This window comes from Spirosoma gilvum (assembly GCF_054776815.1).
Genome location: NZ_BAAHBH010000013.1, coordinates 169,908 through 227,578, shown reverse-complemented (window position 1 = coordinate 227,578; position 57,671 = coordinate 169,908). Strand labels below are relative to the sequence as shown.

The window sequence follows — 57,671 nt, the reverse complement described above, 5'->3', positions numbered from 1 at the left end:
GGCCCTGAATCGTATCATCTGCCGTGGGGAAGGGAGTGTATCCAAGATAATTCCCCGTTAAGGTGGTAACCCAAATATTTAAATAGCGGTCGCTAGGCCAGTGACTAATCTGCGATAGGGTCAAGGCATCGGTTAGATCAAAGGGTAGAAAACTAGTCTGATTTGGATAATAATGTCGTGTAATACCTGTTGTGGGTTGGCCTTGGGGGTCTGTCTGAGCGAGAAAAAACTCAATGCCACTATCACTGCCTGCCGGATTGGTAGCTCCATTAGTGCCAACCTGATACCGGTAATCTTCGTTAAGCACTTGAATCTGGGAGACTATTTGCTGATCAGAAATATTAGAATTGTTGACCCCTCCAACTTGACCACTTGCATTGGCGTGGATCACATGAACCACTACTGGAATGCGAAAAAGGGAAGCTATAGCCCGTGTCCGTTTGGCCTGGGTAGTAAGTTGAGCTATTCGTTGATTTAACGTCTCTAGTTGAACTCGTCGCAATGGGAAGTGTTGCTGGAGCATTCGTTCATATTCATCGCTTCCACAGCGGTTCAATAGCGAATCAGCCTTGGAGGATTGCGCCCAACTAGTAGTCTTTAAGTTTAGTAGTAAACCCATGGATAGCATAAAAATATATCCAGTTGACCAACGCTTATTGGGCCAATAGTCGGCTAATTCTAAACTTATAGAATGGATAACCATAGCAACGAAAAGTATAATTACCAAAATGTTTAGAAGCCAAAAAGTGGCGAGATATAACGACTATGTGGGTTGTAATATCGCTATTATCCCTTTTCGTACTTTTCTTCTTAAATTGCAAAAAGGGGTACGCTTTTAGGCTTCCGCCCCCCCTTGAAACTTACTACTTGGGTGTTTCGCAATAGATTTTATTTTCGTGTTTCCTATATTAGTACGAAAGGTAGGCTGTGTCGCATTAAACGCCCCATTTTTGACGCAGATAGATGAATGGTAGATGGCCTTATGCTGAAACGTTTATAAACAGAAGTGGTCTGCCAGCAATTCACTAAAAAAGTAATGTCAGTCCCCCCTTCTTAGGGACTTGTGGCTTGCTTAAGCGGGCAATCTCTTGAGTAAGAAACTGGGTGAGCTGACCGTACATAAAATCCGTAATCGGTTTGATCGCTTCTTGCCGACGCGACTCTTCTAGGGCAGCAATATAAGCCGTTCGATCCTGGGCATACACTAAACTTAAGGGCAAGCCATGATATTGCTGAACATAATTCATCAGCAGCCGAGAAGTGCGCCCGTTGCCATCACCAAAGGGATGAATACTGACCAATTGAAAATGTACCTGAAAGGAAAGGTCATAGACCTGCCGGACTGTTTTAGCTGCGGGTAACAGCGTGTTCATCTCTTTAAGCAAAGTGTCCACGGCCGCTGGCACCTTCTTGGCATCTAAAAACATGCGGCTACCGGCCATGGCGCTAACCGTGCGGAATTGACCCAAGCTCGAATCGAAGGTACCCAATAGGGTGTTTGTTGGACCACCCGTTTGACGCATGACCGCTGCGGCAATGGCCTGTAGCCGGTCCCGGTTCAAGGGCTCGTGTTGAGTAGCCCAGTCGAGGACCAGTTGTTGAGCGGCCTGGTGGTCAACGACCATCAAGTGGTGTTCTAACGGCTTGCCCCCCGCCGTAAGCCCTTTTTCTAACAAGGTCTGGGTCTCCAGCAGGGTCAGGGTAGAGCCTTCGATAGCGGTCGAATGATGGGTGTGCACCATTTGGTTATACAGCTCGAAGTTAATCACGCCAGTGGTGAGCGCCTGGTATTGCTTGATCAATTCAGGCAATGTAGGAGCGGTAGGGGATGTGGTTTGAGCCATGGTGAGCGGTCAGGCGATTGAGCACGAAGAGTTACTCAAAGATACGAAAGATGCTGGCTCGGAGTCGAACAGCCTTTAAAACTAGCTTTGGTTGACGTTCCAACCTCGGCTAGCCCTCTGCTGAGGCCACCCTGAATAAGTGTGACGGGTTAGCTGTGGCTCCAGAGCTTTTCTAACAGAGTAAGCTACTCTAGTAAATGCTGATTTGTCTCAGTTCGAGGAGCGTTTTCGTGAGATTAAGGCACCAGTCGATACTATTTTCGTACTTTACGTCCCAAACTACGAAAGGATCTCCTGCTCAAAGGCAATAAAGTTGACGACCTGTTGCTGCCGATTGACAAGGGGACGAATGATGATCTGACACCAATAAGGGGTTTGGTCTTTTCGGTAATTCATTAACTGACCACGTACGGTCTTCTGCCGATCAATACCCTGTTTGATGTGCTGGCGAATTGTTGGCAACGTCCCTTCTCCCTGTAAAAAACTAGGTCGGCGTCCCAAAGCTTCCTGGCTGGAGTAACCCGTCATGGTTTCAAACGGAATGTTCACATATTGTATAATCTGGTCCGTATCCGTGACCACAATAGCCCATTTGTCAGTCAATAACTCGTGGCGGATGGATGCTGGCAACTTCCAACCCTGGGTTTTGGCTAACGACACCCAACCAGGCATGCTGCTTGTGGAGAACATGTTTTTTCTAAACTCCCAGCCCGCTAGTAAGGGAGCTTGCAGAAAGGTCCGATGATGGTCAGCCAGGTATTTGTCGTAAGGTCCGCAGAAATCCATAAGTGCGAATATTGGAAATCTTATAATAACACGAGTTGGTACAAAGCTGTTTTACTATTTTAACTAAATGGTAGTCAAACGATTAAAAGATGGCAGTGATCGATGAGAAAAACAAATCAATCTAGTTTCACATCTATAACTACGATTACTCTACATACGGTATTGCAAAACCTATTGCCACCAAGAAGTTGATACCGTTTGCAGGTTTTAGTTCGAACCCATCCAACAATACTCGACATGAAGAGTTACCATTTTTCGAAATCGGAACGTTACCAACACTTACTCGAATGATTGATGGAGGACATGTACGATAAATTGAAGACGGTAATTAGGTTGCAACTACCAAAGCGGGCCAGATTTCAAATAGCCCGCTTTGGTAGTTGCAACCATAGGAGGGATTTTTTCGTTTTTTTAGAAACAATTAGTAGACTGTCGTAAGCTCCTCTAATCTTTTTTATTCAAGTTCTGACTTTATACTCATGTAGGCGTATAATATTGGACTTCTTCCAACGGGGATTCACAGTATTATTTTTATCGTAGGTAATGTTGTGAACACCCCGATGGGAAACTGAAATCACTTCCTCACCTTATACCGTTGTAAGTGACTTTAAAAAACTAATACTTGGCGTAAAAAAATATTCGCCTCCCTTGTTTTCAACAAAGTCTTTAAAGTCTTTTACGCTCTCAAGCCCGTTGGTGGTGCCCCACTGGCTTGGTAATGTGCGGTCGGTAGTGTTGGCACCCTGGCCAATAATCGGATCTTGTCCTACCAGGTGGCCGCCAATATTGCCCTGGTTGGCCCAGCTGCTTTGTAAAAATTCAAACTGCTCTTCCAGGCGGCTGTTGTAGCACATAAACAGCAAACCCACACCGCCATTGGGCTGGTCTTTTTCAAGGTCAAATTCATCCCGGCCAATATCGTTGAAGGGAATGCCCCGGCGGGTAATGCGAACTTTTTTGGCAAAAACCTGGTCTGCACCCACATCTGCCCTGGGATTGGTAATGCGTATATGGGCATGAAAGGGGCATTTAGAAGCAGCCGTATCATTCCGGTAGTCAAAGTCGTTGTTTAATTTTACGGTAGTATTGTTAATGCCTTTTTCCGTGCTCTGGTTTACGGTTTCAGTACCATCTTCAAACCGGCCCACCATCATGGCGCCGGCCAGTTCATCGTTAGGGTTGCCATTATTATCTTTTATACCGGCACCGCCGTTAAACCTTGCACTTATCTCTTGTTCTTTCATTTTGAATGCGGCCACATTCTGCTCCAGTTTTCTAAAAACAAAATAGCTTCCATAGCTGTCGGCAGTTTTGCCCCCCTTGTCTTTCACCAGCACGTTTTTGAGTGGTGCCTGATTATCGTTCCACTGGGTGGGAGGCACGGGCGCAGGAGCACCCGGCTGTGTAGGCCTTGCGGCTAAATAGTTAGGCTGACTTACACCATCAGCATAGCCAAAATGCTCAATGCCGGTGCCATGTTCATTTCGGAGTATCTTACCTTTTTGCGATACTACTATAGTAGCAAACGTGTTTATTTCGGCAGCCACCGCATTTTTTTCAGCAGTAAGGCGGCTTACCTGGTCGTCAGCCAATATTACCAGACCATCAATATTTTTTTTAAATCCAGTTTCCCAGTTAGCAGGTGAGTCTGCCAAAACAGTTTTTTGGCTACGCATGCCTTTGCGATAAGAAGGACTGTCAGGTATAGTCGTATTATCAAAACCCAGTTTGCTATACCCCGCTTTTGATAGTGAGGCAGTATAGACAATGCCGCCATCAAACGCTCCATTTTGGTGGTGTTTATCAGTGTCTTCCAATTGTTTAAAAGCACTGGTAATTTTTGTGCTGGCAAATTTTTTAAGCCATGTTTTGGCAGCCTCCACTTTGCCAGGTTTTATTAAAAAAAATAAATGAAAAGCATGTGTGCGGCCATGGTGTTTTAAAATGTTGCCCTGTAGATCTTTTAACATGGGGGTAAAAGTGGCATCAATTTTTACGTCGGTTTCATTTAGTGTAAGTGCCATAATGTGTGTTTATTTTGCCTACTCTATATACCCTTTTTCGGCATGCTGGGAGTGTTGACTTAAGGTAAAAACTAAGGATACAGTTATAATAGCTTTATGTCAACTATTTTAACTAAACTTGTAGTAATCCCCAATTATATCGTTCGTTAGATACTTCAGCTAATTCACAAAAATCTATTTTCAACTTTTCGTTAAATCAATGACAACGGTAACTACTATGAAAAAGCATAACTACGTTTCATTACGTACTATATTACTCTACTTAACAATTCACTGGCCTAGCCGTACAGGCGAAGTAGGCTTTTCAAAGTTACAGCCATAAAAATGAGCTAAGCAAGGGGGAAAATCCCGTATTTGTTAATTCATATGCTACTAACTAGAGTTAACAGATATTAAAAAAAGCCGTCTCTTGAAATGCCCGAATTATACATACGCAAATCAATCTTCGTCTCACTTTGTGGAGGATTTTGTGAGATGAACCATTTACAATGGAATTAAACCGTTCACGTATATTGCATAACAAGGTACAAGGCAATACACCTTATTGCGGTGCTGGATCTTCCAACGAGCTAGTGAGGGATTAAATAAACAACAAACAAATCAATCGATCGACGAAAAGCTGATGAGCCCACTTCGTAACTTATATACCCTGATCCTTTTTGTCTATTCACTGAATGCATTCGGCCAAACGAAGGCTCACAAGCTCGATGAATTAATGCAGGCTTATCTCAACGTCAATGAATTTAACGGATCTGTGCTGGTGAGTCGTCAGGGGAAGATCTTACTCAAAAAAGGCTATGGCTTTAGAGACCGTAAATTGAACGCAACTAACGAGCCCCAAACCATCTTCCAAATTGCTTCAATCACCAAAACATTGACCGCAACACTGGTTTTAAAATTGGTCGAACTCAAAAAATTAACCCTACAGGATAAGCTTAGTCAATTTTATCCCCATTATCCGCATGGGGACAGTATCTCCGTCCAGGACCTGTTGGCTCATACCGCTGGGATCTATAATTATACTCAGGATCGGGAATTTATGCTCCAGCAAGCCAGCAAGCCTGCCACCGAAGCTAAAATGCTGGCCCTGTTCCAGAATAAGCCCTTGGACTTTTCGCCTGGAACGGATTGGAATTACAGTAATTCTGGCTATTCGCTGCTGGGCTATATTATCCAGAAGGTCACCCAGATGAGCTATCAACAAGCGCTCAGTCAGTATGTATTGAAACCCTTAGAAATGACACAGAGTGGTTTTGATTTTAGCCAGGTAAACCCCCACAAGCGGGCCACCGGTTATTACGCCCAAACGGGTAAAGAGTACACTCAGCAAGCCCCGATTGTCGATTCATCCGTCTCTTTTTCGGCCGGTTCGCTCTATTCCACGGTTGAGGATCTCTACCGATTTCATCAAGGCTTACAGCGTCATCAGATCATCGGTGCTAACTTACAAGAGGAAGCCTATCGGCCTATTCGCCATCAATACGGCTTGGGCTGGATGATCGATACGGTGTATGGGCAGCGGGTTGTTAGTCACAGCGGAGGTATTTTCGGTTTCCGCAGTAACTTCGCTCGCCTGCCAGCCGATGATGTGTGTATCATTTTGCTGGCCAATATTGAGACGCCCGCGCTGGCTGAATTGACCAAGGGCTTGCTGGCCGTCCTCTATGAGCAGCCCTATGAGCTACCTGTTCAGAAACGATCGATTACCCTGCCGGAATCGATCTTGATGTCTTATATAGGAACCTACGAACTAAGTGAACCACATCTGGTAATCCAGGTGAACGTGGAAGATGGTCAATTAATAGCCTACCCTGCTAACGGGCCTCGATCGGTGCTGGTGGCGGAAGATGAGAATCATTTTTTTGATCAGTTGCAGGAAAGCATCCGTATCTGGTTTGAAAAGGATTCATCTGGACGTGTGGATCGGATGCTGATTAAAATGAATGGCAATACGCGTATAGGGAAGCGAAAAAGTGATTAAAATTTAAAACGATATCTCATGAAATGCCCAAATTTCAGATACTCAAATCTCGTATCGTCTCAGGCAGGAGCCTTTTACGAGATTAGGCTGATTACCTTTCAAGACCGATGTTACTTCAATTTCTGTCCCGGGGACCGCGTCCAGTTAAAGCTAGCAAGTCCAGTTGGAATGTCCGCTCTCCTTCGGGACATGCTACCTGTCGCCGGGCAAGCCGCCCAGGCGAAGCGAAGAGTTAAACGATCTGACCGAACGTGAGCAAATTTTTATCGGGATCAAGCAATGAAAATTCCTTAACACCCCATAGTTTTGTTTGTAAAGAACCGGCTGGGTGAATGATTTCTGGCTTGTCCGTTAAAGAATGGTACAACTTATCAATATCATCAGTCCTAATGTAAACTTGTCCATAGTTATCTTCAGGAACAAGATCTTCAAATAGGAAGAAGTGAATTTCAAGGCCGTCCTTTTGAATCATCAAATAATCAGGGTAGCTACTACTTCCCAACTCCTGAAAGCCCAATTGATGTAGATAGAAATCTTTTGTTGCTGCCTTACTACGCATCGGCAACTTGGGGCAAATGGCTGTGATCATTACATTTTTATTATTTAAGGCAACCTAAGGGGCATTCAAATTGTCGCCTGCGACCCGCCAAACGAACCAAAAATGTTGCCTAACCGGGGCGTTTTTGACAATTCAAAAAATCACTTTATCACTTCACTTATCAGTATAGTAGGACTGATGTTGGTGTACTTTGGAAAATCAGCGCGTATAGCCTCTATATTTGGAGCAATAGCCGCCTGATAATCACTGAGATTTTTTACATAAAAACTGCCAATCGCCATAAAGGGTAACGGAGAGTTGGGTGTTCCATTTGAAATCCCTTTTTCTATGGTATAACGTATTAGATTGGACCCTAATAAACCTGCCACAAATGGCATATGACTTTTTTCGTAATACTCCATATTAAAGGTTTTGCCTTCTGAGTATGGGTACAAAATGGACACCTTGGTTAAGCCTTTCTCGACAATATCCGCTTTGTTTTCGGATTTAGAAGCGGGTCTTTGTTGAGCAAATGTTGAAAAGTAGATGCCAAACGTTAAGACAACTAATACGAGTTTGTTCTTCATGATGGTATTTTTTGATTGTCCAGCCAAAAACTAATAAAATGTAACGATAATCTGCTTCTTTAGAGTGCAAACACCAGCGCGTTTGCGCTGTCGGCCGAAACCCGCCTAACGAGCCAAAAGCCTGACCGCTGGCGCGTTTGCCCCGTCAACCGAAACGCCGAAATGGGATTCTCAAACCTGCCCAAGCCGGGTGATTAAAAATTAAACCCAAAATGAAATCCCGGTTCTCCGAAAATGAATGTAGACCACTTATCATCCAACTGTTTAAATACATCAGGCATTTTAGTGTGATAAGCACGGTGGGTAATGGCAATTGATGGTTGAATGAAAAATCTGTCCTTAAACAGTTTGATGTGATAACCTATACGGTACGTATTGAAAATCTGAAATCCATTGTCAATTTTTTTGCCGCCATCATTCACAAAATCTTGCCAAGTAGGCATTACATTAAGTTCGGCATATAGCCCTTTACACAAAAACCGTTGGTAAGCCACAGATAAGCCATACTCACGAATGTATCCCGGAAATTTTTCTTCCGGCTTTCCGTAGGATTTATTAAAAATTGGGTGAATACCATTCGGCCAAGCATATTTCCACGTTTTTGGTTCTACTGTAATTACATCTTTACCTGTAATACGATAGCCAAAATTGAGTTGAGCGAAATTGGGAGGATTTGTAGTAGCCAAATTGCCCAATAAAAATAAAGTGCTGCCAACAAACCACCGTTTGTACGTACTGGCTTGTTTTTCATATTGTGCCTTCACCTGTAAACTACTTGCCAACACGAGGGCCAGTCCAATCCATACAATATTCTTTTGCATATCTGTTTTAATTGGTATTAAACGATCATGCAAAAGTGGATGGAGACATTCCCCAATCTCGTTCACTTAAGTTAAGAAATACGGTTTAGCTCTTTTTTTCAAGAATTCTTGCTCGTAACCTGCTTAATGATTGGGGTCTGATACCTAGATAGCTCGCTAACTGGTGTTGGGGCACACGCTGAAGAAGGTCGGGTCTTTTTTGTAGTAAGTTGAGGTATCGTTGTTCGGGGGAAGACGTCTTAAACTCATCAAAGTCCATCCGTTGTTTAGCTAACAATTCTTCCGAAAAGACTCTACACATTATATCAAACTTTGGAAATTTACTGTTTATTTCTACTTCCATATCCGAATTTGACACTAACAGAATACTGTCTTCTAGGCAACTCACATAGTATTCGGACGGCGTTTTACTTATAACACAGGGAGGTGTCAAGGCTTCCATTTCGGTGTAGAAAGCAGTCGTTTTTTCATCACCATTTAACACATAATAGGTCCGAATACAGCCTTTTAGAACAAAGTAGCTTTCTTTCGATTTTTGTCCTGCTTTGAGTAAAATCGTCCCTTTCTTTAGCGAGAAGAATATGTCCAACGAAACGATTGCGTTCTTCTCCTCTTCTGACAGAGAAATGTATTTTGCTATAAAGTCAAATAGTGTATCCTTCATTGATTTGTTGTTATAATTGTCGTCCATTACGCTTGCCACTCACAAGCACGATCCGATTTTACGCCAAAGTGCGAACGGGGGCGCCCATGCGGCTGAAAACGCAACCTAATCTGCCTTTATCAAGCTGTCGAAGAGGGGCGTTTGACTTGTCGGCAATAACCTGCCCCACCTGTCGAGCCGAACTAACTGCCGGGCTGCCGTTGCGCAACAGTTCTCGTGTCGGCTGAAGCCCGGAAATGCAAACCAAGCTTTCCCAACTTAGGCGTTTGGCTTATCAGCCGAAACGCTGGTAAAAAAGTACTTGTTGAACATCCCTCCAACAAAATATTGCTCGCGATTTTGCGGAATTATTGTCGGCTAAATGATTGACAGTAAGCTACTACTAATTTCGTTATTTTCGTCTCATTAGGTAAATATGACTCCTAAAAGCAAAGAAATCTGTTTTGCCATAAAATGACAAGCCTCATGCTATTACTGCCTTCAGATCACCTTTCTATAAGCCCCTTTGAAACGCCCGAATTATCGATACGCAAATCTCCCCTCGTCTCAGATGGGAGCATTATTTGAGAAACTTGAGGTAAACTCAATAAATATTAGTTTCTAGCACGTCGCTTGATTTTGCTCACTCGGTGGCCAATTCCAACCAAGTAGGCTAACCAGCCTACTAAAACAACGCCCATCACGGCTATGACTACCCATAGCTTTCCATCTTGGCGTAAGAACTCAGTTAACTGATCCATATAAAACGAAGTAAAAGTCTGCTGTATGTTAGTCTAGGGTGTTTTGTAAGTCAGATGTATGGGTAGTCGATGACTTTTTTAGTTCGTCCTGCTCGTCAAGCAGCGTCTCTAACCGGCGCATTCGAACCCGAAGCTGAGTCATCCAAAAACCCAGTAAGGTGAAGCCTACAAAAGCAGGTCGGATGATGCGCTTGATGGAATTATCGGCATCGTATTGATTAAACCCTGGATTGCCCCCGTTACCCGGATGTAACGAATCGGTCAATCGGGGCAGGATCAAAATGAGTGGAATGAACACCGCAAAGGCAAAGATGTTATACACCGAGGATAGTCTGGCCCGACGAGTCTCATCATCGACTGACCCCCGTAAGACAAAATAGGCCAGATACAACAGCATGCCAACGGCGACTCCATTGGTTTTTGGATCGTTGGGCCACAAATCCCCCCAGGCGAAATACGCCCAAACCGATCCGGTAATACAGCCTAACACGCCGAACAAAAGTGCGGTGTTGGCCAGCTCCACCGAAATTAGATCATCATCTAATTTTCCCTTTCTTAAATAGCGGATGGAGAAAATGGCCGATGCTAGAAGCAAGGCCATCATGGCGATCCAAAGAGGTGGATGAAAGAATGTATTGCGGATGGCTTCGTGTAAAATAGGTAATTTGGGAACGGGGCTCATCAAACCCGCAATGAAGACGTAGGCTAGAATCAGGACCGTTAGGGCTTTCCACCAATGTTTACGCATATGCTAGGAACAGTTTTAAAAGAGAGTTCTCAGCACGTGTTTCCTACTGCTAGACGTGAATTTATATCGCATTTCACTAGCTCTTTCGCCCGTATTATAAATACGCAAATCTCTCCTCGTCGAATTTGGGATGCCTGTTAAAAGATGGCTAAAATAATGGGAATTTGTTACACATGACTTCTTCGACCTAGCAGTAAAAGACTGATCATGGCTCCCAGAACATAGACACTAACACTCCACCCTAAAATCGTGTAGTTCCAGTGGTTCACCTGTAGCGTGTTGGCCAGAAAAGCAAACGGCCAGAGATAGGGGGAAAAATGACTTACCGGAAGGGTGCGGGCAATAGCGCTTGCCAGGGTGGCGAAAAGCCCCACCCCGGCAGGAATGATAAAGCCCGGATACCACAAACTAATCAGTAGTTGAATGACGATCACGCCCAAGCCGCCCACAAATAGATTCATACAAGCCAGGGGCATAAAGGCAGGTATGGTAAAATCCTGGAACCCATAGGCTGGCTTTAGCTGACCCAGTAACCAGCCGGCGCCTAGCCCAAAAAAGACTAACAAGACGTGACTTAGCGCGATCAAGGCACTCAACACGAACAGTTTACTCAGATAAATACTGCTTTTCGGCACTGGTAAGCTATACACGTAGCCCCAGGCTCGGTTTTGATGCTCAAGGGCCGCGTAGAGGGCGGATAGCAAGGAAACATAGAGTGGAAAAATAAACAGCGACCAGCCCGCCAACAGGTGCTCACAGAAATTGATCCAGGGATTAACCTCAGGTTGATAGAATTTCTCGCCGTTGGTATACCCCGCCATAAAGGTCACGACAACCACAAAAGCGGGGGCAAATAGGGATAGCCATACGATTAGCGTTCGGTTAATCTTCAGCCGCTCCATCTCTACGCTGGTGATCAAATACGTTAGTGCATTCATTGGTTTGACTTGGTCAGGATTAAAAAAATGTCTTCTAGCGTTTGTGCTGAGTTTTCGGCGGAAAAGTCACGATGAAGCTGGGTAACGGATCCTTGAAAAAGCAGCTGTCCATGATGGAGGATGCCCACATGCGTCACCAACTTTTCCATTTCGCTTAGTAAATGACTGGAAACAAATACCGTTTTGCCATAGAGTTGACTCAAGTCAATCAGCAAACGACGGATGTCCCGAATCCCGGACGGATCGAGTCCATTGGTGGGTTCATCCAGCATCAGCAACTCCGGGTTTCCCAGCAGCGCCAAGGCGATGCCTAGCCGCTGACGCATGCCCAGCGAATAGCGATCGACCCGCTTGTTAGCCTCCTGGGTAAGACCTACCATCTCTAGTACGCTGTCGATCTGGTTTCGCTCGACTCGGCGAGCCAGTCGGCCGATCTGGAGGTTTTCATAGCCGCTTAAATGAGGGTAGAGCACCGGAGCTTCAATCAAAGCGCCGATCTTAGAGAGGATCTCTAATCGGGCCTTCCGAATGTCTTGACCAAATAGGTAAATGTTTGGCTTTGCCGTTTGAATCAGTCCCAGTAGTAGTCGTATCGTAGTGGTTTTGCCTGAACCGTTGGGGCCTAGGAAACCAAAAATACTCCCCGTAGGCACTTGTAGATTGAGCTTATCAACGATGGTTTGCTGACCATGACAGTAGCTGAGTTGATGGGTTTGGATGGCGTAGGTCATTTGATTAGATTTTTGTCCAAAACAAATGAGGTTAATCCGCTAGAAAAAAGAGAGACCTTAGAAACCGCCCATTATCCAACCAACCCGTGAAATTGGCCTGCTAACCGGTTTGACGGTCCAAAAAAAGGCGTCTGACCCGACAGAAAGCCCGTTGAGGGCAGTAATAGCCATCTGATCGCTTCCTTTCAGTAACTTTATCCTCTTATGCATGACCGATTCCAGCGACTGTTCACCAAACCCATACCTGATTACGTACCGACTCTTTTTCATAGTCTGGTCTGGTTGGCCTATATCGTATCGGTTATCTATATCAATAATTCCCAAGGGGTTAATTTTATCATTGGCCATCCTAGCATCCATATCCTCGCCCAGATGATCGTCTTTTATACCAACTATCATTACTTCATTCCCACCTTACTGGCTCGCCTGAAGGTGGCTCGTTTTATGGCTGTTAATGGGCTGCTCATTCTGGGTTTGGTGAGCCTGGGCATTTCAGCTTATCACGGACTAAGAAACTGGTACCTGGGTGTTGAGGCTGGTCATTTCCCCTTGTCCTATCGGGAACAATTTATTCTACGATCTCTTGAATTATTGCTGTTTGTTGCACTCGCCTGTATCGTGCGGTTTGCTGTTGATTGGTTTACGTTTCAGCAGAAGAGAAGGGAACTCGAGAATACCCAACTCAGAACCGAGCTCTCCTTTTTACGGTCCCAACTGAACCCCCATTTTTTATTCAACACCTTGAACGCGTTGTATGGACTGGCCATCAAACAATCGGCAGACACGTCGGCGGGAATCATGCAGCTTTCTCAACTGATGCGATATGTGCTGTATGAAACGGATGAAGAGCAGGTTCCATTGGAAAAAGAAGTGGCCATGATCGAGCATTTTCTAGCCTTGCAGCGACTACGGTTACCCCTGGACTTTCCGCTTCATTTTGTCGTTCAGGGAGAAGTAGAAACCGTACGACTCGAACCGTTGCTGCTGATGCCGATTGTTGAAAATGTCTTCAAGCATGGGGCGGAGTTTGCCTCCATTTCGCTTGTATTGGATGAGACCACCTTAACCCTGCACACCAGGAATGGAATCCGAACCAAGAGCATCCAGCCGGTGGGTGGCATTGGGCTGACCAACTTAAAACGCAGGCTAACCCACTTGTATGAAAACCGCCATCAATTGCAGCTCAGTCAGACGGGTGAGCACTTTCAAACTACGCTTTTACTGACATTCCAGCGACTATGATAAAAACTCGATGCCTTGTCGTAGATGATGAACGGTTAGCCCTGGAGGTGATGGAAGCCTATATCGAGCGAGTGCCTTTCCTGCACTTGGCCAAGTTGTGCTCAACCCCGCTGCAAGCGCTTGAATTCTTAGCCCAAAACCCCATTGATGTACTTTTTCTGGATATCGACATGCCCGGTTTAAGTGGCTTGCAGTTGCTACAAACGTTGAAGAGCCCCCCACTGGTGATTCTGACTACGGCCTACTCCCAATTTGGAGTCGAAGCCTTTGCGTTGAATGTAACGGATTATCTGCTCAAACCGATTCCGTTTAACCGGTTTCTGGCCGCGGTCCAGAAAGTACAAACCCAACTCGGTACCCATCGCTTGCCTACGACTGCATCCGCGCCTGAACCCAGACCATTGACGGGTCACCTGTTCGTCAAATCCGGCGTAAAGACGATGCGTGTCGATTTAGACGATATACTATTCATTGAAGGCAAAAAAGACTACGTGTTGGTGCATACCCGCCAGCATAAGATTAGTACCCAGTTTTCGCTAACTGGCTTTATAGAGAAACTACCACCCGCCCACTTTGCCCGAATCCACCGTTCGTTTATTGTTGCCTTGACAAAAATTGACAGTATTGAGCGTAACCGCATTGTGATTGCCACCACTGAAGTCCCGATCGGAGAACTCTACCGGGAAGAATTTTTTAACCGGATTGGCTAACTTTTGTGCAGACATGCTATGTATCCGAGGAAAGCGTACCATCTTAATAAACACCCATTTTTCCAAAACATGGTAACGGCTTTACCAGTGATCCTACCTCTCTTCATTCATTAGTCTCAAATTGCCGTCTCTTGAATCAAAGTATCTTTTATTAAGAACCCCATGAGTTCGTGAGAATTTTTTCTAAACGATTTGTTGCTGTTCGGTTAATTAGGTTAGGAGAAAAATTGATAAATAAGATCTCTCCTGTTGCAGGCTACACAATAAAACGCTTCAACCGCCGTTTTATATCTGTTATGCTACTTCAGCCCCATCGATAAACCCGGTGGGGCTTTTTCATTGGCCTAAGCTTACCTTTGTGGATATGGAACCCATATCTGATCAACCTCCCTCCCAACCTGATCCAGTAGTGATCCAGAAACAACGCGTGGAACACGCTACGGATTTCTTGAGCCTCTGCGACTGGTACGCCAGCCCGGCGCTTGTCGACTGGCTATGACAGCGGCTACTATTGGGAGGATGTGCAACGAGCTCTGCGGATTGCTGCCGGCTTAGAGAAGTGGCCGGAATAATTCTCCCAACATGTACTTCCAGTTGTTTAGGCTGATAAGTAACCGATATTGAATTAATACTTAACTTACTTGTTTTGTAACATTTTCACAACGTGCCTCCGAAAATGCTACAACTATAGTTTTAGCCAATTTTACATTTTCTAAACGGACGTTTGGAAAATGTAAAATATCCCTTACCTTGCTCGAAAATTCATCCGTTGTGCCGTGGAACATCAGTTTGGACACAAACAGTACGTCGCTTATTTTCGCGTATCAACCCAACGACAGGGATCCAGTGGTCTAGGGCTTTCGGCTCAGCGTACATCTGTCAGTTCCTATATATATAGTAGAGGAGAAATTATTGCCGAGTTTACCGATATTGAGTCAGGGAAGAAAAATAATCGACCCGAGCTGCTTAAAGCAATTGACTTTTGCAAAGAGAAGAGAGGAGTGCTTCTGATTGCTAAACTCGACCGGTTAACTCGCAATGTTGCTTTTATTTTTACACTAAGGGATTCGGGTGTTGAGTTTGTCTGTGCCGATATGCCGGAAGCCAATACGCTCACCATTGGGGTGATGGCGACCATGGCTCAGCATGAACGGGAAGTTATTGGGGAGCGGACCCGCAAAGCATTAGCCGAAAAAAAACGAGCGGGGTATCAATTGGGTAAGCCGGAGAATCTCACGGCAAAGGCCACTCAAAAAGGTCTGGCCATCCGCCAGCAAAATGCCCGGGACCATGAGAACAATCGCCGAGCCGCTGCGTTTGCCAGGTCGCTACGCGGGGCAGGAGAAACCTGGAGTGGGATCGCAGAAACATTAAATGAGCATGGGTTTCGTACCCGTAGAGGAAAACAATTTCAAGCCGTGCAGGTGCAACGAATTATTGCACTTTTCAAATAATCTGAAATATTTACAAGTAATTTATACCGAAAACTATTAACTAATTACTTGTAATGCAGATAATGAATTAATCAATTTTAGATTTGGTTTCATTATTGAAAATGTAAATCTCATTTCAAAAAATAGTCAAAAATTTGGTTTATATTTTCACTTTCCCAAATGTCTCCAATTCAATAAATTTCGAATTAAATATATTTGGTGGCATTTTCTTTTTTAATAATTTATGAAAATTCTCGTCGTGTGTTGAAAGTATGATCTGTTTATTTAAATTCAAACTTATACTCCTTAATACATCAATAGTCGAAAGTATATTTATACTATCCATCGACTGAATAGGATCATCAATAAAAATACAATCTATTGGTTGCCCATCATCATCCTTAGCATTTATAGCTTTAGCTAAAAAAATACTCAAGCTTAATATATTCATCTGAGCACTACTGAAATATAAGTTTGGTATTAGATGCTCCTTATCACTTCCATTAACAAATACATTTAATTTAGGAGTATCACCAGAGAAGTCACATTTAAATACTATATTTTTATACTCAGGATGAGGGTCTATTTTTTTATATAATTTATTGATTAAATCTTCATAAAAGAATGACTCAACTTGTTGATTAATATATGAAGAAAGATTATCCTTTTCTAATAATAACATTTCTCCTATTCTGTTCTGAGTAGAAATTTTATCCTCTAAGTCTTCAATAGTCAATTGTATTGACCTATACTTTAAAAACGGAAGTACATTTTCTTTATATTCTTCGATTTTTTGATAATCAGTTAACAGCCCGTTTAATTTTGAAGCTAAAAACGTATTACCAGTAATTAGTTCATTAAAATATAATTCCAATTGCTCAAAGGTATACGTTGAAGCGTTATCGCCAAATCTACTTTCTAAAAATAGAGTAAAAGGCGATAAGTTTGTTTTTACATTTTTAATAAGGTCAGAAACTAATCGAATTTCTGAATCAATAATACTTTCATTGAATTTAGAAACAATTGAGCTATTCTTTTCTTGAGATTCTTTTAAATTTGCAATAATTTTCAGATCGCTCTCTATTTCTAATTTCTTTTCAGAAATTAAATGGCTTATTGATTCTTCATCTATCATATTAATAGATGGGTTTTTAAGTGAAAATCTACTTACTTTCACATAATCTTTTGATGTTTCTAAAGCAGTGATCTCAGCTTCAATAATTGAAATTGTTTTTCTAATTATGTTAATTTCATTCGATAATGAACGCTCTTTCTCTTGCTTAGATAATAATAGTATTGAATTTCCTTCAGTATCGATAAGCAATTTTTTTAGTTCATTTTTAATTTTCTCTTGATATTGACTAACAGTTAGAGCACCTAATTTTATTTGTTGCTCTTTTTTTATAATTTCAAAATAAGATAGCCTCTTTTTATTTAAATTCACTAAATCAGCTTTTTCAGCTTTCAATTGCTGCTTTGCGAGAATCTCATCGCGATATTCTTTATATTGATTTTCTTTTAACGAGATAATAGTTTGTTTGTGCAGTTTTAAATTAATTTCAATTTCATCAATACCTAATTGAATCGTTTTTTTATCAGCGCTTAAAACTATATACTCCTCATCTAATATTGAATTGCTTTGTATTTTATTTATAAGTTCTAGTTGTGATTCATAATTCCTTCCACAGGTAGGGCAAACTGAAGATGTATTTTTCTCAATAATGTTAAGTGCAAGTAACGCTAGCTGTTTAACATCATTTGTTAATAATGTATATTTATTTATTTTTTTATCTAACTCACTTAAATTAGCTTTAGAGTTAAAAAGTTTCTTTTGGTTTTCTTCAATTTTTGTTATTTCGCTAATAAACCTGATATCACCTTTAATAGAATTTGGAATTTCATTGTTCTTAATTTGTGTTATTTCAAATTCAATCGATCTATTTTTTAAAGTTAGTTCGGAAATAGACTTATCTAATTCAGCTATATCTTTTGAAATACTATTTAAATCTTCTGTTAGAAGATTTATCTCATTTTGATTTTCTAGTATAAATAATTCTAGTCCTATGGAATCTTGAATATTATTTTCTTTTTCAAAAATTAGATTTTGAAAGTTGTCAACTTTTGAATTTAGATCAACTACTTCTAGCTGGACTTCTTTAAGTTGATTTAATACATTAGTTAGTAAATTATTATTATTATCTAATTTTATTCTTTCACTCTTTATAGTATCATTTGTTTTATAATATACAGATAAGCTACTCTTAATTTCTTCAATTGAGAGTAAAATATTAATTTTTTCGTCTGTAATTTTTGTTTTACTATTAATTTCGTTTGAAAGTTTAGCAATTTCTAGGAATGTATTTTTTATTGTTTGGAGATTTTGTACACTTTCTTCATGTTGCCTTATAGATTCCTTCGAAATAAAATAAGTTTCTAACTCAGATTTTTTTAATAATATTTCTCTTAAATTTTCCTGAGTATAATTAATTTGATTTGTAATATTTATCTTATTTTCTGTTATTTGATTGGAGAAATCAACAAAATCTAGTTCGGTGAAATTTGGCTCGATAATAGATAATTTTTCACCTATCGATATTAAGTCGTTAATTTTTGAATTTACATTATTTAAGATTTCATTATCATTAATTGTTGGTAGTTCTTTTTGAAAGTGCAAAACCTGTTTATAGAAATAGTTTATTTTGTTATCATTTGCTTTGATTAAATGTAGTATGTTATTGTAACACACATCAAGCTCTTTGTCACCAAAAAAATCTACAAACTTTTGATATCTTACTTCTGGTTTATCTTCTTTTAAGAATGAATCTATACTATCTTGAGAAAGTATTACCTTTCTAAAATAAATATTTTCAGACTTTTTATCTTCAAAATCGTAGTCCCTACTATCAATGCGTGCTGCTAGTGGCACTGGGCGGCTCTTTTCCTCATCAGGATTTGATAGAAATACTTTTACAAAACCTGGTAGATCTTCAGAACTATGCTTATGTCTAAGTATATACTGTGGGCTTTTACCTCCCTCAATTTCATATTTCAGGTTTTTCTCATCTTGAGCGTACTCTTTGTTAATTGTGTGTCTTATGAATCTATAAATATTATTCGTAATCGCCCATTCGACAGCATCATAAAAAGATGTTTTACCAAAACCATTAGGTGCATAAATAGAAACAAAATCAGCATACCTCCCTTCCTCAGTTTGGAAGTCGAACGTACAGTCTTTTACTTTATCGTATGCTCGGAAAGCTTGAATTTCAACCTTTTTAATCTTCATATTTCAACTTAGTTTCTATTTCCTCGAGGACAGCCTCTACTTCTTTAGTACTATTTCTACTTAACTTTATTCTTCCTTTACTAACATATTCCCAAATTTCCGAGTTTGATTGGTAGTCTTTGAATGTTTTATTGTTTTTTATTATGCTTAATTCTAGATCTTTGTTAGTTATATAATTTGCAATTAATATATTATTGAGTAATTCATTTTTCTCTTCCTTTTGTACAACATGCACAATCTTCCTACTAGAAAATTTATCATTTTCTATTTTATACATTAGACTTATAGTAACTTTTTCATAACATTTATATATAATATATATATTCCATTTTTCAAAATCACTTTTTAAGTGAGCTTGATAATAAGATGCTATTGTACTCGATATTTCGCGCCACACTTTTTCTAATTTTTCGACATTTGGAACGCTTACAATGAACACACTAACTATTCCTCCATAATTAACTTTTTCTAAGATAATTTCATTATCAGGAAAAAGACGTTTAAAAATTTCTTGAGTTTCCATATTAGACTACGTTTTATCTCCAACTTCAAGCGAATAGCTGTTTATATTCTTCTTTCAGTTTGGCTTTCAGTTGGTTTTCATCAAGCGTGCTATAATCTTTATATTCTATTGACTTAGCAATAATGCATTCTCGCTGAAATGCAGTTAAATGAATTAATTTATGCCCCACGAGCGGGTAGTCTGAAGCTTCATCTATCATTAGCTCATCTCTTGGAATGCTCTGCTCACGAATTATATCGGTAACATAATCTGCAGGGATTACTGAGATAACGGGCGGATTAATTGTGCTTATTATAATTTTACCATCATTATGTAAACCTTTAAAATCAGATTTTATTATATTTTCTAACTCAGTACTCCAGTCTTCTTCAGTATTTGAGAAAATCAATCTATGGCTATTAAATAAATCTTCGATCGTACTATCATCTATTTGAGTTGTTTGATATATATTCATAATTATTAAAAACTCTAACCAGGCTAGCCATAATTTTTTATGATTTAATGAATTTTTGCTTTGATTATGTATTAGTAAACGCTCTTCAAAAAAATCTTTTATATATATTGGAGTTAGTTTGTTAGATACAATTTTATCTGTTATACTTCTGAGGAAATTTCTTGTAAATTTGACATGATTTTCAACCAAAGCGCCAGTTAAAGGCATGACTTGGTTTTTTAAACTTGAAAAGCATTCAAGAAATGACAATGTAATTTTCTCTAAATCCTGATGATATTGTTCTATTATCTCATCATAAAATGTTATTGGCATAAAATCTATGCGGCTTAACATTTCTATTTCGTCATCAACAGACATTCGTCTTTGTATACCAACTAAGAATGTTTTGTTTAATGTTTGTCTTATTACTCCTCCACCAGATTGACCTAGTATTTCACCATAAGTACACGCTTTATTTATTTCAGCTTCTACATATCCAAATTCCTTAATATTTTTTACTTTTAAGGTATTTGACCTAAATGAAAATTTTTGATCTTTTCTAGTATCTGGGTGGCCAATTAATTCGTATGAGTCTAAACGGTTATATTCTTCTCTGTATAAAGCTTCCAAGTTTTCTAAATTTTCAATTTTTATAATAGCAGCATCTTTATCTTTGTTGGAATGTAAAAAAGGAACACCAATAATTTTTAGCTCTTGAGGAATAATATTCCCAAATTCATCTATATACTGCCTTATAACCTTTAAATCTTCTTTGCCTTCTACATTGTGTTTTGCTGTTAAGACATAATCATATTCTTGGCTGTTCGTTTTATACAAACAGCCACTACCTTCACCAACAATAACAGTTAAATTAGCTATTTCATTCATAACAAAATATCACTATTTATCTCTATTGCATTGAACCTATAACTATTAAATTCATCATCTGTAAAAATTTCACGAATTTTCTCTGGATAATTAAAAGCTAGGTTTGAATTCTCTTTATTATTTATTATCCTTGCCAAGCACTGCTTATCTGGTAAGTTATGTATTTTACCATTTGAGGATATTATAAATAAATTTGCTTCTATACAATCCAGCAATTCTTGATTTGTATTTTTTTTACTTCCATGATGCGAAAGTTTTACGAGACCTGCTTTTATTTTATTGTTTTTATCGTACCCAAAGCATTTTAAACCTTTTATTATGTCTGTTGGATGAGCATCTGCTAAAAATAATAAATTTTTACAATCTTTCTTTAATATAAAGGCGATTGAACTCCCATTGTGTATACTTTTATCTTCGCTAAATTTATCTTTTTCGATTAATTCCTTCAACGTTTTCTCATAATCATTTTTTTTAGATGTCAGTAGGTGGGGTATTTCCTTTTCCCATTTACCTAAAAGACTTTTGAGTTTGACTTGACTAGGTGTGAGAATTTGAAATTTTAAATCATAAAAATTGAATTCTTTTCCTTGAGAGATTAGCTCTTCTTGCCAAGTATTTTTTGTTTTGATGTATTCTTCGAAAGTTTGCCCTTCTTCTATGCTTGTATTTGTATTAGTCTTAATGTTTAATTTTATATCATTTTCAATTATTGGTTTTTCTTTGAATTTTTCATTTATTAGTCTACCGCTATTAAACCAAATTTTCTTTACTAATTTATCAAAATTATTTTTAGATTCTACCCATTTTATTATTCCACCGATATGGTCACTATCCACATGCGTAAGTATCAATAAATCAATAAATTGATTCTTGGATTCGATTATATTTAATTCTTTTTTTAACTCACCATCAATAATCTTGCCCTTTTTCCCTTTATATTGATAGGTATTTGGAGTTCCTCCATCAATTAAAATATTTCTTTGTGAATTTTCTGAATCAAAGAAACTTATTAGTAAACAGTCTCCATTTTCAGCTTTTACTATTTTTACTTGCATGATTTCTGTGGATATTTTGGTTTTATTTCTCACTCTTATAATTATCAGATTTCGCTGGTATATACTAAGCCTAATTTTTTTCTCATAGGTCCTGTTATCCGATTAAAACTATATTTTACTACTTATAGAATTTGTCAATAGTTGAACAAATCTATATGATCTTGGTGAAAATTCATGATTGCAGTTCTCCCAACCCTAAATCTGTAGACCTATAGTTTGTTATTAGCTGAGATTTGACAAATCTAGATACCAGACTCATATTGGTAGAGGTCGCCTTTTTCAATCACAGTATAGATAGAGTCACTCATCACAGGTATTGGTGCATAAATGTTAACAAATATGGATAATCTAACTGACAGTATGTTAACATACAGATTTTATCTCGAAAATTCATTCGATGATATTTTCAGTTACTCAAATTAGCCTACTAGCCAGCTTTATAACCTTGGCTTTCTCGCTCGATTAAAGACTTTAGCTCTTCTTTATCAGGCAATTCAGCTAGGTATTGAGAGACAAACACTTCATTTGCCATACCATTGGTGGCATACTCGACTAGAGAATTATCCTTACTGGCACATAAAATGATACCTACAGGCGGATTATCCCCCGTACTCATTTCGTTGGCTTTATAGTAGTTTAAGTATACCGTCATCTGGCCAGCATCCGCGTGGTCGAATTCCCCAATTTTGAGATCGATTAGTACATGGCATTTTAGAATTCGGTGATAAAAAACCAGGTCGATCCTATAGTGACGATTACCGAAACTGATGCGCTTCTGACGAGCCTCAAAGCAGAACCCTCGTCCCAATTCTAATAAGAAATCCTGTAAATTATCGATGATGGCTTTTTTAAGTCGTTTTCGGTGTATTCCGGTTTTTCTTGTAAGCCCAGAAACTCCAGCAGATATGGATTCCGAATCAGGTCTTCTAGGCCAGCCGGCTGATTCTCCTGAATTCGGGCAATCACGGCGGCTTTATCGGTTGACAGGCTGGTGCGTTCGGCCAGAAGCGTTGTAATAGCCCGGTTCAGCTCATGAACCTTCCAATTATTTTTGAGTGCTTCAACCTCATAAAAACGACGAAGTAATGGATTATCGACCTTCAGTAGTTCGACAAAATGAGAGTACGTCAGTCTATCCAGTAATAGTGATGGATTGAGTGCCGGTAAGTCCTGATCAGTACTGGCAGTACTGGTTACGTCTACTTGGCGAATGAGTTCAAAATCAGGTAGTTTGAATTTGGCAGACAGCGTCTGCCAAATTTGAGGATAGGTTAGATAGAACTGGCGATACTGCCGAAGCGAGCGGTCAGATACGCCCTTGATGGAGTACTTTTGTAGTTCAATAGATAAGCGTTTATGTAGTTGTTGGCCGTAAGCTGCGCGGTCTATGCCATGCTGCTCGAACTCAACAATATAAAATCCAAACAGATAGTTACGAAGGGTCAATAATTGATCGGCCTGACGAGCCGCCTGCTGACTAAGCTGCCGATGAAGCCCGTCTAACGTACTAATTAACTCCGTGAATTGCATGAAAGGGTGAGTAAAACGTATTCAATATAGTTAGGAATCAACAAAGGACATCGCAAAAACTGCACACAGTTTTCATATAGTGCGTTTAAGTGGTTCGTTCATTGAATGATCACGCTAAAAGTCGACTATAGTAGCTCAAAGCTGTCAATTATCTACTGGGGCGGCCCTTATAGGTATACTCACAGCTATAACTAAAGTTTGAGCAAACGTAAAATGTAAAAGAATGCTCCTAATCTTAATATAGGTTGTCAAGTTCGGTTTGAAAGCGACAACCTATATTGGGACCGAGACGCTATATTTACCAATTCACTTGTATAACAAAGCCAGGTCTTAAGATTTATTTCATGTCCACCCAACTCTTTACAAACCGGGATGGTAATACGCTGATCAAGAAGTTTGAGGGCGTCTTTACGTATATGCCCGGCATTGCCTGTTTCGATGTACTGGTTGGCTACTTTCGGGCATCGGGCTATTTTCGGGTACGTCCACTTTTAGACCGGATTTCTAAAGTGCGTATTCTAGTGGGCATCGACGTTGATCGACTGACCAAAGATTTTCACGATCGAGGACAAACGTTTCTCAAGGATGGAAACCTAACCCGCGCAGAATTTCTCGCTCAGATTGCTCAGAATATTCATGATGCCGACTATGACAAGCAGACCGAGAACGGTATTATTCAGTTTATTGATGATCTGATTGATCAGAAAATCCAATTGCGGGCACACCCGGAAAAAACGATTCACGCCAAGGTATACATTTTCAAGGGCGACCCGTTCAACGAACACACACCATGTGAGTTTATTACGGGTTCCTCAAACCTGACAGCGGCCGGGTTAGGCATTAACGACAAATCGAACTACGAGTTTAATATCAGTGTCAGAGATTATCCGTTAGTGAAAGCAGCTGCTGACGAGTTTGAACTACTCTGGAATGAGTCGGTGCCTATTCTGAAAGCAGAAGCCGAAAAACTGCGGCAGCGGACGTATCTGCGGGATAATTTTACGCCGTTTGAGCTCTATATCAAAATGCTAATCGAGTACTTCGGGAAGCGGGTCGATTATGATCCATACAATATCGAAATGCTGTTGCCGCTGACCTATTATAAGCTCAAATACCAGACCGATGCGGCAAATCAAGGCTATGCCATTATGATGAAGCACAATGGGTTTATTCTAGCTGATGTAGTTGGACTAGGCAAAACCATTGTGGCCTGTATGGTCATCAAAAAATTCATCTATGAGAACGGAACGCACACCAAATTGTTGGTGGTGTGCCCGCCCCCGCTAATTAATAACTGGAAACGGACAGCCCGCGATTTTCAAGTTGAAAACCATTTGCAGTTCATTACCATGGGCAGCTTGGCTAAAGTACTCGACGAGGAGAACTTCGATTACCACAATGCCGATCAGTATGACCTGATTGTAGTCGATGAGTCGCACAAGTTTAGGAACGATTACACGGGTATGTACCTGCAATTGCAGGAGATTTGTAAGCGTCCACGGGTGCGACGGGCTGAGAATGGCGATGACCGCAAAAAGGTAATGCTCATCTCCGCTACGCCCCTCAATAACAGTCCAGCTGATATTGAGAACCAGCTTTACTTGTTTCAGGATCGACGTAACTCGACACTGGAACGGGTGAGAAATCTTCAGGATTACTTCAAGCCCGTTAAAGACAAATACAAGAAGCTGGCCAGTGAGCCTAAACTCAATATTCAAAAGCTGAAAACCCTGTTTGCCCAACTTCGGAACGATATTGTTGAGCCGCTGGTCATTCGGCGGACACGGCGGGATATCGAAAGCAACACCGATTATCTAGCCGATCTAAAAGGGCAGAACATCAAGTTCCCTAAAGTCAGCGACCCCATAGAGCTCTACTACCGGCTTGATGACGACCTGGCCGACCTATTTTTCGATACCGTTGAGTTAATAACGGGACTCGATGCCGACGGGCAAACCGTCGACGGATTGAAGTATTACAGGTATCGGGCTATTGAGCACCTGACCCGCGACGAAGACCGGAAACAGTACGGCAACGTAGAAAGTATTTCCGAACGTCTAGCTGGCATTATGCGGATTCTGCTGGTCAAGCGGCTCGAAAGTTCGTTCCACGCTTTTCGCGGTTCGCTCACCCGGCTCAACAAAGCCATTGACAACATGCTGACTATGTTTGTCAATGACCGGGTGTTTGTGGCTCCCGACCTCGATGTAAACAAGCTCTTGGAAGATGGTTATAGCTACGACGAAATTGAAGAACGAATCACGCTAAGTAATCTAAACCCGTCGAAAGGGAGCAACAATCGCGAATTTAAAGCTGCTGATTTCGACGCAGCCTTTCTTGATTTACTGAAAACCGAGAAAGAAAAGGTTGCTAACTTATTGAATCGGTGGAAACAGGTTCACCAAGATCCCAAACTGGAAGAGTTTATCGACCAACTGAAGAACAACTTTCTCAGTAAGAAAACGAACCCCAGTGGCCAACTAGTCATTTTTACCGAATCGACAGAAACGGCGGCCGATGTACAGCGATGTATGGAGGAAAAAGGGTATGGCAAAATCCTGAGTGTGAGTTCAGCCAATCGGAAAGAATCGGAGATGGCTATTCGGATGAATTTTGATGCCAACGTACCTGAGGAGAAATGGCAGCACGATTACGATATCGTGATTACAACAGAAGTACTGGCCGAAGGTGTTAACCTACACCGTGCCAATGTAATTATCAATTACGATGTACCCTGGAACTCGACCCGGCTCATGCAGCGTATTGGCCGGGTAAACCGGATTGGCACCCGCGCTGACGCAGTGTATGTTTATAACTTTTATCCGTCGGCGCATGGCGACGATGAAATTAAGCTGGTAGACACGGCCCTGCGGAAACTCCAGGCATTTCATACAGCCTTTGGTGAAGATAATAAGGTGTTCTCTCGACTTGAAGAGGTAGGCGAAGGCGCGCTGTACGGTGTTAAGATCCAGCAGGAAGAAAGCGAAACGGAGAAGTACCTCACCTTTCTGCGTCAGTACCGGCAGAAACACCCGAAGCGGTTTAGAGACATTGCCCAGATTCCAAATAAGGCGCGTTGCGGCCGTAACGAAGCTAATGTACCTGCGTCAAACCGCCCCGCTTTCGATGAAGACGCGCTAAACCCGGGGAGCCGGGCCACGTACCCGATGGCGCAAACCTCGCTAACGTACCTGAAAAGCGACAATCATCCCGGTACGTTTTGCCTTGTCCCCCTTCAAGGGCAGCCCATTGAACTGTCTTTTTTACAGGCCGCTAAACTCTTTGAAGCTTCGGACATTGAAAAAGCCATAGCCCTCCACAAAGAACATCATCAGCAAACGTTGGCTGGCTTGGAGTACTTTAAAACTGACAAAGTTCAACAGGACATTCAGAGCCAGATCGTTAACCGGCAACAACTAAGCCCAGTTGAAAACAAGGCCATTACCAACCTGATTTTCATGGCCAAACATGCACCAACCGAACAGAAGCGCAACGCGCTGAACCGGTTTGTGAAGTCGATTAAGGATGGCAAATTTGCCTCGAAAGGAATGCCCAAAGAAGTGGTTGATTTCTACGAGGCTAACAAGAAGATGGCCGCCAATCCGCCCGTCTATCTCGACGCGCTATTTGCTCAGGTACTTGACCGCTATGCTATTTCGGCCGATGAGCAACCCGACGAGGGCGGAATTGTGCGACATCAACGGGCAATTATCAATCCTAAAATTGTGCTGACTGTCAGCTTTACGTAATTCCTATCCCTACATACTCGCTCATTCCAGTATAAACGGATGAGCACTTAACCGTCACACCATGCCTGGAAAACTACACCTTCAATCTGTACTGAATCAACCTTACGACCGCGTTACATTTGTACGCGAAATACTGAGTTCTATTTTCGGCGGGCGACTCACGGCCTACTCGCCCGCCATGGCCCAAACCAACTTCACCGTCACCGAACAAAAATTAATACAGTCGGTAGACCATTATGCTGACCTGACGCTCGACGACGGTTCCAACCTGCGGTGCTTTGAGATTCGGCTTCAGCCGCAGATACGTATCGAGCAGAGCAGAGTGGGTATACAGCAATATGTACGTAAGTTGCTAACAGCCGGGCAGGCAGTGCTAGTGAATTTTATAGCAACGCTGGCCAACGGACAACCCGACCCGGCGCAGCCTTGGCGTCTAACGCTTGTAGCCAAAGACACGGCGCTCATCGAAGGCGAAATTAAAGACCGCCCCACCCATGCCAAACGGTATACATACCTGCTGGGGCCGGGCCAGGCCTGCCGTACAGCCGCCGAACGGCTGGTGAAGCTCTACGAACAAACCAGGCTTGATTTTGCATCCCTGGTGCAGACATTCGAGGTAGAGGCTTTGAGCAAGACGTTTTTTAAAGAATATAAACGCCACTACGAAGCCGTAAACACGTACCTAAATGGTTCGGCATTTCGAGCTTCGATATTTAATAACGACGAAAAAGCCATTCGCGACTGGTCGAAAAAACTGCTGGGGCGGGTAGTATTTCTATATTTCGTGCAGAAAAAAGGGTGGCTTGGGGCCAGTAGCACCACCTATCAGGATGGTAACACGCGCTATACTGTGAATTTCCTGACCGATATGTTTCACCAGGCAGGCGCCAACGATGCCTTTTACCCGACCTGGCTCAGCACACTCTTTTTTGAGACCTTGAACTGCCCCCGACCTAATGACGACTTTACGATGCCCGACGGCAGTCACGTGAAGGTACCGTTTTTGAACGGGGGGCTGTTTGACCGCGACGTGCCCGACCATAATGACCCGATTCCGCTACCCGCGCGCCTGTTTCATAACGAACAAAACCCAGACGACCCGGCTCTGCGTGGCTTTCTTGACTTCCTGAACAGCTATAACTTCACGGTACACGAAGACAGTCCCGACGACCATTACGTGGCCGTTGATCCCGAAATGCTAGGCAACATCTTTGAAAACCTACTCGAAGACAACAAAGACAAGGGTGCGTTCTATACGCCCAAGGCCATTGTACATTACATGTGTCAGGAGAGCCTGATCGAATATCTGCACGCAGCTCTTAAAGTACCAAAGCACCGCGCTGACCTCGCTGATTTTGTGAATACCAAACTGGCCAACGCCTTTGTACTGGCCAATGCCACTGCTATCAACAGCCTACTCGACTCGGTGAAAATCTGTGACCCGGCCATTGGCTCGGGGGCATTTCCAATGGGACTGCTCCAGGAGATTTACCAATGCAAACTGGCCCTGCCCGGCAACACTAACCACGCCGAAATTAAGCTCAACATCATTCAGAATTCAATATACGGTGTTGATATTGAGCGCGGTGCAGTAGATATTGCCCGGCTGCGGTTCTGGCTCTCGCTGGTCGTAGACGAAGAACGCCCCCGCTCGCTTCCCAACCTCGACTATAAGATTGTGGTAGGTAACTCGCTGGTAAGCAAGCTCGACAACGAGATTCTGACCCTTGACTGGACATTGCGTGGCAACATTGGAGCCGAGCAGGAGATTGTGAATCTCACCAAACAGCTGGGCCAGAAGCAACGCGCTTTCTTCACAGCCTCGGACGACAAAGCCACGGCCCAACGCGATATTCGCGACCTGAAAATTGACCTATTACTAGCACAAATTAACCTCGACCGCGCCAAGCTGTTGGCTAAAATGCCGGCCACAAGTCTGTTTGGCGTATCGGCCAAAGACCAGAAGCTACACATGACGTTACAGCAACAGTTACAAGGCGTTGACGACACTATTCGCAAGCTAAAAACCCTGCGGCAGGACCCCACCAAATCCTTGCCATACTTTGACTGGCGGCTCGACTTCCCCGAAGTGCTCAACCCGCACGTCACCGAGAATATAGGCTTTGATATTGTAGTTGGCAACCCGCCGTATGTACAGATTCAGAAGTTAGATGAGCCTACTAAAGCCGCTCTTGAAAACCAGAAGTATGAGACATACACCCGGATGGGCGATCTGTACCAATTATTCTACGAGTTAGGACTAAACGTCTTAGTGCCAGGAGGCCATTTGTGTTTCATCACTAGCAACAAGTGGATGAAAGCTGGTTATGGGCAAACGCTACGAAAATATCTGGCCGATAAGCACAATCCACTTCAATTACTCGACTTTGGTGGCGTTCAGGTGTTCGATGCCACTGTAGATACAAATATTCTGTTAGTCGAAAAAGCTCCATACAGTGGCAAGACCCAAAGTGTAGTGTTTTCAAGGGAGTTGAAACAGATGGGGAATATCAGCGATTTTGTCAAGCAGTATAGCCAGTCGGTTCCCTTGAGTAACCCCGACGCAGGCTGGGCAATTCTCTCATCTGCTGAGACGCGTATCCGCCGAAAAATCGAGGAAATGGGCAAGCCGCTTAAAGAATGGGATATTCAAATCAACTACGGGATTAAAACTGGATTTAATGATGCCTTTATCGTCGATGGGGCAACTAAAGATGAGTTAATCCGACTTGATCCGAAATCAGCCGAAATTATACGTCCAATTCTCAAAGGCCGAGATATTAAACCCTTTTATGCTGAGTTCAGCGACCGATGGGTAATTTTCACAAGAAGGGGAATAGATATAACCACTTATCCAGCAATACACGAGTATCTGTTTGCTTTTAAAAAAAGGTTAGAACCTAAACCTGATGAATTTTTAGGTTCATGGACTGGCCGTAAAGGTGGTAAGTACAAATGGTATGAGATTCAAGATAGTGTGGATTATTGGAGATCTTTTGACCAAGAAAAGATTGTTTGGTTAGAAATATCTGACGTACCAAAGTTTTGTTTTGACGACAAAAAATTCTTCATCGAAGCCACTGCATTCTTTCTTGTTGGGCATCATCTTCACTATCTGCTTTGCATTCTTAACTCAAAGCTTTCCCAATGGTATCTAGACAAAATCACTGCTAGTACAGGAGCGGGAACTAATCGGTGGAAGAAAGTTTATTTAGAAAAGATTCCTGTCCCAGAAATATCTTATTCGGAAAATTTACAATTCAAGGAACTGGCACAACAGATAATCGCGACCTCTAGCAGGGGATGTTCTATTACACATCTTGAGGCAGAAGTGAACTATCTGATCTTCAAGAAGTATGGCCTAACTGATGAAGAGCAGTTTTACCTACTCAAATGAATCCTGATGATTTAATAAACACAATCTCCGATTCAGATAGATTATACATATTATAAATTTGAGAGTCCAGTTCACTTTCTAATGTTATTGTGTTAAGACATTTCTGTTTTTTCACTAAAATTTCATCAACTAGAGAAGAGATTTCTTGCTCAGTATTTACTGTTGGTTTCTGTATATTAATTTGTTCAAAAAATATCTTTCGTAGCTCACGTCTATCCTCTCCAAGATCAGGAAAATACCCTTTAAAAATTGCTTTAAATAAGCTAGAATTTAAAAAGGCTACAAGGTATTTTAAACGTTCACCAACGATGAAGAATGTTTTATTATTGAGGTAGTACTTAGATTCATCATATACGAAAGGTAGGAACTTGGTAATCTCAGGATAAATGATCTTAGGTTTATCCAAATCTTCAAAGTATGCAATATTGTCCTGTATCTCGAACCATTTATATGCTCCTGGTTTCCTACCGGTAATTGCTCCATTCTGCTTTGGCAATAATTCCTTGTAAAATTGTTGTAGATGAAACCTAATAGCAGGGTATTGATCAATATCGATTCCTCTACGCGTGAAAATCAACCACTTATCAGAAAATTCAGCTTGGTATGCTTTAATGTCTCTCCCTCTAAGAATTGGACGTATAATTTCAGCTGATTTCGGATCAAGTCGGATTAACTCATCTTTAGTTGCCCCATCGACGATAAAGGCATCATTAAATCCAGTTTTAATCCCGTAGTTGATTTGAATATCCCATTCTTTAAGCGGCTTGCCCATTTCCTCGATTTTTCGGCGGATACGCGTCTCAGCAGATGAGAGAATTGCCCAGCCTGCGTCGGGGTTACTCAAGGGAACCGACTGGCTATACTGCTTGACAAAATCGCTAACCCTATAAATTAGTCCAATAATTGTCGAAATAAGGGAATACCCCTTTATTATAGACATATATTGCTAAACTTAAATCAGTTAGCAATAAACCTATGATTTTTGCATACATCAGGGTTAGTACAGAGAAGCAGAATACCGAAAATCAACGTTTTGAGCTTCAGCGGCTTGCTGATGAACGACAATGGAGCATTGATCAATGGACTGAGGAAACGATTAGTTCAATGGAAAAATTGGAAAGTAGAAAACTGTTTCCTTTGCTTAATTACCTGCGAGCTGGTGATATGCTAATTGTTACGGAGCTATCTCGATTGGGCCGTAACCTAATGCAGATCATGCAGATACTTCATTTTTGTATGGAACGCGATGTGATGATATATACCGCTAAAGAGCGGTATGAGTTGGGAAATAATATAAACTCCAAGGTACTGGCTTTTGCGTTTGGCTTGTCAGCAGAGATTGAGCGGAATCTAATCTCTCAACGAACTAAAGAAGCCTTGGCGCGTCGTCGGGCTGAGGGTAAAATTCTGGGCCGTCCTAAGGGTCGTAAGTCAAAGTATCTGAAACTTCACGGTAAAGAAGATGAAATTCGCAGCTTGCTTGACAAACGAATTTCGGTTTGTGGCATCAGCCGTATATTGGGTGTTCATCGAATGACTCTAAGTAGTTATATTAAGCATAAAAATTTGATGAGTTAACATAAGGCAACTTAATCTTTTATGCTCTCTCTAGTAGGACCAATCGCCAATATTCGACCAAAAAAAGCCTATGACATGTTAAAATCGTGAACTATTAAATTGAACGGTTTTATTGAACGCAAAAAGGGCCGTTTCTAGCCACTTCCCTCCTACCCGGTCACCGTTCAGAAAAAGGTCCGATTCCAATCAGGACAAGATACCAAAAAACAGGCAAAATTTATTGATAGCGTTTAATCAATATAGCAACCCTAAACCGCTTTTGTGCTACTATGTGCCATCTATTTGCCCTTGGAATATTTTAAATTCCATTGTATTTAGCATTGTCAAATATAAGATGATGTTTATTGGCTCAAGTTATCAATTTTCGCATGGATTCGGTACTGAATGCTACGCCCAGCCCCTTTACTTTTTAAAACAATCCCTTCCTCAGCTAACTGGTTTAAGGCCGCGTAAATCGTACCAAGCCCAATTCGAATCTGTTGATTGCGGAGTTGTAAGTAAACTGATTCAGGATGGATTGAAGCGGGATACTTCATAATCAATTGCCTGATTAAGTCCCGACGGGAAGCAAGTCGAGTTTTATTTTTGCGGTTCCAATTCATTAGACGACGTGTTTCATGTTTACACATTGATAAAAATGAACCTTACGTTTGGCTTTCTATTTACGGAAAGGCGCTCTTAGCAAGCGGTAACGGAGCAGTTTGTTGAGCAGCCACTTTCCACTGGGCACCCTCTAAGAGGAGCACTTGGGTAAACTGGAATCTAGTGGTGTCTGGTTTAGGGTGTGAGGCTTGGCCCTGAGCTATAATCACATTATCGGCTAGAACTTTAGTAGTGTCAAATTGGATCGTTTGGGCATCTGTCTGTGCGTACTGGACTAACATCTGCCGGGTGATTGAATCAATTTGGGGTTGGGTCAGGGCTTCTTTGGCTGGTTTCTTGGGGCGGAATGCATTTTTCCCCGCGTTAGCCAGATCTTTAAAGACAGGCCAGTCGGCGGCAATACCGACGACAAAGACCAAAACGATCAGAGTAGGCAACACTAATTCAAGTTGAATTCGGCTTGTTTTTCGACTCCAGGAATATCCCTTTAAAGATGCCCAGTTATTGGCAATGTGAAAAACAGCCACCCCGAAGAATAATATCCCGAACCAGGCATGCGTGTGATCAATGATGTGATTACCCTGCCCGAGATAGATCAGCAGGCCTGTTACGGAAAGAACGATAAATACGGCCGCAACGGATAGGCTAACGAGATTTTTTGATTTCATAAGTCATTAAAAATGAATCCACTCAAAGGGTACATCAGAGTTTTACCTGTAGCGTAACGTATAGGCTTCGTCCATCGGATGGCAGAATTCCGGGCCCGGGATAACCGGTTGCCCGGCGGGTGAAATAAGCGCGATTAGTGAGGTTGTTCAAACTACCCTCTAGCCGAAATCGTCGAAACTGATACGATACGCTGGCATCCATAATCGCATACGCCGGAATCAGACCGATGACCGCCGAAACACCCCCATCCGTAGCATTGGTGGCGTCCGAAAATTGATCTGATAGATAGGTGTATTGGAAGGAAGCTTTCAGATTTTTGTATCCCAGACGCAAGCCGCTTTTCAGGTTTAGGTTGGGCACAAACTCCACCTGTTTTCCGGCTACCCCCGCAATCTCGCTGGCTTTGTATTCAGAATGAATCAAGGCCACATTAGCGAATAATACGCCACTAAGTTGCTGTTCCGTCGGATTGGCGATTCGGTAAAAATCCGCTTCAGCATACGATTCCAGACCGACAATTACCGCTTGGCCAATATTACCCCGGCGACGTAGAACACGGTCGTTCTGGTCAGCGAACTGCACTTCGCCGATGCGGTTATTATAGTTAAGATAAAATGCGCTGATGTCAAAATTATACAGCGTGGTTTGGGTACTCCGAATGCCTACATCCAAAGAGTAACCCTTTTCATCCTGAAGATTGGGATCAATCACGGACGAAGGATTCGCAATCCGCATATCGCTAAAGGTAATGGAGCGATAGTTCTGCGATAGATTGCCATAGATATCCAGTAATGGTGACGGCTTATAACTTATGCCAAGTCCACCCAATAAAAACTGCCGGCCATTCTGACGAGCTTCAGCCGTACGGACTGCATTAATAATATTGCCGGCCAGATCGCGGGTGACCGTTCCATAGAAGCCGTTGGCCGTCGTCTGAATGTATTCGAACCGAACACCGGGCGTAATGGACAATTTATCGCTTAGATAAAGAATATGTTCGGCAAACAGGGATACGTTTCGATTCGGGAATTGGTAATCGGAAGCAATGGCTTGCTCAGTATCCACATAAGAAAAATTGGCGTCTCGTCCGGTGCTGCCGAGTCCCTGAATACTGTGGTTGTATCCGTGATAATACCGACTCCCCACTAGTAAAACGGCCTGCTTTTTAGCCAGGTAGTATCGCTTTAAATACCGAGCTTCAGCTCCATAATTCTGAAAGTCGCCCTTAATTAAATCACGCTCACTATTGTCATCAATACTAGCCACGCGATTGGGTCGAAATCCTAACGAATACCGGTAAGCATATAATCCAAATACTCGCAGATTGAACTCAGTAGTCGTATTGAATTTGTGATCGAAATGCAGGGCAGGCATAGTCCAATTTACCTTGAACCAGTTACGCTCTCGATTGCTCTGCCGGGAATTCTCCCGAAACATATCATCCGTCAACCCACCAGGCTGCTGGGCCAGATAACTCATCTGGGTAATTTCGACTCCCAGCGTTGTATGTTCGGAGAAACGGTAATCCAGATCGGCAAATGCGGTATAATTGGTAAAATTGGAATTGGGTCGCCAGCCTCCCCCTGTTTTATACTGAAAAAACGTATAATAACTTAGCTTCCCCACCGTCCCACTAGCACTAGTGAAAGCATTATAAAAGCCAAATGATCCAATCGTTTGCCGAAGTGTCAGCTCCAGTTTTCGGTCGGTTATGGGCTTTTTCATTACGAAATTGATGAGGCCGCCAAACTGCGTTCCGTACTGAAGCGAGGCCGCTCCCCGCACGATCTGAATCCGTCCAACGGCCTCGATGGGTGGTGTGTAGTAACTCTCTGGATAGCCCAACGCATCGGCACTAATATCATAGCCGTTCTGGCGCACGTTAAAGTTGGCGCTTCGGTTGGGATCGAGGCCACGTCCGCCGATGCTGAGCTGGAGACCTGCCCCTTCATTTTCCCAGATATTGAGTCCAGCGACCCGGGCATAAATCTGTCGTGCGTTATTAGTCGACAGGTTCGCTACCAATTGCTCCGGAATAATTACCTCCGATTTCTTTCCCTCATAAATCCCCATACTTTCCACGCCCCGCATTCGAGTAAACCCAAAATCAGATTGCTTATCGGTGACGGTTACTTCGTCTAACGTTTCAAGCCGACTGACTACTCGGATGATTACTTGCTGATCGTGTCCCTCAATTCGTGTTGAATAGCTCGTCGCTTTAAAATCAGGGGCACTGGTCTGGATTATGTACTGCCCATTGGGTAAATTGGTAAACACAAACCTGCCTAAACTATCAGTGGTGGCGGTTCGTTTACCACCATTCAAATAAAGGATGCATCCTTTTACGGCGGTACTATCGTAACGGGCTTGCAAGAGCCCCGTCAATTGATGCTGCGCCAAAACAGCCGTTGAAAAAAGGCAAAAAAAGGCCAGCCTAAAACCCGTAAATTTTGTCATCGAATGAGGTGATCCATGATTTAGGTGCGAACGAATCGGTTTCGCTGGCCAAATCCGTTAGTGGAGAGATAAGCGGTTTACCCAGCCGGCCGTTCAAGGCGACGTAGGAATCAACGTACACATGCGGCTTCTCAAAACCGCGTTGAGCATAATAGTCCCGGAGTAAATGGGCATATTGCAACAGCATATCGGGCTGCGTGGCCATCATTTTTTCCTGCAATGGGGTCAGGAATTGGGTATTGTTTACCATAATTTGGTGTCCAACATCGTCCTTGACCGTAAACTGCGCATACCCTGCTTTTTCCATCAACATCACTCGCCACGAAAATCGGTAACCTTCTTCGCTCCAGAACAACTCGCCCGGATAGAGCAGATACCGAAATGGAAACAGGATTTGCCAGACGAAGAAAAGGGCCAACCCAGCTTGGAGGGCCTTTGCTGAAAACGGACTATAGGTATAGGTTCCATACGACAAAAGAAAAGTCTTTGGAATGAAAAGTAGCCGACTGATTCCCTTAAGGATTGTCTGGTGAGAATCAGCAGAGAAGAAAATCAATGCTGTTACAATCATGATGTAGGGAAACATACCGATGGGAAACAACAGAGCAGTTAAACCATGAAAGACAAGTACGGCGGCATAGGCCCAGCCGAGCGTTCGTGAATGCCAGAGTAAAAAAGGTATACTCAGATCGTAGATACAACCAAACCAGCTGAACGCCTTAGGTACCCAAGGATAATTAAATAGGAACCCTAACAAAGGCAGGTCGTTATGGGCCGGTAACCAGATGCGAAGGGGCAATGCATGAAGCAACCAGTCACTATTCATTTTGGCTAGACCCGCAAAAAAATACAGGAGTGCAACCAATAGCTTCAAACAGTCGATGCACCAGGCCGGAATTTGATCGGCTTGCAGTCTACGATTCCGGAAAACATCCACTGAAAAATAAACGTGAGCGGGTAGGACGATCAGCAATAAACAGACCAAACTCGTGAAATAGTAATGGTTCAGGTAGGTGCTCTTGTCGATCAGTTCGATGTAGGTAAAACTCAAAAACAAGCTTACGCTGGCAACTCGGTAAAATAAACCCACCGCCACCAGCAATGCCGACAGACCACAAACCCCAAAAAGAACGTAACTATACTCCCCTAGCGGCTTAATTCCTTCAAAGCCATAGAACGGGAAGAAAAAACGAGGCTGGATGTACAACTCCCGAATCCAGTCGTTACTCCAGAAACGGATAATGCTCACTACTAGCATTATCCCGAAAGCCAATCTAAATACTGCCAGTGGCGCGGCTGATGTGGTTTTCTGAAAATACTCCCGCATTCGTTTATCCAGTATAGACTTTGGTTAATCTCCGTCGTTATCCGTATAGGTGATGGTAATGCTCATGGCCGAGGTCATATCGACTTTTAGCATCCGAACTACTTTTTGCATTTCGGTGTAGACCGCAACCACAGCGGCATTATTGGTCTTGACTTCGTCGGCTATACTGGGCTTAAGTGCGCTCAATTTCTGATTGATCACATCGAACTGAGCATTCACAATCTCGACCAGCGATTTCCCTGTTTGGGTGTCCTTGGCACCGATACCGTTTAAGTAGGTCTTTAGGCTTGGCCCTTCCACACCCGTTTTCACCCCTTTCCCATTAAATAAGTCGACAGTAGCTTGCTGGGCTGTCTTGGCTAGAATCAGGGATAAATCCTTTTTGTAATAGGCTTCCACTTTCTCAGGAGCTATCTGCCCCAATGTATTTGCCGTGGCACCGGACGGAAAGCCAATTTTTCCTGAACGGATGTAGCGTTCGTAATTAAGCACGTACCCATTAATCAGTTTTCCCGTTGAGCAACCCGCATTTAGAGCCGTGCAATTTACAAACGTATCGCGATAGCCGCCCGTCGTCCAACCTGTGTACACGGTGGTGAACATAGCATTCATTTGGGTTGTAAGCCGTTTTAGATAGGCTATTCGCTTAGCTGCATCAGCAGCTGTTGTAAAGCGAGCAACAATAGCTTCATCGGTTGTTTCCAAGCCATTAATAAGGTAATCGATGGCCGGAAACCCCTGTTTAGGATACGAAGCTGGAACGTCAAACGTACCTGAGCCTGCTGCAATGTAGGCTTCGACGCCAGCCACATCGGTCGGGTAAATATTAAAGAAGTTACGCAGGGTATATTGTTCAGCTGGCCCAACATCAAACAGTTCCACTTTTTGCCATTCGGTATAGGCGTCCACCCAGGCCTGCCGAAAATCAGCTAAGGTCGTTTTGTTTGGGGTACTGGCAAACACATCCGATTTGGCAACCATAGCCTCGAATTTCGTCTTGAAATTCGCGTAGCTGGGCAGGATGATATTATCAGCAATATTGGTCAGCATGGCCTTTCGGTCGCTACTCGCCTGATCTGTTGTTCCCGTACCGGGCGTCGGCGTGTCTGAATTACCACCTCCACAGGCCCATAGTAAACCGATCATTCCAACCACAAAACCAACCCATTTCCACGATAAATATTTCATAAATAAATAGGGAACTGACGAGTGATATACAGCTATCCTCGACAGTTCCCGATTGATGGTTCGTGTTTATAAATTGAATTTCGTTTTGATGGCAGCCGAAGCGGCATCAATCTTGGCATTGGTCAGCCCCCAGAAACCGTTTGGCGTGGTGTAGACTAAATTCGCAAGGACACCATCCGAAAAGGTGGCATCTCCCCCGCTCAATTTGGCATACCGAAGGCTATAAATAAACCCGATTCCTTCACCTATTGCATGAGCGGCAGCAGAGGTATTTGTCCCAGCCGTTTTCCATTTTGCCAAATAACCTAAAGCCGAGTTGGCGACTGCTTTTTCAAAAGCCGACCGAAGGAATGCAACCTGGGTTTTCAGCGTCGCTGCGTCATTGTTGACAATGGCAGCCCGTCCTTTTAGCAAGGCTGGGTAGACTTTTGGGAAATCGGTGTTATTGTATTCCCAGATATAGGATCCGATGAAACTTTCGCCCGATGAGGTCGTTGTCGCTTTGGTGCCATAAATGGGATTGGCGGTTAGGATCCCATAAATCTCGTCCCAGTTTTGTTCCAGCGCGGTGTAATTCTTACCCGTCACCAGCGTCGTATTATCCAGCGAAAGATTCTTATCGCTCAATAGTACATTGCTTATATAATCAAGCTGAAAACCACCAATTAAGCCTTTTTGGATCACCTGATTCAACTCAATTCCTTTCTCATCGACCAGGTACGTTCCTAATTTACCCGCTTTCCCTTCCGCAGCGGTAGCGGACACGGATTTGCTGGCAGCCGCCAGCTCAGTAAAACTACTAGCAATGGTTGCGCGCTCTTTTTCAGCCTCGGCAGTCGCCAGCGACGAAGCGGTTACGTTTCGCAACTGAAGACCCGTTGTATTTAAAGCCGCATCCGTACCCGAATAGGGGCTGCTGGCATTAGCAAACATATTGTTAAGCACTGCAGCATCAACCGAACCATTGGCCGTAATCGTACTGCTGCTATAGGTATTCATGGCCCGGAACATCTTTAACCGGTTAGCACCTGTAGTTAGGTCAACGGTTTTAGCCCCAGAGTTATCGACAAAAAAGTTTGCGTATGTCGTCGTATCGGTCAGTTTAGTATAATCAATGGACTTCCGGAGTTGGGGAGTGACTGTCGTTGGATTATCATTCTTGGAGCAGGCAGAGAAAAGGAAAGCCAAGAGAAAAGCGAAAAGAATTTGAGTTGTGTGTAAGTGATACTTCATGGTAATTGAGGTTGTGTTTCATTAGACTGATTCTAAAGAATGACACAAAACAGCAACTGAATTCTGAAGCAATTCTGAAGTTGCCTCCAAAATTGACCGCAATCAGCCACAAGTAAACGTACGGAATTACACAACGAAACTGGGAGTTCTGTTTTCATTTCCAAATCGACATTACAAAATTCTACTAGTTGTAATCCATAATTCTAATGATTGTCAGCCACTCAATTAAGGCGATTCAACGCTGGATGGATAAATGGAGCGGCTGAGTCGATTGCAATGAAGTAGACCCGTTAAAATGAGCAACTAACGGTCCACATTTTAGGATAGAATCCTGATCAGCTTGGTAAACTATAACCTATTTTCTAGCCTAGTTTCGGTTTTCCTTCTGAGTTTATGGACTCGGTGACCAGTCCGTACCAAATAATACAACCAGCCTAGTAAGACAATGAAGATGACAGTGATGACTACCCATAGCTTTCCATCGCTACGCAGTGTTTCGGTAAGGTTAAGCATTGATAAGAAAGCTAATTAGTCTGCTGAATATCCATTGATTTTGTCTCTTCCTGAGACTCGTCTAGTAGTAGTTCCAGTCGTCGGAGACGGACCCGTAACTGAGTCATCCAAAGACCCAGCAGCGTAAAACCAATAAATGCTGGTCGTATAATGGCCTTGATCGATGCATCTGAGTCATATTGGTTAAAACCAGGGTTGCCTCCATTACCTGGATGCAATGAGTCCGTTAACCGAGGTAGGATCAGAATCAAGGGAATGAATACGGCAAAGGCGAAGATGTTATACACCGCCGAAATGCGGGCCCGTCTTTGTTCATCATCAAATGAACCTCGCAGGACAAAATACGCCAGATAAAGCAGCATGCCTACGGCTACACCGTTGGTTTTGGGATCGTTTGGCCACAAATCTCCCCAGGCAAAATAGGCCCAAACCGAACCGGTAATACAACCCAGAATACCAAATAAAATGGCGGTATTCGCAAATTCATGCGCAACGATATCATCGTCCGTTTTTCCTTTTCGTAGGTAGCGTATAGAGTAGATCGTAGATAGCAGTAACATAGCCATCATCGCAATCCAGCAGGGCGGATGGAAAAAAGCATTTCGGATTGCTTCGTGCAAAATGGGCAGCCGGGGAACAGGCCGAATGAGTCCCGCGATGAAGACATAGGCAAGTATGAGAACCGTTAAGGCTTTCCACCAATGTTTTAGCATAGCTATAGACTAAACAATAAACGCAATTTTAATTGGCAAAGTAGCAAGGTAAGATAGGAAGCTCAAATTGCTACTGTCAAACTCGCCTGAATAATGATTAACTGCATAAAAATAAACAGCGTAAAAAAAATCGACCATAAACTTGACATTATAAAATTAATGCCCAAATATTGTAGTGTACTATTGCACTAGTGCACTATATGAAACAAGCACAATGATCAAACTTACAAACCTGACGTTTGGCTATACGCCGAAGAAACGAATTTTTCGGCAGCTCAATTTAACCTTACACCCCGGGACTTTATACGGTTTATTAGGTAAAAACGGGGCAGGTAAATCAAGTCTTCTACGATTAATGGGTGGTATGCTTTATCCGGAAGCCGGAAATGTTCTGGTTGCTGGCTTTGAACCAGCCAAACGTCAGGCCGCCTTTTTACAGGAGATTTATTTCATCCCCGAAGAAATTTATCTGCCCTCCGTAAGTCTCCAGCGCTACATTGATCGAATGGGGCCTTTTTATCCAAACTTTAGTGAGGCACAGTTTCGTCGTTACCTCACAGAGTTTGATGTGCCACAGGATCATAAACTTACCGCCATGTCGTATGGGCAGAAGAAAAAGGTCATCATCAGCTTCGCATTGGCCACTAATACCCGTGTTTTGATCATGGATGAACCGACCAATGGACTGGATATTCCATCGAAAAGCCAGTTCCGTAAGATTGTAGCCTCCGCCCTCGCACCCGATCGGTTGATGCTGATCTCAACGCACCAGGTTCGGGACCTGGACAACCTGATCGACGCGGTCATTGTTGTGGATGACAGTGAAATTCTACTCAATCACTCCTTAACTCAGATAGCCGATCGCTTACTGTTCCATACCGTATCATCGCTTGACCAATCCGAGCGAGTGCTGTATGCTGAACCATCGCTACGCGGGCAAGCGGTAGTTCTGGAAAACCTAACGCAGGAAAACAGTAAAGTGGACCTGGAACGCTTGTTCAATACCGTACTTTCCAATCGCGAACGCATCAAAACCCTTTTCCACGAATCACTATGACGATGTACTCAATAACGTTGTTGTTGGCCGCACTGGCAGGTACGGTAATCCATTATTGTTTTCACTGGATCTTCTTTCGATAAGCTAAACTCATGAATCAAACCTTGAATCTCCGCCGTTTTGGCCTGGTTTTACAATTGCATCTGTCCGAACATATTCGATCATACCTATTGAGAGTCGGCGTCTTAGTTGGCGTCTGGATTATTACGCTAGCGCCAAGCACGGCCCGAACGACCCATTTTAGCGAAAATTTGTACCGATTCCACGGCATTTTATTCAGTTTTCTGTTTGGTGGGTCTGGGGCCTGGTTTGCCAGTGAAATCTTTCGAGCCGTGAGTTCACCGATCCGGGGCATCCCACAACTGATGCTACCAGCCTCGCAATTGGAAAAGTATCTGGTCGGCTTAGTGATGCTCTTTTTGTTCGTACTGGTTTTTATTGGCGTTTTTTACACCGTAGAAGGAATCTGTTTCTCGATTATCAATGCCCAGGTACCTACAGTCGAGCCTCGTTATACATTGCTTAATCTACTGGGACCTCATATTCCTTTCGACCTTCGGTATCTATCCTGGCTCACCCCTACTTTTTTCCTGCTAGGGTCCATTTATTTTGCCAAAGGTGCGTTTATCAAAACAAGTGCGATTGGCTTCCTGCTTTATTTCGCTATCATTTTCCTGAACGAGTTGCTGGTCCTCCAGTTTTTCCCCGAACGCGAACATTACGGTACTACGCCATTTTCGGAGGTATTTTTTCTAGAAAATGGCCGTCGCTATGACATCGAACTCATGGGATTACCTAAACTCATTATTACGACAATCTTGCTACTACTTCCGCCAAGTTTGTGGGGTATTGCGTATGTTCGATTTAAAGAGAAACAGTTGTAACTATGGATTTTCGCGATACACAAGTTATCTATTTGCAAATCGCTGATTATGTCTGCGAGAAGATTCTACTTGGGCAATGGCCACCCGGTGAACGCATTCCATCGGTACGAGATTTGGGAGTCGAACTGGAAGTAAACCCAAATACAGTTATCCGGACCTACGATTTTTTACAGCAGAAGGCCATCATTTTCAATAAGCGAGGGATCGGTTATTTTGCGGCTGAGGATGCCGTAACTCAGATTAAAGCCTACCGTCGCGACCAATTTTTCGAAAATGAACTGCCCGTTTTTTTTCGCACCTTGTACCTGCTCAATATTGATATGACCGAGATTGAACAGCGGTACGAGGCCTTTGTTAAAGCTGAGTTTAACTGAACAACATTCATTTCTACGCTTTAGGCAAGAATCATCTTGACATCAGTCACTAGAGCCAACATTATTTGACAATGAAAACAAGTGATAAATTATTAATAGCTAGCGCATTAATCAGTTTGGTGGCACTGGTTGGTTCAACTGTTGCCCTTCGAAGAGAACACGATAAAATTGATTTTAACGATCCATTTTATGGGTATGAAGCAGTACCTATTAAACCGTTTAAGGTGCTTAGGGTAGAAGGAAGTCTAAGCGGTATCAAGCCTCATAAAAACGCACCTGGTTTAGACGGCAGCACTGAAAATCCAACTTATAGCAGTACGAATCTAGGCGTTCAGGCGGGAAAAGCATTTGAAATTCGCACGCAAAAAAACAATAAAATTCGATTTACCTACCGCTCCGTAGGCGATACGTTGTTCATTCAATATGAACCCGAATTTTCTCCATGGCGTATTTCAGCTGAGAAAACTTTTGCCGCGTCGTCTTTTGCTTATGTGATTGTACCATCACTAGTGGGCTTAATTGCTACTAGCTCGACCTGTAGACTAACGGGAATAACCACAGAAAACGTATCGATTCAGGCCACAAATGCGCACGTGTTGCTTGCCAACAGTACGATCAACCAATTAACCTCAAATGGGCAACAGGGCAGCCTCGTCCAGACGACCGCTACCAATCATATTCATTCCGCCTTGATTACGTCTCGGGACAGTACTAGTTTTATCGCTGAGCGGAATGTTTTTGATTCAATTACTATGCAAAACGACAGTATGGCAATTCTTAAAATTCCAGCATCCTTGTTGAAAAAACTTTAGTACCTAAGCCAAGTCCCCAATCCACAGATGGCAAGACGCTTAAGGATGCTTATCACGATTAACATGGTATTGACTTGGGGATGGACCATTTTCATGGGAATTTTTGCTACGCAGGCAAACGGCCGACTAGCGGGTTGGCTAATTGGCTTCAGCCTTAATATAGGGCTAGGAGTGTACTATAGCTACGTAGAGAAACGGCCAAAATCTGTGAAGGAATGGCTAAAAATGTAAACCTAGTTTTGGTACTATCAACTACAGTCAGAGCGGATCAATTAGTTCTAATGAACTACTGACGTTTTAAACAGAACAATCCGTCCACCCACAATTCGGTAGGTTAGTGCTTGCGGTTTTAGAAGGTCATTCAGCGCTTCGTTCAACGGCTTAGCTTTTGAAAAGATGGTAACCCGTTGATTAACATTGACGAATTTTGAACTGTAGACAAATCGAGCCGATGTCTGCTGGTTAATCTGACTTAGAACCACCCGGAGAGGCTGCCCATCAACGTTAAGCGTAACGGGGCGATTTAGTAACGGCTGAGCGTTACTTTTAAACGCTGCCGAAAAGCTAATACTGATAAGTAGCAGGAACAAGTGGGCAGGAGACAAGTTCATGCGTTCCAAAAATAAGTTAGCAGAAGGGGGGACGATGAGTTACGCTGTGCCTAGCCTAATGCGTTAAAGGCCATTCTCGAATTGCATTTTTTCGTCCGATCCTTTTTTGATCAGCCTTCCGAACCGGTAGCTAATACCGAGGTAAATGATTCGGGGATCACGTTGCCCGAGAGCCAGTTGTTTCAGGGTGGGTGTATCCAGTTCGGTCTTTTGTTTGAGGGTATTCAGCAGATTCGATGCGGTGAAGGTAATGGAGGCTTTCTTTTTGAATATATCTTGCCGAATGCCGGTATTGAACAAAAAACTGCCATAATTTTTACCTTGTGCCGTCAAACGGGCGGATCGATAATTGGCACTGATCTGGATGGAGGTAGTAGGTGTCAGGGTAAAGGTGCTGATGAAATTGGTATTCATGGAAAAAATGGAGCGGTTACCCACAAAACCCAGATTGGCGGCATTGATCTGATTATAAAAGAAATTAGTACTCAGATTGGCCGAGAAAAAACGGCCTGTATTCGCCGAAACAATTAGCTCCAATCCCGCCGATTTATCGTTCGATAAATTTTGGCTGGTTGTCAGTAAAACACTGTCACTCAGCGCTACCGTAACGGGTGTAAAACCATTCTGCTTATAGCGATAATATAAACTGGGCACAAACGAGAATACTTTATTTTGCCACTTATATCCCATTTCTACTGAGTGAATGATCTCGGGTAATAGCTTAGGATTGCCCGCCCGGATATTATAAGGGTCCTGGTACTCTGGAAACGGATTCAATTCGTCGCCATCCGGGCGGTGCACCCGGCGACTATAGTTGAGCTGCACTTCGCCCGTTTTTAGTTTATAGGCAAAATGTAAGGTCGGGTAGATTTTGAAATAATCATTTCGAACCGAAGAGTCCTGGTTTACCAACACCCCCGTAAACAGAGTTTGTTCGGCCCTTAAACCAAGCGTGTAGCTAAAAGCTCTATAGCTTTTCTGATACGTACCATAGAAAGCATGAATCGATTGGTTAGGCAGAAATCGGTTGGTTTTTATCGCATCCTTGACGAAGACATTTCGTTCGGGCACAAATGTTTCGCCATAAAAATCAAGGTCCTGCTGCCGAAACGTACCAGCATAACCTGCCTCCAGTTTTGAGCTTTCCGACAAGGGGTTTACATAATCAATTGTCACTTGCTGTTGCTTTTCCCCCTGACGAATCAAGGTGTTATCAAAGGTGGAAGCAGGGGCGGGGAAGGTGTACACATTATTAAAATGATTGTCTTCCTGCTCCTGTTGCTTGGAGATATTTATTTCCATCCGCAAGCTGTGATCCTCCTTTTTAAACCCGTGCTCCCAGAACACAGTACCATCAAATTCCCGCTGCCATTCCGGCCCCTGGCGTAGGCGGTCGTACTGGCTGGTTAGCTGATACGTCGCATCATAAAAATGCTTATTGATCTGATCACTTCGAGTGATCGCTCGGCTGGTAAAGTTGCCTGAAATACCAAATACGTTATGCTGATTGGGTGTATACTCTGCCCCTGCAGTGATCAAATGCGAAAGTGAAGGCGAGGCAGATTGCGTATGTTCAGTATAATAACTAGTTGTTGATAAGGTCCCTGCACCCAGGTACTGCCGGTCGATATCGTTATACCGAAGGCGCGTATCTTTCCGGATGCTGTAATTGGTAAATATATTTAGCTTTCCTGGTTTATAGTTTAGGCTAATACCCGCATTTCGCCGGTCGCGATTTCCGACATTGGCTAGTATGGTGCCATTCCGCCCTCCTTTCACATTTTTCTTCATTACGATATTGATCATGCCCGAGGTGCCATCCGGTCGATAGCGAGCCGATGGGTTGGTGATCACTTCGATTCGTTCGATGGCATTGGCAGGCAATTGTTGAAGTACTTCGGCCCTAGATTTGCCCATCAGGGGCGATGGACGGCCATTGATCAAAATCATTACATCCGATGAGCCCCGCAAACTTACCTGGCCGTCCATGTCAACCTCTACAGAGGGTACATTCTTTAAAATATCGCTGGCCGTTCCACTTTGGGACAGCAAATCCTGAGAAACATCGTATACTTTGCGATCAATAGCTGCCAGTACAAGTTCTTTTTTAGCCGTCACCACCACTTCCTGCATGGTGATCGCCAGAGGTTTAATCTCAATTCGGCCAGTAGTTACTTTTCGCTGATCAGCACTAACCGAAAGGGATGTATACACTTTTTCGTAACCAAGAAATGTGCTACGCAATAGGTATGTACCCGGTAAGATTCCATTCAGCAAAAATTCACCTTTCAGATTGGTAACCTGTCCATTAATCTGTGTACTATCACTCCGATTCAATAGTTCTACCGTTGCAAATTCAACAGGTGCTTTGGTGGATTTATCAACTATGATTCCGGTAATTGTTGTACCCACTTTTTGGGCGAAAGTGGTAGTGGAAACCAGGCAAAATAGTGTAAAGAGTAGTCTCATGCGTCAGGTTGGATCGATGTTAAGCCAAACCTACCGCATGAATCTAAAGGAAAACTAAAGCTATCTACCGTGTTTTAAGCGAAGCGAATAGGCTATTACTACTTTTCCAATTAGTTGGAAAACTTTAGTATTTCTTTAGAATCTCCCCGTTGATTTGATCAAAAAAACAACAATATGCAAAAGATCATGTTAGTCGGCGTGGCTATTCTCCTGTCCGGAGTATCGCATGCTCAGACCCTAAAGGAATCGGCAGTTCCCGCTGCTGTGAAGAGTTCGTTCACAAAGATGTTTCCCAATGCGAAGTCCGTCAAGTGGTCGAAAGAAAGCAAGACTGAATTTGAGGCTGAATTCAAAAACGGTACTTTGACCCAAGCTGCCAATTTCGATGCGTCGGGAAGCTGGGTCGTTACGGAAACGGAAATCAAAAAGGCGGAGTTGCCTGCTCCCGTAGCAAAAGCAATCGCCAAGGATTTCGCGGGCTATAAGACGGGAGAGTGTGAAAAGGTTGAAAAGCCGAATAAACCCATGTATTTTGAGCTGAAAGTTGAAAAGGGGGAAACGGGCTATGTGTTGGAGATTTCTCCCGACGGGAAAATCCTAAAGAAGGAAAAAGATGTAGAAGAGAAAGACGAGAAGGGAGAAAAGAACGATTAAAAGGATTAGCGACACTAGTACTAAACAAAATACCCCAATCAGATCTGATTGGGGTATTTTGTTTAGTAATGGCGGTCTATTGCCAGCCTCCACCCAGCGAACGGTATAGGTATACGATGGACTGCAATTGCTGAAGTTGATCATTGACACCGTTTAACTGAGCGGTCAATAAACTCTGCTGGGCCGTTAGAACTTCGGTGTAATTCGCCGATCCATACCGAACCAGTTGCTGCGTATAATTAACGGACTTCTCCAGGTTATCCAGTTGGCTGACTCGCGTCTGGGCTCGTTCCGTAGCCGTTTGGTAGGCCATCAAGGCATTCGATACGTCCTGACCTGCGTTTAATACCGTAGTTTGAAACGTTAACAGTGCCTGATGCTGAGTCTCTTGAGCAACTTGAAGCCTGGTTTTATTGATGCGCTGATTAAAAACGGGTTGGGTGATTCCGGCCGTTAAACTACCAATGAAGGAGCCTATCCCAAAAAACGAAGCATAACTAGAGTAGCTACCAGAACCAGTCAACGTAAGCGACGGGTAGAAATAGGTTCTGGCTACATTCGTCAGTTCATACGCATTACTGAACGCATACTCGGCAGCTAGCACATCGGGTCTATTGGCCAGCATTTGAGCAGGTATGCCGGTCGTTAGAGTCGTAATCGGCTGCTGGGCATTGAGGCCAGACCGAGCAATAGGGCCGGGTGGTCTACCGAGTAACCCATTGAGGAGGTTTTCGGTTTGCCAGATCGTTTGTTTCAACGTCGGAATCGTCGTCTGTACACCGTATTTACTAGCCTCGCTTTGAACAACCGCAGCGCCCGTAACCACATCTGCCTTTTTTAGGGCTTTCATGATATCTACTGTAGACTGCCAGTTTTTGACGCTTTCCTCGGTTAAAGCCAGTTGTCGATCCAAAGCCATCAAGCTATAATAGTTATTGGCAATATCGGAAATCAGGAGCGTTTGGACGGCTCGGGCATTGGCTGATGATTGTAATAAAGAAGCCAACTGCGCCTTTTTAGCGCTCCGGAACTTACCCCAAATATCGGCTTCCCAACTGGCAGTGAAACCGGTGTGATAAGCATGACTATGTGTCGTGGTGGCATAATCGGCGGGATTGGACGAACCATAATACGTTGTGCCCATATCTGCATTAACCGACGGATAGAAGGTCTGTTTGCTCTGCTCAAAATAAGCCCGCGCTTGCCGGGTAACGGAATAGGCTTTCTGTAGATCAAGATTATGACCAATCCCTTCGGCAATCAATTGCTGTAAAATTGGGTCGGTAAACACCTGATTCCAGTGTAGTTTGGCAATGGAATTAGTGTCGGTTTCCGTCACTCCTCTAAACAATTGCGTTGATCTAGGCAACGGTTTTTGGTACGGTTTCAATACCTGACAAGCATTGAACAGAATCAATGCGCCAACGAATAGAATAATCTTAAGTGTGGTTTTCATACGTATTGATATCGGCTATACAGGTGAGCTAACTTGAATCGTCGTTTGCTTCTTGTTTAGTTGCTCCCCTTCCTTTGCTGTTTTTTTAGGCTCGACCTTTTTTACCTTTTCCTGTAGCGTTTGAAACAGGATGAATAAGACCGGGGTCACGAACAGTCCAAACACGGTTCCGATCAACATACCACCAACGGCGCCAGTCCCGATAGCCCGGTTCCCATTCGCACCAGCTCCGGTAGCTATCATAAGTGGAATCAGGCCCAGAATGAAGGCGAAGGAAGTCATCAAAATAGGTCGCAGTCGGGCCTTGGCTCCATTGATGGCGGCTTCAACAATTGCCATTCCAGCCTGTCTCCGTTCAAGGGCAAATTCTACGATCAGGATCGCATTTTTCGAGAGCAGACCGATCAGCATGATCAGCGTGATCTGTAGGTAAATATTATTGCTGATCCCAAACAGATAGGCAAACAGGAATGCCCCGGCTATCCCGATGGGAATGGTTAGCAGAATAGACAGCGGCAGAATGTAGCTCTCATATTGAGCACTTAAAATCAGATACACAAACACCAGGCAGAGCAGGAAAATGTAGATCGTTTGGCTGTTACCGGATAGTTCCTGCCGGGTGATTCCCGAATATTCGTACCCAAATCCCTGCGGAAGTTGCTGGGCTGCCACCTGTTGAATAGCCGTAATGGCCTGACCAGAACTATAGCCTGTGTTGGGTGTCCCGTTAATGGCAATGGACGTAAACAGATTAAACCGGGTAATTGACTGCGGGCCGTAGTCCTGAGTGAGCGTTACGAATTCAGTAATAGGGACCATCAGCCCGGTGCTATTGCGCACAAACACCGAATTCAGGCTTTCGGGCGTCATTCGGTATTCGGGTGAAGCCTGCACCATTACCCGGTATTGCTGACCGAACTGAGTAATATTTGACGCATAAATACCCCCAAAATAGCCTTGCATGGCACCCGTAATGTCGGTAACAGCGAGTCCCGCTTCCTTAATTTTCGGCACATTTACATTCATCATGTACTGCGGAAAATTCGGATTGAAGGACGTCGTGGCAAACTGTATTTCAGGCCGTTCTGACAGAGCGGATAAGAAATCCTGGCTGATTTTAAAAAACTGAGCGATACTGCCCCCCGTTTTATCCTGCAATTGAAAGGCAAATCCGTTGGAAGCCCCAAATCCCTGAATCGTTGGCGGAGTAAAGAATTTAATGTCGGCCTCCGTGATACCCGCAGCTTTAGCTGTCAGCTCTTTGACAATTGCCTGAATATCCCGGCTCCGCTGCGTCCAGGGAATCAATCGCATAATCACCATCCCATAGTTGCTCCCACTTCCCGCCAACTGCGACCGACCATTGACGCCCAGAATATTTTTCACCTCCGGAACCGACCTTCCCAGTGCTTCGATTTTCCGGGTTATTTTATCAGTGCGATTCAGCGAAGCACCGGGCGGCAAACTGATGTTACAAATGACAACTCCCAGGTCTTCATTCGGCACAAATCCGGTTGGCGTCGCTCTAACAATGAAATACAGCAAACCAGAAAAGACTAGCAGAATCCCAATTGGAATCCATTTTTTTCGACTGAAAAACTGAATGGCCTGAACGTACCGATTACTCATCCGGTCAAAACCCGAATTAAAGGCCAGATAAAACTTTTGCAGGAAATTCAGCTTCTTTTGCTCCTGATCATGTCCTTTTAAAAACAGAGCGCATAAAACCGGACTCAAGGTCAGGGCATTGATGGCCGAAAGCACAATCGCAATGGCCAGCGTTAACCCAAACTGCTTGTAGAAAATACCCGACGACCCGCCAATAAAGCTAACTGGGATAAAAACGGCTGACATAACCAGCGTAATGGAAATAATAGCCCCTGAGATTTCTTCAAGCGCATCGATACTCGCCTGTTTCGCGGACTGATAGCCAGCATCCAGTTTGGCGTGTACGGCTTCCACTACCACAATCGCATCATCCACCACAATCCCAATCGCCAGCAGAATGGCAAATAGGGTAAGAAGGTTAATGGTGAAGCCGAATAGATTCAAAAAGAAAAACGTACCGACAATGGCGACAGGAACTGATATGGCCGGAATCAACGTCGAACGAAAGTCCTGCAGAAACAGAAAGACAACTACGAAGACCAGCACAAATGCTTCGAGCAGGGTATGCAGGACTTTGTCAATCGATGCATTCAGGAAGTCATCGGTGTTCTGTAGCGTTACCAGTTTAATCCCCGGCGGGAAATTAAGTGCAGCCGCATTCATGGCGGCCACCGTCTGTTGAATCACCTGGTGAGCATTTGATCCCGCAATCTGCGACACGTCAATCGAAATGGTGGGGTGACCATTCATGCGGGTCGTATTGAAGTAATTCAGCGCACCCAGTTCAATACGGGCCACATCCCGTAACCGCAAAATCCGGCTGCGGAGATTCGACCGGACCACGATATTTCCAAACTGAGTGGTATCGACCAACGTACCGGGATATTTGATAACGTATTGAAACGCCTGCCCTCCCCGCTCCCCAAACTGACCGGGTGCAGCCTGAATATTCTGTTCGGACAAAGCCGCTGTTATATCAGCCGGAACCAGACCATAGGATGCCATTTTCTGGGTGTTCAGCCAGATCCGCATGGAGTAATCCATCTGGCTCGGTAGCGAGGCATCCCCTACTCCCTGAATCCGTTTGATCACCGGCAGAATATTGATATCCGCGTAGTTTTGCAGAAAGGTTTGATCGTAAGCCGAGCTTTCACTGTACAGCGAATAAGTAAGCAGGCTGCTGGTTTGTTTCTTCTGTACAGTTACACCCGCTTTTGTCACTTCCTGAGGCAAAAGCGATGTTGCTCTGGATACCGCATTTTGCACATTGACAGCCGCCAGATTGGGATCACTTCCGATTTTGAAACTGATCGTGATATTGGCGGTGCCATCATTTCCCGCCGTGGACGTCAGGTAATCCATGTTTTCTACGCCGTTGATTTGCTGTTCCAGCGGAATAATGACGGTTTTTAGCACTACGTCGGCATTGGCACCGCTGTAGGTTGCCGTTACCTGAACCGTTGGCGGAGCAATGTCGGGGTACTGCGAAATGGGTAGGGTGAACAATCCAACCAGACCCAGGGTCACGATGAGGATGGAAACAACCGTGGAAAGCACGGGTCGTTCGATGAATTTCTGTAACATAATCGTCTTGTGGACAAAGGAGTTACGGATTGCTGTAGATTGAATCCGCATTCACCAGCTTTGGAGTTATCTGTAAATCTTCTCGAAGAGAGGCAACACCATCAACCACAATCTGCTGCCCAGCCTTAACGCCCTGACTAACGACGTAAAACTGCCCGGTGCTGGCGCTGACCTTCACTTCCTGGGATTTTACCTTGTTCGAGGGACCCAGTACGTAGACAAACAACTTGCCCTGAATCTGATAGGTCGATTTTTGAGGGATTAGAATAGCCGTATCGAGCGTTGTTGGGATTCTTACGATGGCACTACTTCCACTACGAACCAATCCGCCGGGATTCGGGAAGGTTGCCCGCATATTAATAGCCCCAGTTTTCGAATTGATTAGTCCACTTGCAGTTTCTACCTTTCCTTTTGCCGAGAGCTGTTCACCGTTAGCCAGGACAAGGATTACAGGCGGTAACGTAGTCAACTTTTGTTGCATGGTAGCTCCTTTGGCCGTGGCGAAAAAGTCTAATCCCTGCCGCTCATTAACCGAGAAATAGGCGTAAATCTGATCAATGTTCGATACCGTTGTCAATGGATTGAGGGTAGTGCTACTGATGAGACTCCCAATCTTATACGGCAAGATGCCAATCACGCCATCGACGGGACTATAGATGGTGGTATAACTCAGGTTTATGCGGGCATTATTGGCAGCCGCTTTCGCCTGAGCCAAAGCGGCCTGTTGGGATTCCAGGGTGTACTGAGCGCCTTTCAGCTGATAGTTACTGACGATATCCTGCTCAACCAGTGGCCGAACCTTATCCACCTGCATCTGGGCCGCATTCACATTGGCCAACGCAATTTTGATATTTGCTTCGGCAGTTCGTAAGTCCTGTTCGTACTGTGGGGCATTGATATGAAACAGAAGTTGCCCCTTTTTAACAGTTGCCCCTTCGTCGACGTAAATTTTTTCGACGTACCCGTCAATCTTGGGCCGTATCTCGACATTCTGAATTCCCAGAATGGAGGCTGGATAGTCCGCATTTGTTTCCGCTTTTCGGGGAGCCAGTTTCATGACCGTGTACGTCTTGGGCGGAGTCTTTGTCGTACCGGTATCAGCTGTCCCACAGGAGGAGACAATAGCTGTGGAAAGGAGGACTATATATAAATAGGTCTTGCTGGAGGTTGCCATATCCCATTTGGAGTGACTGCTGTGGTTGACCAAAGCCGTCATTCAATGATTATGGGTCAAAACTCCCGGTCAATTCTGAATTTTTTCTGCATGTGCGCTTACTCACTCACGCTTCAAAAAACGACTGCAAACGCAGTCTAGAAATGTGTCAATGATTCCGGGTTTTGTGTCAATCCTCCTCAAGGGCCACCAATACCTTTGTCACAGATTAATGCATAACAAATTAGTATCATGGCAAAAATAATTATGATTACCGGAGCCTCTCGGGGGTTTGGTAAAATCTGGGCAAAAGCCCTCTTAGAACGAGGTGATAAAGTGGCGGCAACCGCCCGAAAACTTGACGACTTAACCGATCTGGTAGAGCAATATGGCGACGCGGTTCTTCCGATTCAACTCGATGTAAACGATCGGGCGGCATGCTTTGACGCCGTCAATAAAGCAAACGAGCTTTTCGGTCGTATTGACGTATTGATTAACAATGCGGGGTATGGCTTATTTGGTGCCATTGAAGAAACAACCGAGCAACAGGCTCGCGCTCAGATGGAAACCAACTTTTTTGGGCTTCTTTGGGTGACACAGGCGATCATTCCAATCATGCGAGAGCAACAAAGTGGACATATCATTCAGGTATCAAGCTTCCTGGGATTGGTCACTTTGCCGGTTTTAGGGATTTATAATGCATCCAAATATGCCGTTAATGGGTTAAGCGAAACGCTGGCTTCTGAGGTTAAAAGCTTTGGTATCCATGTAAGTCTGATTGAACCGAATGGTTTTACAACGGATTGGTCGGGCGCATCCGCTTTTCAGACGGAACCGAAGGAAGTGTATGATCCTATTAAAAAAGCATTTGCCGAAGGAGCAGCCCCCGATACATGGGGCAAACCAGAAGCCACAACGACGGCCGTTTTGCAACTGATTGACAGCAAAAACCCGCCCTTGCATTTCCTGTTGGGGAAAATAGCCTATCCCGGTGTTAAACAAGTTTACGCAGAACGGCTTGCCGAGTTTGACGCCTGGAAAGACGTTTCGGTAGCGGCTCACGGTCATTTATAAACCAGTTAAAAAAATCTCTGTTATCCGCATCCACTCAATGAACTTGTGTGGATGCGGATGTATTTATCGAGGTATGAAACATTATAAGAATCTAGCTGATTTACACCGGGGTAATGGGTTTCCTCCTCCTGAGAATCCCTTGTTCAGTATCTATCAATGCACCAAAACCTGCTCGCTGGGTGACCGGGAATTTACCAGCGATTTTTATATGATCGGCATTAAAAAGCTTGTCGCTGGTGTGATTTTATACGGACGTAGCGAGTACGATCATCAATCGGGATCTATGCTATTTGTTAAACCCCGGCAGATTATCGAAATGAAAAACCTTGAATTCGAAGAAGATGGGTTTATGATCTTTATTCATGAAGATTTTTTGGCGGGGCATGCCTTACATACTCTTATAAAACAATACCACTTCTTCGATTACGAAACCAATGAAGCCCTGCATCTCTCCCCCAGAGAAGAAAAAATAATCTGGGAACTCTATCGTAAAATTGAGGCCGAATACACGAGTAACCAAGACGAATACAGCCGCGAAATCATTCTTGCCAACATTGATACATTGTTGAAATACGCTCAACGGTTCTATAAACGTCAGTTTATGAATCGCGCTGAAATTTCAGGCAAAACCGTCACTAAATTTTATACAGAGATAGATGCCTACGTAGCTAACGGCTTTTTAGATATCAAAGGGCTACCTTCTGTTCACTATCTAGCCGAACGACTCCATCTGTCGGCTGGCTATTTAACGGACTTATTAAAACAGGAAAGCGGAAAAACCGCTCTGGAACATATTCACCTGTATTTAATATCGGAGGCTAAAAATCGGCTAAAAGGGGAAGATCAATCTGTTTCTGAAATTGCCTATGGATTAGGCTTTGACAATCTATCCTATTTCTCCCGCTTGTTTAAGAAAGAAGTAGGTATCAGCCCGAACACGTTTAAAAAACAGCTACTTAACTAGCCATTCTAAATTTATTCAGAATCTACCGTCAGTTTTGCTCCTAAAAAGCGCATGAAAATTCTAATAGTAGAAGATGAAATCGAGTTGGCTACGCACATGGCGGAATACCTGAGTGGTGAAAGTCAATTTCTGTGCGAACTGGCCCCTACGTACGAAACGGCTTCTGAAAAAATTCACCTGTATGACTATGACTGCATTTTGCTCGATATAACCCTGCCCGATGGGAGTGGTCTACAATTATTACAGGAATTAAAAAAGGCTAATAAGACGGAAGGGGTTATTATCATTTCTGCCAAAAACTCGCTGGATGATCGGATTGCTGGATTGGATATGGGAGCCGATGATTACCTGACTAAACCATTTCATTTTTCGGAACTTAGCTCACGGGTAAACTCCATTATTCGACGGCGTAAATTCGATGGTTCTAATCTGGTTAAACTCAATGAGATCACAGTTAATTTGACGGCTAAGACGATAACCGTCAATCAGAATGAGCTTTATCTGAGCCGAAAGGAATATGATTTATTTATGTTCCTGACGTCCAACCGGAACCGAATCGTTTCCAAAAATTCCATTGCTGAGCATCTGTCCGGCGACGAAGCTGATTTGTTTGATAATTACGATGTTATTTACGCTCACATGAAGAATTTAAAGAAGAAATTAGCCGATGCTGGTGCCCGGGATTACATCCGAACGGTATATGGTGTTGGTTATAAATTCTCACTGGATGAAGCTGCTTAATCTGACGACCCGAACGTATGGCGTTTATCTAGGCTTGATCATTCTCATCAGCATCCCCCTTTTTTATATTAGCCTTCAGCGCCTGTTTATCAAAGAAGTTGATGAGTCGTTGGCACTACGGAAGCATAAATTACAATACTATCTAAACCGACTGAACAAAGACGTCGATATTCGACAGTGGCAGGATTTGGATGGTGATATTAAAGTTAGACTGTCCACAGGCCCGATTGGGCGAGATAGCCTTTTCCAAAGTACGCAGTATGACAGTCTAACCCATGAAATGGAGCCCTTTCGAGAACTGGACTCGTACATTGTTGTACGACAAAAGCCGTATAAGGTTTCTATCCGAACCTCTCTACTGGAATCACGCGACCTGATTTACGGTATTGTTGAACTTCAGGTCGCATTATTGATACTTCTGTTACTGGGAATGCTACTCCTGAATCGACGTATCGCCCAACGAATCTGGCATCCCTTCTACCAAACCGTCGACGAACTCAAGGTTTTTGAAGTCGACAAACATTCGGCAATTGAACTTCCGGCCACAAGCATTCAGGAATTTGACGATCTGAACCGGGCGATCATCCAATTGGCGCAAAAAAGTCGCGTTGTTTACCAAAGTCAGAAAGAATTTACCGAGAATGCTGCCCATGAAATGCAAACGCCGATTGCTGTGCTGAACGGAAAGCTCGAGATGTTATTGCAAAGCGAGGAACTGTCGGAAAATCAGGCTACACTGATTGGGTCGGCTATGGAAGTACTCGAACGACTTTCCAAACTGATCAAAAACTTATTACTGCTAGCAAAAATTGAAAATAAGCAGTTTAGCCCCACCGAATCCATTGACCTGTCGGGCGTACTAAACAGGTTAATCAATCAATATCAGGAGAGTATCACCAGCAAACGGCTGGACATTTATACCGATCTTTCCCCGTTTTTTGTTCAAGCTAATGTTACGTTAATCGACATTTTATTATCGAATCTACTCAGTAACGCCATTCGCCATAATCAGGTGCAGGGGCAAATTTCGATAGGGCTAATCGAACGAAGGCTCACGATTGAAAATTCCGGAAAATCCTCCCGTTTATTATCGGATCGAGTGTTCGAGCGATTTCAGAAAGACCCATCGAATCCGCACAGCACCGGCCTGGGACTCGCGATTGTCAAAAAGATCGTGGACTTGTATGGCTGGCAAATTCAGTATAGCACCGACACCAATCGCCATACAATTCAGATCAATTTTTAGAAATAGCTTTTGTATATCAGCCTTCTTCGTCCCCTCCCGCCGATTTACCTTTCTT

50 protein-coding genes (2 of these 50 cut by a window edge) are annotated in these 57,671 nt (G+C 43.4%); 17 read left to right on the top strand and 33 right to left on the bottom strand.

Annotated features, from left to right (window positions below):
- The 4 genes from ACYVFD_RS29415 to ACYVFD_RS29400 all read right to left on the bottom strand — a co-directional run.
- Nucleotides 1-703 carry the 5' portion of a M43 family zinc metalloprotease gene (locus ACYVFD_RS29415; RefSeq protein WP_461094099.1) on the bottom strand. Its footprint begins 656 nt before the window's first position, so only the first 703 of its 1,359 coding nucleotides appear in the window; it begins with the start codon at nt 701-703; its stop codon lies off the left edge, out of view.
- 322 nt (nt 704-1,025) lie between these two features.
- Nucleotides 1,026-1,844, bottom strand: a complete 819-nt coding sequence (locus ACYVFD_RS29410) for a Fic family protein (protein WP_461094098.1) — start codon at nt 1,842-1,844, stop codon at nt 1,026-1,028.
- Between the two features lie 279 nt (nt 1,845-2,123).
- A complete protein-coding gene (locus ACYVFD_RS29405) occupies nt 2,124-2,630 on the bottom strand; it encodes a PAS domain-containing protein (RefSeq protein WP_461094097.1) in 507 nt (168 codons plus the stop codon).
- A gap of 587 nt (nt 2,631-3,217) precedes the next feature.
- Nucleotides 3,218-4,654 carry a Dyp-type peroxidase gene (locus ACYVFD_RS29400; RefSeq protein WP_461094096.1) on the bottom strand — a complete coding sequence of 479 codons (1,437 nt, stop codon included), beginning with the start codon at nt 4,652-4,654 and terminating at the stop codon, nt 3,218-3,220.
- Between the two features lie 622 nt (nt 4,655-5,276).
- Between ACYVFD_RS29400 and ACYVFD_RS29395 the strand changes: the two genes are divergently transcribed.
- The gene (locus tag ACYVFD_RS29395; protein WP_461094095.1) at nt 5,277-6,635 is read left to right on the top strand and encodes a serine hydrolase; all 1,359 of its coding nucleotides are present in this window, start codon (nt 5,277-5,279) and stop codon (nt 6,633-6,635) included.
- A 232-nt stretch (nt 6,636-6,867) separates the two neighbouring features.
- On the opposite strand, the gene ACYVFD_RS29390 is transcribed toward ACYVFD_RS29395, so the two are convergent.
- The 8 genes from ACYVFD_RS29390 to ACYVFD_RS29355 all read right to left on the bottom strand — a co-directional run bounded on the left by ACYVFD_RS29390 (nt 6,868) and on the right by ACYVFD_RS29355 (nt 12,402).
- Nucleotides 6,868-7,224 carry a bleomycin resistance protein gene (locus ACYVFD_RS29390; RefSeq protein ID WP_461094094.1) on the bottom strand — a complete coding sequence of 119 codons (357 nt, stop codon included), beginning with the start codon at nt 7,222-7,224 and terminating at the stop codon, nt 6,868-6,870.
- 110 nt (nt 7,225-7,334) lie between these two features.
- Complete coding sequence (locus ACYVFD_RS29385) at nt 7,335-7,760, bottom strand: EthD family reductase (RefSeq protein ID WP_461094093.1); 426 nt, start codon at nt 7,758-7,760, stop codon at nt 7,335-7,337.
- Between the two features lie 194 nt (nt 7,761-7,954).
- Nucleotides 7,955-8,581 carry a hypothetical protein gene (locus ACYVFD_RS29380; RefSeq protein WP_461094092.1) on the bottom strand — a complete coding sequence of 209 codons (627 nt, stop codon included), beginning with the start codon at nt 8,579-8,581 and terminating at the stop codon, nt 7,955-7,957.
- Nucleotides 8,582-8,666: 85 nt separating this feature from the next.
- Nucleotides 8,667-9,245, bottom strand: a complete 579-nt coding sequence (locus tag ACYVFD_RS29375) for a Crp/Fnr family transcriptional regulator (protein WP_461094091.1) — start codon at nt 9,243-9,245, stop codon at nt 8,667-8,669.
- A gap of 593 nt (nt 9,246-9,838) precedes the next feature.
- Nucleotides 9,839-9,985 (bottom strand): CcmD family protein, encoded by a 147-nt coding sequence (locus ACYVFD_RS29370; protein ID WP_461094090.1) that lies wholly within the window; start codon nt 9,983-9,985, stop codon nt 9,839-9,841.
- 28 nt (nt 9,986-10,013) lie between these two features.
- Entirely contained in the window at nt 10,014-10,733 is a 720-nt protein-coding gene (ccsA, locus tag ACYVFD_RS29365; protein ID WP_461094089.1) for a cytochrome c biogenesis protein CcsA, read from the bottom strand.
- A gap of 167 nt (nt 10,734-10,900) precedes the next feature.
- Nucleotides 10,901-11,671, bottom strand: a complete 771-nt coding sequence (locus ACYVFD_RS29360) for an ABC transporter permease (RefSeq protein ID WP_461094088.1) — start codon at nt 11,669-11,671, stop codon at nt 10,901-10,903.
- On the bottom strand, nt 11,668-12,402 hold the full coding sequence (locus ACYVFD_RS29355) for an ABC transporter ATP-binding protein (protein WP_461094087.1): 735 nt from the start codon (nt 12,400-12,402) through the stop codon (nt 11,668-11,670). The genes ACYVFD_RS29360 and ACYVFD_RS29355 overlap by 4 nt, the downstream gene beginning before the upstream one ends.
- Nucleotides 12,403-12,606: 204 nt before the next feature.
- Between ACYVFD_RS29355 and ACYVFD_RS29350 the strand changes: the two genes are divergently transcribed.
- The 4 genes from ACYVFD_RS29350 (at nt 12,607) to ACYVFD_RS29335 (ending at nt 15,808) form a co-directional block, all read left to right on the top strand.
- Nucleotides 12,607-13,644, top strand: coding sequence for a sensor histidine kinase (locus tag ACYVFD_RS29350; protein ID WP_461094086.1), 1,038 nt, complete (start codon nt 12,607-12,609; stop codon nt 13,642-13,644).
- Nucleotides 13,641-14,354 carry a LytR/AlgR family response regulator transcription factor gene (locus tag ACYVFD_RS29345; RefSeq protein ID WP_461094085.1) on the top strand — a complete coding sequence of 238 codons (714 nt, stop codon included), beginning with the start codon at nt 13,641-13,643 and terminating at the stop codon, nt 14,352-14,354. Before ACYVFD_RS29350 ends, ACYVFD_RS29345 begins: the two co-directional genes overlap by 4 nt.
- A 364-nt stretch (nt 14,355-14,718) precedes the next feature.
- A complete protein-coding gene (locus tag ACYVFD_RS29340) occupies nt 14,719-14,853 on the top strand; it encodes a hypothetical protein (RefSeq protein ID WP_461094084.1) in 135 nt (44 codons plus the stop codon).
- A gap of 277 nt (nt 14,854-15,130) precedes the next feature.
- Nucleotides 15,131-15,808 carry a recombinase family protein gene (locus ACYVFD_RS29335; protein WP_461094083.1) on the top strand — a complete coding sequence of 226 codons (678 nt, stop codon included), beginning with the start codon at nt 15,131-15,133 and terminating at the stop codon, nt 15,806-15,808.
- A gap of 139 nt (nt 15,809-15,947) precedes the next feature.
- Here ACYVFD_RS29335 and ACYVFD_RS29330 read toward each other — a convergent pair whose 3' ends face one another.
- The 6 genes from ACYVFD_RS29330 to ACYVFD_RS29305 all read right to left on the bottom strand — a co-directional run bounded on the left by ACYVFD_RS29330 (nt 15,948) and on the right by ACYVFD_RS29305 (nt 23,502).
- Nucleotides 15,948-19,073 carry a hypothetical protein gene (locus ACYVFD_RS29330; RefSeq protein ID WP_461094082.1) on the bottom strand — a complete coding sequence of 1,042 codons (3,126 nt, stop codon included), beginning with the start codon at nt 19,071-19,073 and terminating at the stop codon, nt 15,948-15,950.
- Nucleotides 19,063-19,596: an ABC-three component system middle component 1 gene (locus ACYVFD_RS29325; protein ID WP_461094081.1), complete on the bottom strand. Its 534-nt coding sequence runs from the start codon at nt 19,594-19,596 to the stop codon at nt 19,063-19,065. Before ACYVFD_RS29325 ends, ACYVFD_RS29330 begins: the two co-directional genes overlap by 11 nt.
- A 25-nt stretch (nt 19,597-19,621) precedes the next feature.
- Nucleotides 19,622-20,917: an ABC-three component system protein gene (locus tag ACYVFD_RS29320; RefSeq protein ID WP_461094080.1), complete on the bottom strand. Its 1,296-nt coding sequence runs from the start codon at nt 20,915-20,917 to the stop codon at nt 19,622-19,624.
- The gene (locus tag ACYVFD_RS29315; RefSeq protein WP_461094079.1) at nt 20,914-21,972 is read right to left on the bottom strand and encodes a ComEC/Rec2 family competence protein; all 1,059 of its coding nucleotides are present in this window, start codon (nt 21,970-21,972) and stop codon (nt 20,914-20,916) included. The genes ACYVFD_RS29320 and ACYVFD_RS29315 overlap by 4 nt, the downstream gene beginning before the upstream one ends.
- 427 nt (nt 21,973-22,399) lie before the next feature.
- Nucleotides 22,400-22,810: a PDDEXK nuclease domain-containing protein gene (locus ACYVFD_RS29310; protein ID WP_461094114.1), complete on the bottom strand. Its 411-nt coding sequence runs from the start codon at nt 22,808-22,810 to the stop codon at nt 22,400-22,402.
- Nucleotides 22,783-23,502 carry a DUF1016 N-terminal domain-containing protein gene (locus ACYVFD_RS29305; RefSeq protein ID WP_461094078.1) on the bottom strand — a complete coding sequence of 240 codons (720 nt, stop codon included), beginning with the start codon at nt 23,500-23,502 and terminating at the stop codon, nt 22,783-22,785. The genes ACYVFD_RS29310 and ACYVFD_RS29305 overlap by 28 nt, the downstream gene beginning before the upstream one ends.
- Before the next feature lie 344 nt (nt 23,503-23,846).
- Between ACYVFD_RS29305 and ACYVFD_RS29300 the strand changes: the two genes are divergently transcribed.
- The gene (locus ACYVFD_RS29300; protein WP_461094077.1) at nt 23,847-27,251 is read left to right on the top strand and encodes a helicase-related protein; all 3,405 of its coding nucleotides are present in this window, start codon (nt 23,847-23,849) and stop codon (nt 27,249-27,251) included.
- A gap of 61 nt (nt 27,252-27,312) precedes the next feature.
- Entirely contained in the window at nt 27,313-30,648 is a 3,336-nt protein-coding gene (locus ACYVFD_RS29295; RefSeq protein WP_461094076.1) for an Eco57I restriction-modification methylase domain-containing protein, read from the top strand.
- On the opposite strand, the gene ACYVFD_RS29290 is transcribed toward ACYVFD_RS29295, so the two are convergent.
- On the bottom strand, nt 30,641-31,588 hold the full coding sequence (locus ACYVFD_RS29290; RefSeq protein ID WP_461094075.1) for a TaqI-like C-terminal specificity domain-containing protein: 948 nt from the start codon (nt 31,586-31,588) through the stop codon (nt 30,641-30,643). The genes ACYVFD_RS29295 and ACYVFD_RS29290 overlap by 8 nt on opposite strands.
- A 35-nt stretch (nt 31,589-31,623) precedes the next feature.
- Here ACYVFD_RS29290 and ACYVFD_RS29285 point away from each other — a divergent pair, with 35 nt between their 5' ends.
- Complete coding sequence (locus ACYVFD_RS29285; protein ID WP_461094074.1) at nt 31,624-32,226, top strand: master DNA invertase Mpi family serine-type recombinase; 603 nt, start codon at nt 31,624-31,626, stop codon at nt 32,224-32,226.
- A gap of 341 nt (nt 32,227-32,567) precedes the next feature.
- Here the strand turns inward: ACYVFD_RS29285 and ACYVFD_RS29280 are convergent, their stop codons facing one another.
- The 8 genes from ACYVFD_RS29280 to ccsA (ACYVFD_RS29245) all read right to left on the bottom strand — a co-directional run bounded on the left by ACYVFD_RS29280 (nt 32,568) and on the right by ccsA (ACYVFD_RS29245) (nt 40,929).
- Nucleotides 32,568-32,828 (bottom strand): transcriptional repressor, encoded by a 261-nt coding sequence (locus ACYVFD_RS29280; RefSeq protein ID WP_461094073.1) that lies wholly within the window; start codon nt 32,826-32,828, stop codon nt 32,568-32,570.
- A 60-nt stretch (nt 32,829-32,888) separates the two neighbouring features.
- Complete coding sequence (locus tag ACYVFD_RS29275) at nt 32,889-33,497, bottom strand: DUF4405 domain-containing protein (protein ID WP_461094072.1); 609 nt, start codon at nt 33,495-33,497, stop codon at nt 32,889-32,891.
- A 34-nt stretch (nt 33,498-33,531) separates the two neighbouring features.
- On the bottom strand, nt 33,532-35,955 hold the full coding sequence (locus ACYVFD_RS29270; protein WP_461094071.1) for a TonB-dependent receptor domain-containing protein: 2,424 nt from the start codon (nt 35,953-35,955) through the stop codon (nt 33,532-33,534).
- Nucleotides 35,933-37,282: an HTTM domain-containing protein gene (locus ACYVFD_RS29265; RefSeq protein WP_461094070.1), complete on the bottom strand. Its 1,350-nt coding sequence runs from the start codon at nt 37,280-37,282 to the stop codon at nt 35,933-35,935. The genes ACYVFD_RS29270 and ACYVFD_RS29265 overlap by 23 nt, the downstream gene beginning before the upstream one ends.
- 24 nt (nt 37,283-37,306) lie before the next feature.
- The gene (locus ACYVFD_RS29260) at nt 37,307-38,470 is read right to left on the bottom strand and encodes an imelysin family protein (RefSeq protein WP_461094069.1); all 1,164 of its coding nucleotides are present in this window, start codon (nt 38,468-38,470) and stop codon (nt 37,307-37,309) included.
- A 66-nt stretch (nt 38,471-38,536) separates the two neighbouring features.
- Nucleotides 38,537-39,703: a DUF4856 domain-containing protein gene (locus tag ACYVFD_RS29255; RefSeq protein WP_461094068.1), complete on the bottom strand. Its 1,167-nt coding sequence runs from the start codon at nt 39,701-39,703 to the stop codon at nt 38,537-38,539.
- Nucleotides 39,704-40,051: 348 nt separating this feature from the next.
- Nucleotides 40,052-40,216 (bottom strand): CcmD family protein, encoded by a 165-nt coding sequence (locus tag ACYVFD_RS29250; RefSeq protein ID WP_461094067.1) that lies wholly within the window; start codon nt 40,214-40,216, stop codon nt 40,052-40,054.
- Nucleotides 40,217-40,227: 11 nt separating this feature from the next.
- The gene (gene ccsA / locus ACYVFD_RS29245) at nt 40,228-40,929 is read right to left on the bottom strand and encodes a cytochrome c biogenesis protein CcsA (protein WP_461094066.1); all 702 of its coding nucleotides are present in this window, start codon (nt 40,927-40,929) and stop codon (nt 40,228-40,230) included.
- A gap of 214 nt (nt 40,930-41,143) precedes the next feature.
- Between ccsA (ACYVFD_RS29245) and ACYVFD_RS29240 the strand changes: the two genes are divergently transcribed.
- From ACYVFD_RS29240 to ACYVFD_RS29225, 4 genes are all read left to right on the top strand, one after another.
- Entirely contained in the window at nt 41,144-41,986 is an 843-nt protein-coding gene (locus ACYVFD_RS29240; RefSeq protein WP_461094065.1) for an ABC transporter ATP-binding protein, read from the top strand.
- 92 nt (nt 41,987-42,078) lie between these two features.
- Nucleotides 42,079-42,870 (top strand): hypothetical protein, encoded by a 792-nt coding sequence (locus ACYVFD_RS29235; protein ID WP_461094064.1) that lies wholly within the window; start codon nt 42,079-42,081, stop codon nt 42,868-42,870.
- A gap of 2 nt (nt 42,871-42,872) precedes the next feature.
- Entirely contained in the window at nt 42,873-43,244 is a 372-nt protein-coding gene (locus ACYVFD_RS29230; RefSeq protein ID WP_461094062.1) for a GntR family transcriptional regulator, read from the top strand.
- Between the two features lie 71 nt (nt 43,245-43,315).
- Nucleotides 43,316-44,056 (top strand): hypothetical protein, encoded by a 741-nt coding sequence (locus ACYVFD_RS29225; protein ID WP_461094061.1) that lies wholly within the window; start codon nt 43,316-43,318, stop codon nt 44,054-44,056.
- Between the two features lie 278 nt (nt 44,057-44,334).
- Here the strand turns inward: ACYVFD_RS29225 and ACYVFD_RS29220 are convergent, their stop codons facing one another.
- Both ACYVFD_RS29220 and ACYVFD_RS29215 read right to left on the bottom strand, forming a co-directional pair.
- Nucleotides 44,335-44,667, bottom strand: coding sequence for an STN domain-containing protein (locus ACYVFD_RS29220; RefSeq protein WP_461094060.1), 333 nt, complete (start codon nt 44,665-44,667; stop codon nt 44,335-44,337).
- A gap of 63 nt (nt 44,668-44,730) precedes the next feature.
- Complete coding sequence (locus tag ACYVFD_RS29215) at nt 44,731-47,136, bottom strand: TonB-dependent receptor (RefSeq protein WP_461094059.1); 2,406 nt, start codon at nt 47,134-47,136, stop codon at nt 44,731-44,733.
- A gap of 174 nt (nt 47,137-47,310) precedes the next feature.
- Between ACYVFD_RS29215 and ACYVFD_RS29210 the strand changes: the two genes are divergently transcribed.
- Nucleotides 47,311-47,790 (top strand): PepSY-like domain-containing protein, encoded by a 480-nt coding sequence (locus ACYVFD_RS29210; protein ID WP_461094058.1) that lies wholly within the window; start codon nt 47,311-47,313, stop codon nt 47,788-47,790.
- 76 nt (nt 47,791-47,866) lie between these two features.
- Here the strand turns inward: ACYVFD_RS29210 and ACYVFD_RS29205 are convergent, their stop codons facing one another.
- Genes ACYVFD_RS29205 through ACYVFD_RS29195 form a run of 3 tightly spaced genes read right to left on the bottom strand, consistent with a single transcriptional unit; the run spans nt 47,867 to nt 53,612 of the window.
- Nucleotides 47,867-49,246, bottom strand: a complete 1,380-nt coding sequence (locus ACYVFD_RS29205) for an efflux transporter outer membrane subunit (protein WP_461094057.1) — start codon at nt 49,244-49,246, stop codon at nt 47,867-47,869.
- A 15-nt stretch (nt 49,247-49,261) separates the two neighbouring features.
- On the bottom strand, nt 49,262-52,438 hold the full coding sequence (locus ACYVFD_RS29200; protein ID WP_461094056.1) for an efflux RND transporter permease subunit: 3,177 nt from the start codon (nt 52,436-52,438) through the stop codon (nt 49,262-49,264).
- Between the two features lie 22 nt (nt 52,439-52,460).
- A complete protein-coding gene (locus ACYVFD_RS29195) occupies nt 52,461-53,612 on the bottom strand; it encodes an efflux RND transporter periplasmic adaptor subunit (protein WP_461094055.1) in 1,152 nt (383 codons plus the stop codon).
- Between the two features lie 231 nt (nt 53,613-53,843).
- Here ACYVFD_RS29195 and ACYVFD_RS29190 point away from each other — a divergent pair, with 231 nt between their 5' ends.
- The 4 genes from ACYVFD_RS29190 (at nt 53,844) to ACYVFD_RS29175 (ending at nt 57,616) form a co-directional block, all read left to right on the top strand.
- A complete protein-coding gene (locus ACYVFD_RS29190; protein ID WP_461094054.1) occupies nt 53,844-54,665 on the top strand; it encodes an SDR family NAD(P)-dependent oxidoreductase in 822 nt (273 codons plus the stop codon).
- A 208-nt stretch (nt 54,666-54,873) separates the two neighbouring features.
- Nucleotides 54,874-55,629 carry a helix-turn-helix domain-containing protein gene (locus ACYVFD_RS29185; protein ID WP_461094053.1) on the top strand — a complete coding sequence of 252 codons (756 nt, stop codon included), beginning with the start codon at nt 54,874-54,876 and terminating at the stop codon, nt 55,627-55,629.
- A gap of 51 nt (nt 55,630-55,680) precedes the next feature.
- The gene (locus tag ACYVFD_RS29180) at nt 55,681-56,370 is read left to right on the top strand and encodes a response regulator transcription factor (RefSeq protein WP_461094052.1); all 690 of its coding nucleotides are present in this window, start codon (nt 55,681-55,683) and stop codon (nt 56,368-56,370) included.
- On the top strand, nt 56,357-57,616 hold the full coding sequence (locus ACYVFD_RS29175) for a sensor histidine kinase (protein ID WP_461094051.1): 1,260 nt from the start codon (nt 56,357-56,359) through the stop codon (nt 57,614-57,616). The genes ACYVFD_RS29180 and ACYVFD_RS29175 overlap by 14 nt, the downstream gene beginning before the upstream one ends.
- 16 nt (nt 57,617-57,632) lie before the next feature.
- Here the strand turns inward: ACYVFD_RS29175 and ACYVFD_RS29170 are convergent, their stop codons facing one another.
- Nucleotides 57,633-57,671 carry the 3' portion of a TonB-dependent receptor gene (locus ACYVFD_RS29170; protein WP_461094113.1) on the bottom strand. The gene runs 2,490 nt beyond the window's last position, so 39 of the gene's 2,529 nt are visible here — the last part of the coding sequence; its start codon lies off the right edge, out of view; its stop codon occupies nt 57,633-57,635.

What these genes read in the sequence shown, in the direction of transcription:
- ACYVFD_RS29320 (WP_461094080.1), bottom strand. Translation starts at nt 20,917, where the DNA reads ATGAATGAAATAGCTAATTTAACTGTTATTGTTGGTGAAGGTAGTGGC.
- ACYVFD_RS29410 (WP_461094098.1), bottom strand. Translation starts at nt 1,844, where the DNA reads ATGGCTCAAACCACATCCCCTACCGCTCCTACATTGCCTGAATTGATC.
- ccsA (WP_461094089.1), bottom strand. Translation starts at nt 10,733, where the DNA reads ATGCGTAAACATTGGTGGAAAGCCCTAACGGTCCTGATTCTAGCCTAC.
- ACYVFD_RS29370 (WP_461094090.1), bottom strand. Translation starts at nt 9,985, where the DNA reads ATGGATCAGTTAACTGAGTTCTTACGCCAAGATGGAAAGCTATGGGTA.
- ACYVFD_RS29300 (WP_461094077.1), top strand. Translation starts at nt 23,847, where the DNA reads ATGTCCACCCAACTCTTTACAAACCGGGATGGTAATACGCTGATCAAG.
- ccsA (WP_461094066.1), bottom strand. Translation starts at nt 40,929, where the DNA reads ATGCTAAAACATTGGTGGAAAGCCTTAACGGTTCTCATACTTGCCTAT.
- ACYVFD_RS29265 (WP_461094070.1), bottom strand. Translation starts at nt 37,282, where the DNA reads ATGCGGGAGTATTTTCAGAAAACCACATCAGCCGCGCCACTGGCAGTA.
- ACYVFD_RS29190 (WP_461094054.1), top strand. Translation starts at nt 53,844, where the DNA reads ATGGCAAAAATAATTATGATTACCGGAGCCTCTCGGGGGTTTGGTAAA.
- ACYVFD_RS29185 (WP_461094053.1), top strand. Translation starts at nt 54,874, where the DNA reads ATGATCGGCATTAAAAAGCTTGTCGCTGGTGTGATTTTATACGGACGT.
- ACYVFD_RS29405 (WP_461094097.1), bottom strand. Translation starts at nt 2,630, where the DNA reads ATGGATTTCTGCGGACCTTACGACAAATACCTGGCTGACCATCATCGG.
- ACYVFD_RS29395 (WP_461094095.1), top strand. Translation starts at nt 5,277, where the DNA reads ATGAGCCCACTTCGTAACTTATATACCCTGATCCTTTTTGTCTATTCA.
- ACYVFD_RS29325 (WP_461094081.1), bottom strand. Translation starts at nt 19,596, where the DNA reads ATGGAAACTCAAGAAATTTTTAAACGTCTTTTTCCTGATAATGAAATT.
- ACYVFD_RS29260 (WP_461094069.1), bottom strand. Translation starts at nt 38,470, where the DNA reads ATGAAATATTTATCGTGGAAATGGGTTGGTTTTGTGGTTGGAATGATC.
- ACYVFD_RS29275 (WP_461094072.1), bottom strand. Translation starts at nt 33,497, where the DNA reads ATGAAATCAAAAAATCTCGTTAGCCTATCCGTTGCGGCCGTATTTATC.
- ACYVFD_RS29355 (WP_461094087.1), bottom strand. Translation starts at nt 12,402, where the DNA reads ATGACCTACGCCATCCAAACCCATCAACTCAGCTACTGTCATGGTCAG.
- ACYVFD_RS29240 (WP_461094065.1), top strand. Translation starts at nt 41,144, where the DNA reads ATGATCAAACTTACAAACCTGACGTTTGGCTATACGCCGAAGAAACGA.
- ACYVFD_RS29230 (WP_461094062.1), top strand. Translation starts at nt 42,873, where the DNA reads ATGGATTTTCGCGATACACAAGTTATCTATTTGCAAATCGCTGATTAT.
- ACYVFD_RS29390 (WP_461094094.1), bottom strand. Translation starts at nt 7,224, where the DNA reads ATGATCACAGCCATTTGCCCCAAGTTGCCGATGCGTAGTAAGGCAGCA.
- ACYVFD_RS29200 (WP_461094056.1), bottom strand. Translation starts at nt 52,438, where the DNA reads ATGTTACAGAAATTCATCGAACGACCCGTGCTTTCCACGGTTGTTTCC.
- ACYVFD_RS29375 (WP_461094091.1), bottom strand. Translation starts at nt 9,245, where the DNA reads ATGAAGGATACACTATTTGACTTTATAGCAAAATACATTTCTCTGTCA.
- ACYVFD_RS29330 (WP_461094082.1), bottom strand. Translation starts at nt 19,073, where the DNA reads ATGAAGATTAAAAAGGTTGAAATTCAAGCTTTCCGAGCATACGATAAA.
- ACYVFD_RS29175 (WP_461094051.1), top strand. Translation starts at nt 56,357, where the DNA reads ATGAAGCTGCTTAATCTGACGACCCGAACGTATGGCGTTTATCTAGGC.
- ACYVFD_RS29255 (WP_461094068.1), bottom strand. Translation starts at nt 39,703, where the DNA reads ATGAAGTATCACTTACACACAACTCAAATTCTTTTCGCTTTTCTCTTG.
- ACYVFD_RS29210 (WP_461094058.1), top strand. Translation starts at nt 47,311, where the DNA reads ATGCAAAAGATCATGTTAGTCGGCGTGGCTATTCTCCTGTCCGGAGTA.
- ACYVFD_RS29380 (WP_461094092.1), bottom strand. Translation starts at nt 8,581, where the DNA reads ATGCAAAAGAATATTGTATGGATTGGACTGGCCCTCGTGTTGGCAAGT.
- ACYVFD_RS29385 (WP_461094093.1), bottom strand. Translation starts at nt 7,760, where the DNA reads ATGAAGAACAAACTCGTATTAGTTGTCTTAACGTTTGGCATCTACTTT.
- ACYVFD_RS29225 (WP_461094061.1), top strand. Translation starts at nt 43,316, where the DNA reads ATGAAAACAAGTGATAAATTATTAATAGCTAGCGCATTAATCAGTTTG.
- ACYVFD_RS29340 (WP_461094084.1), top strand. Translation starts at nt 14,719, where the DNA reads ATGGAACCCATATCTGATCAACCTCCCTCCCAACCTGATCCAGTAGTG.
- ACYVFD_RS29295 (WP_461094076.1), top strand. Translation starts at nt 27,313, where the DNA reads ATGCCTGGAAAACTACACCTTCAATCTGTACTGAATCAACCTTACGAC.
- ACYVFD_RS29180 (WP_461094052.1), top strand. Translation starts at nt 55,681, where the DNA reads ATGAAAATTCTAATAGTAGAAGATGAAATCGAGTTGGCTACGCACATG.
- ACYVFD_RS29220 (WP_461094060.1), bottom strand. Translation starts at nt 44,667, where the DNA reads ATGAACTTGTCTCCTGCCCACTTGTTCCTGCTACTTATCAGTATTAGC.
- ACYVFD_RS29350 (WP_461094086.1), top strand. Translation starts at nt 12,607, where the DNA reads ATGCATGACCGATTCCAGCGACTGTTCACCAAACCCATACCTGATTAC.
- ACYVFD_RS29270 (WP_461094071.1), bottom strand. Translation starts at nt 35,955, where the DNA reads ATGACAAAATTTACGGGTTTTAGGCTGGCCTTTTTTTGCCTTTTTTCA.
- ACYVFD_RS29400 (WP_461094096.1), bottom strand. Translation starts at nt 4,654, where the DNA reads ATGGCACTTACACTAAATGAAACCGACGTAAAAATTGATGCCACTTTT.
- ACYVFD_RS29315 (WP_461094079.1), bottom strand. Translation starts at nt 21,972, where the DNA reads ATGCAAGTAAAAATAGTAAAAGCTGAAAATGGAGACTGTTTACTAATA.
- ACYVFD_RS29235 (WP_461094064.1), top strand. Translation starts at nt 42,079, where the DNA reads ATGAATCAAACCTTGAATCTCCGCCGTTTTGGCCTGGTTTTACAATTG.
- ACYVFD_RS29195 (WP_461094055.1), bottom strand. Translation starts at nt 53,612, where the DNA reads ATGGCAACCTCCAGCAAGACCTATTTATATATAGTCCTCCTTTCCACA.
- ACYVFD_RS29305 (WP_461094078.1), bottom strand. Translation starts at nt 23,502, where the DNA reads ATGCAATTCACGGAGTTAATTAGTACGTTAGACGGGCTTCATCGGCAG.
- ACYVFD_RS29215 (WP_461094059.1), bottom strand. Translation starts at nt 47,136, where the DNA reads ATGAGACTACTCTTTACACTATTTTGCCTGGTTTCCACTACCACTTTC.
- ACYVFD_RS29205 (WP_461094057.1), bottom strand. Translation starts at nt 49,246, where the DNA reads ATGAAAACCACACTTAAGATTATTCTATTCGTTGGCGCATTGATTCTG.
- ACYVFD_RS29290 (WP_461094075.1), bottom strand. Translation starts at nt 31,588, where the DNA reads ATGTCTATAATAAAGGGGTATTCCCTTATTTCGACAATTATTGGACTA.
- ACYVFD_RS29345 (WP_461094085.1), top strand. Translation starts at nt 13,641, where the DNA reads ATGATAAAAACTCGATGCCTTGTCGTAGATGATGAACGGTTAGCCCTG.
- ACYVFD_RS29280 (WP_461094073.1), bottom strand. Translation starts at nt 32,828, where the DNA reads ATGAATTGGAACCGCAAAAATAAAACTCGACTTGCTTCCCGTCGGGAC.
- ACYVFD_RS29250 (WP_461094067.1), bottom strand. Translation starts at nt 40,216, where the DNA reads ATGCTTAACCTTACCGAAACACTGCGTAGCGATGGAAAGCTATGGGTA.
- ACYVFD_RS29360 (WP_461094088.1), bottom strand. Translation starts at nt 11,671, where the DNA reads ATGAATGCACTAACGTATTTGATCACCAGCGTAGAGATGGAGCGGCTG.
- ACYVFD_RS29285 (WP_461094074.1), top strand. Translation starts at nt 31,624, where the DNA reads ATGATTTTTGCATACATCAGGGTTAGTACAGAGAAGCAGAATACCGAA.